The sequence below is a fragment of the Methylocystis sp. genome, from assembly GCF_021731785.1.
GTDB lineage: Bacteria > Pseudomonadota > Alphaproteobacteria > Rhizobiales > Beijerinckiaceae > Methylocystis.
The window spans coordinates 1-56,522 of sequence record NZ_JAKFWS010000068.1 but is presented as its reverse complement, the minus strand read 5'-3'; the positions used below and the strand labels follow the sequence as shown (position 1 = coordinate 56,522).

The window sequence follows — 56,522 nt, the reverse complement described above, 5'->3', positions numbered from 1 at the left end:
GTGACCCACGGCCACCTTGCCACTGAGTTTCGCGCGGCGCTTGAACACGTCGTGGGACCTCAAAAGCAGATTGCGGCGATCTCGATTGGGCCCGAGGACGATATGGAGCGCCGGCGCGCCGACATCATTGAAGCGATCCGCGAGGCCGACACCGGCGATGGCGTAGTGCTGCTCACCGACATGTTCGGCGGAACGCCCTCCAATCTAGCAATCTCGGTGATGGACGGCGCAAGGGTCGAAGTGCTCGCGGGGGTCAACCTGCCAATGTTGATTAAGCTCGCTTCGGTCCGCGATACGCAACCGCTGGAGCAGGCGGTGCTGCAGGCGCAGGACGCCGGGCGCAAATATGTTTACATCGCCAGCAAAGTGCTCAACGCAAAATGAACGAACTCGTGACCGATAAAGTGCATCAGGCTGCGGCCGAAGAATTGATGTCGCGCGAGTTCGCGATCGTCAACAAGAAAGGGCTGCACGCCCGCGCCACCGCCAAATTCGTGCAATGCTGCGAGAAATTCGACGCGGTCATCACCGTGTCGCGCGGCGAGGAAACCGTGGGCGGCAGCTCGATCATGGGCATTCTGACGCTCGGCGCGGGCCAGGGCGCGACCATCACCGTCACCGCGACGGGGCCGCAGGCGAAGGCCGCCCTCGACGCCCTGGAGGCGCTCGTCGCCAATCGCTTCGGCGAGGACGAATAGAGCGCGTCCGCCAAGGTCGCGACCTTCCCACATTGCCCCTTCTTTTCCTGCTTGCAGGCGAGTGAAATGTCGGTCTTTGCCGTTTATGCACGGGTGCTGGGGCTGCTGCGGCCTCAGGCGCGGCTCGCGATGATTCTCGTCGCCGCCAATCTCGCGCTCGCCGTCGCGGCCTTCGCCGAGCCGATGCTGTTCGGGCGCATCATCGACCGCATGACGCGCGCGCAAGCGCCCGGCGAAACTTTGACATGGAGCGATCTGCTGCCGCTCGTTTCAGCCTGGGGAGCCTTTGGTCTGTTTTCGATCGGCGGCGCAATTCTCGTCGGTCTTAACGCCGACCGGCTCGCGCATCGCCGCCGTCTGGCGGTGATGTCGGATTATTTCGACCACGTTCTGAATCTGCCGCTGAGCTTTCACACCAATGTCCATTCGGGACGTTTGCTAAAGACGATGCTCGACGGCGCCAACGCCATGTCGGGACTTTGGCTGTCGTTCTTTCGCGAGAACTGCGCCTCCTTCGTCGCGCTGTTCGTGCTGCTGCCGGCGACTCTGTTCGTCAATTGGCGGCTCGGCTCGCTGCTCATGGCGCTGGTCGTCATCTTCTATTTCGCGACGAGCTTTGTCCTGCGTCGCACCGAAGATCTGCAGGGACAGGTCGAGCGCTATAATTCCACGCTCGCCGAACACGCTTCGGATGCGCTCGGCAATATTCCGGTGGTGCAGAGCTTTACGCGAATCGAAAGCGAGTCGCATGCGCTCAACCGCATCATCGACGACGTGCTCGCGGCGCAATTGCCGGTGCTCTCCTGGTGGGCGTTTGTGGTCGTCGCCAGCCGCGCTTCGGCGACGCTGACCATTCTCGCAATTTTTCTGCTCGGCGTCTGGCTGCATTTGCAGGGCCAGGCGACAATCGGCGAGATCGTCGCCTTCATGAGCTTTGCGACCATGCTGATCGCAAGGCTCGAGCAGGTCGTCGGCTTCGTCAATGTGCTGTTTCAGCAGTCGGCGAAAATATCGGAATTCTTCGCCGTGCTCGACACGCAGCCGAGCGTCGCCGATCGTCCCGGCGCGCGCGACGCCGAGCGGCTGACGGGCGCGGTCGCATTCGAGAACGTCACCTTCTCTTATGACGGTCGAAGGACGGCGGTGCGCGACGTGTCCTTTACCGCGAAGCCAGGAACGACGATCGCGCTCGTCGGCGCGACCGGCTCGGGAAAATCGACAACGCTCGGGCTCTTGCATCGGGCCTTCGATCCGGACGGCGGCGCCGTCAAGATCGACGGCGTCGACATCCGCGAATTCACTTTAAGTTCGCTTCGCCGCAACATCGGCGTGGTCTTTCAGGAGCCGATGCTGTTTGCACGCTCAATCGAAGAAAATCTGAGGATCGGCAATCCCGACGCGACCGACGAGGAGATCGCCCATGCGCTCGAACTGGCGCAGGCGACGGAATTCGTCGCGCGACAGAGCGACGGGCGGGCGACGCGCGTCGGCGAACGCGGCCGCTCGCTTTCCGGCGGCGAACGTCAGCGTCTGTCGATCGCAAGAGCGCTTCTGAAAGACCCGCCGATCATGGTGTTCGACGAGGCGACCTCGGCGCTCGACGCGACGACCGAACGCTTGATCCAGAAGGCGCTGGAGGCGGCGATGAAGGGGCGCACGACCTTCGTCATCGCCCATCGCCTGGCGACCGTGCGCAACGCCGACCATATTCTCGTCTTCGATCAGGGCGAGATCGTCGAGAGCGGCGCCTTCGACGAGCTGGTGGCGAAAGGCGGCCGTTTCGCGACTCTCGCGGCGGCGCAGTTCATGACCGAGCCGACAATTTCGACGACGCCGCTCGACGGGGTTTACGAGGCCGGCGCGGTGCAGGCGGCGGGGTGATCGTCCGGCGTCGAGCGCGCGGCGAGAAGCGAGCCGGCGACCGAGCGCTATGGGCAAAAAATAAGCCGCGCCTCTTTCGAAGCGCGGCCACAGGCTTCAATACGCGATCTTCTTACCGGATCACGTAAGGCAGCAGGCCGAGGAAGCGGGCGCGTTTGATCGCCTGCGCGAGTTCGCGCTGCTTCTTGGCCGAAACGGCGGTGATGCGCGAGGGCACGATCTTGCCGCGCTCGCTGATGTAGCGGGAGAGCAGGCGCGTGTCCTTATAGTCGATCTTCGGCGCGCTGGCGCCGGTGAACGGGCAGGACTTGCGGCGGCGGAAGAAAGGACGGCGGGGCGCTGTGCTCATTCTTCCTCTCCTCCTTCAACCTTGCTTTCCTCGCGGCGCGGGCGACGGTCGGGACGATCGCCGCGATCTCCGCGATCGCCTCTGTCGCCGCGCGGGCCGCGGCGCTCGCCGCGATCGTCGTCTTCACGCTTGCGAAGCTGCGCCGACGGACCTTCCTCCAGCGCGTCGACGCGCAGCGTCAGCACGCGCAGAATGTCTTCATTGATGCTCTGCTGGCGCTGCATCTCGGCGATCGCCGCCGGCGGCGCGTCAATGTTCATCAGGGTGAAATGCGCCTTGCGGTTCTTGTTGATCCGATAGGCGAGCGATTTCACGCCCCAATATTCGGTCTTGCCGACCGTGCCGCCGAGCGACGCGATTACATTCTTGAACTGCCCGGTCAGAGTCTCCACCTGCTGGGGAGAAACGTCCTGACGGGCGAGATAGACATGCTCGTAAAGAGGCATGGATTTTTTGCCTTTCCGTTGTCGCGAGCCGTTCCGGCGCCAAGCCCTTCGAGCGCTTCTTGGGAAATGTCCCCGGAAAGGCTCGAGAAGGAAAGTTCGAAGGCGGAGACACGGGAAGACGGGAATCTAGACCCTCGCTTTTTGGGCATATTCTTGTCCGAATATGCTCGTAAAGCGCTTCCGTTGAGCCCCCGGCCGGGAACCTCGCGATCGGCGGTTTATACGCGGCTTTAAGCAGGATGCAAGAGCATGGCGCCGCGCGGCTTGCCGCGGCGCGGCCTCGCCAGTATGTTCGCGCCGTCCGGCCGCCGCCAGGAGAGATGAGATGACGCGGAAATTCAGAGTGTTCGCGCTGCTCGCCGGCCTCTCCGCGCTGCTCTCCGCCTGCGACAAATGCGGCGGCTTCCAGGAGCTTCGCGCGCCCGGCGTGCCGCACGCCTGCAAGGACGGCGCGCCGCGCTGAGCGTCATCCCAGCTGGCGTGAGCGGTTTTGATCGAGAGCGTGCCCTGACGAAAGGCGCGCCGGAGCCCGGTTTGTCCAACGCCAGCACCTTCCTCGCGATGAAGCGCCGAGGCGCGAAAATCGTGGTCGTCACCGCCTATGATGCGCCGACCGCGCGCATCGAGGTCGAGGCGGGGGTCGACATTATTCTTGTCGGCGACAGCGTCGGCGTGAATATTCTTGGCTATGCCCATGAGCGCGAGGTGACGCTCGCCGACATGGCGCATCATATCGCCGCAGTTCGGCGCGGCGCGCCCGAAATCTACATCATCGGCGATCTGCCTTACGCGACCTACGACACGCCACGCCAAGCGATCGAGAGTTCGCGCGTTTTGGGCGAGGCCGGCGCCGACTGCGTCAAATTCGAGGGCGCGCAGCCGGAACTCGTGCGCGCCCTGGCGACGGCGGGATTCGACGTCTGCTGTCATCTCGGCCTCGAGTCGCAGCATCACGAGGTGAAGCGGCGCCAGGGCAAGACGGCGGAGGCCGCCGCGAAGCTCTTTCACGACGCGCTGGCGCTCGACGCCGCCGGGCAGAACTTCTTGGTGCTGGAGCTCGTGCCGCAGGAGCTCGCGGCGCGGATCACGGAGGCGATCGGCGCGCCGACGATCGGCATCGGCGCCGGGGCGGCAACCGACGGACAGGTGCTCGTCGTCAACGATCTTGCCGGAATTACCGAACGCGAATTCAAGCACAACCGGCGTTACGGCGCCGTCGGCGCGGCGCTAGGCGCCGCCGTTGCCGCTTATGCGCGCGACGTGCGCGCCGGTCTCTTTCCGGCGGAGGCGCACGCCTTTCATATGGGGGAAGAGGAACGCGCCGCCTTCGAGCGCGCGGCGCGCGCCGACGAGGCTTAAGCCGCGCCGATGGCGGCGGGCGGCGCCCCGGCGAGACGCCGCCGCCACATGGCTTCGAAGAGCGATTCCAGCGCGATCGTGTAAGCGGCGACGTCGAAGAGCGCCGCCGTGGGACGATTGGCGACGAGCTTCGCCCGCAGTTCTGCGCAGCCGACGGGATCGCCCGCCAGGCCCAGCGCGATCTCGAAATAGGCGTCAAAATCGGGCGCGATCAACTCCGGCAGGCCGATCGCATGCAACAGGCTGCCGGCGACTCGCGAGGGAAAGGTGTCGCCCGCGCGGGTCACGATCGGCACGCCCGCCCAAAGCGCGTCGCTCGCCGTCGTATGAGATCCGAAAGGCGCCGTGTCGAGCGCGAGATCGGCAAGCTGCAGGCGCGCCAGATGCTCGGCCTGCGGCAAATGCGGCGCGAAAATGAGCCGCCTTGCGTCAATGCCGCGTCTGCGCATTTCATTGCGCAGATTGCCTTCCGCCAGGATCGACGCCGAAAGCCACAGCACCGCGGCGGGCGTCGCTTCAAGCAGTCGCGCCCAGAGATCGAAAATGAAGGGCGTGAGCTTATAGGCCTGATTGAAGCAGCAAAAGACGAAACCCTCCGGCGGCAGACCGGCAGCGGCGCGCGACGGCGGCGCGCACAGCGGCGTTCCGCGCCCGTGCGGCTGATAGGCCTGCGGCAGATAGGCGAAGGCTTCCGAATAGGCCGCCGACGAGGCTGGCGGCGTCACATAGCGATCGGTGACGATGTAGTCGCACACCCCGGCCCCAAGCGTGCCGGGATAGCCGAGATAGTTGACTTGAACCGGCGCCGGCCGCAGCATCATCACGCCGGTGCGGGCGCCGTGGGTAAAACCCTTCAGGTCAATCAGAATGTCGACGCCGTCCGCATGGATTTGGCGCGCGGCCTCGACGTCGGTCAGCGGCGAAATGTCGGTGAAAGCGTCAAAGGCGGCGCGCAGACGCGTCCGCATCTCGCCCTCCGCGCCGCAATAGCTGTAAGCGCGAATTTCAAAGCGCGCCCGATCATGCGCTTCAAGCGTCTCGACAAGCAGATGCGCGGTCGCATGGGCATGGAAGTCGTTTGAAAGATAGCCGACGCGAATCCTGCTGCGGGGAGTGAGATCAAAGCGCAAATTGAGGCTCGCGCGTAGCGGTCCGGCCGCCAGAAGGCGCGCAGCGGTCCAGCGTTCGGAACAGGCGCGCTGTTCGCTGGCGGTGATGCCGGGCTCCGAAAGCAGGAGAAAGGGCGGGGTCGCCGGGCCGTCTGGCATGGCGAGCGCGGCGCGGATCTGCGGCGCGGCGCACGCGAAATCGTCCCATTCGCACATGGCGCGGCTGCGACCTATCGAATTCATAGCGCCCTTTCGCGAGGGCGGATTCGAACATAGGCCCGCCTACGCGCTCGAAGCGATTTCCGTGCCGCGCGACGATCGTCATCTTGGCGAGTTGCCAGGACCGCCGCCGCCGCTAGAAGATATTCTTTTGCCGCGCCGTCATCAGGGCGGGCGGTCCGCAACAAGGCTCATCATGACGTCAGCCACGATCTCGAGAGAAGCGCCGGTCGGACTCCTTCTCGTCAATCTCGGCACGCCCGATGCGCCCGATGTCGCGGCGGTGCGGCGCTATCTGGCGGAATTCCTGTCCGACCGCAGAGTCGTCGACCTCCCGCGCGCGCTATGGCTTCCGATCCTCTATGGCGTCGTGCTCAACACGCGGCCGGCGCGCTCGGCGAAGCTGTATGAGTCGATCTGGAACAGCGACACGGGCGAAGGCCCGCTGAAGACCATTACCCGCCTGCAAGCCGAGAAGCTGCAGGCGCGCATGGGCGCTAAGCGCCTTGTCGTCGACTACGCGCTGCGTTACGGCGCGCCGTCGATCGCGACGCGCATCGACGCGCTGATTGCGCAAGGCTGCGAGCGGATCGCGCTGTTGCCGCTCTATCCGCAATATGCCTCCTCGACCACCGGCTCCGCCGCCGACGCGGCCTTCGACGCGCTGCGCGAGTTGCGCAAGCAGCCGGCCCTGCGCATCGCCGCGCCCTATTACGACGATCCCGCCTATGTCGACGCGCTCGCGGCAAGCGTCAAAGGCGCGCTCGCCGCGCTCGATTTCGAACCTGAGGTCGTTGTCGCATCCTTCCACGGCCTGCCGCAGGCGCAGATCGATCGCGGCGATCCCTATCGCGATCATTGCGAGACGACATGGCGACGGCTCTGCGAAAGGCTCCAAATGAGCCCGCAATGTCTGCGTCTCGCCTTTCAGTCGCGCTTCGGAAGGGCGCGATGGATCGGGCCTTATACGTCGGACGTGGTGACTGAGCTTGCCGGCGCGGGAGTCAAGCGCATCGCCGTGGTCGCGCCGGGATTCGCCGCCGACTGTCTGGAGACGATCGAAGAGCTCGGCGTGGAAATCCGCGATCTTTTTCTAGCGAAGGGCGGCGAGAAATTCACCCGCCTGCCCTGTCTCAACGACAGCGAAGAGGGCATGCAACTCATCGAGACCTTGGCGGAGCGCGAGATAGCGGGGTGGATTTAATACGGATTTCGCGCGATCCGTTCGCTTGGACGGTGTCATTCCCGGCAGGCCGAAGGCCTGACCGGGAATCCAGAGCAAATTCAGTGACGCTGGTTTTGCTCTGGATTCCCCATCGCGCGCGTTGCGCGCGTCGGGAATGACATCCGAGCCGTTCAAGGGAATTTCGCATAACGCGCGAAGTGCGGCAATCGGCTTTGCTATCTTTGCGAAAGTTCGGTCAGCAACCCGCGCAGCGGCTGAAACTCAAAGCGCACTTGGTGGCGCCCTTCGGGAACCGCGACGGCGCGAAACAACACATTGGCGCGCAGGATCGGCGCCTCGACGCCGTCGACGCGGGCGAACCACCAGGGGTGCCAGACGTCGTTCAACACAAGCCAGCCGCCGCCCGGAGGCACATCGGCCTCGACGACGACGCGGTCGTTTTCATATGAGTCGATTTTCGCGGTCGCGGGGGGCGCGTCCTTGCGCGTATGACAGATCGGCGGCGCCTCGAGCAGCGCCGTCTCGCGATAGTCGGCCTCGGGCCACTCGCCGCTCTTGATCATCTGCGCGAAATCGACATGCATGGCGCAGGTCGCGACAATGACCCGCGGCATGGCGCGACGATTTTCGTATATGCGAACGTCGCCGATGCGGGTGAGTTCGACAAGATCGCCGGGCTTGTAACTCTCGTCGATTTCTTCAATTGGGACGCCGGTCGCGATGAACCTCAGGCCGAGCATGTCGGAAAGAATTGAGCGATAGGACGGATAGAGCTTGGAGAACTCCCGCTGCTCGGGAAGCGCGAGATGGTCGCCGGCGCCGGTCGCGTCTTCGAAGAGTCGAAGCCGAATCGGATTATAGCCGAGATCGTGATCGAAGCCGTGGACCAGCGAGGCGTTGGGCCAGTGAAAGTCGATTGCGGCAAGCTCGACACGATCGCGCCGATCCGGCGCGGCCGTTTCCTTGAGCTTCTCGCGCAGATAGGCGATCACCGGATTCTTGCCGTCGGTCTTCAATACGTCGCACTGCTCGGGCGGCAAGCCGGTCGATTCATTCGCTCCAATCCCGATCGCGAGATCGGCGCTCATCAGTGCGGCGACCGCGGCAAGCAGGTAGACTCCGCGCAACAACCGATCGCGGGTCGCGAGAATGAGCGCGACGGCGAGCGCGGCGAATATCGCGCTTGTCGCGAGCGGCCACGACGCCTGAACCAGACGGTCATTCCAAGCCGCGACGAGCGTCGCCGCCGCGAAGAGCGCGGCGACGGCGGCGACGAGCCATCCGGCGCGCGGCGCGACGACGCTCCGCTCGATCAGATTGAAGCCATAGCCTGCGAGTATCGCGACGGTTACGCCAAGCAGGAAAGTTGCGTCAGCCGGCCGACGCCAGAGGTCGACGCCCGGCAGGCGATAAAAAAAGACGAAGGCCGGCGTGTAGCGGCCCACAGCGTATAGAGCGAAGAACAGCGCCGCGGCGGCGAAGAAGCGAATTTCTCTATCGAAAAAGAACCGCCTGCTCATCGCCGCGATCAACGTGACGAGCGTCAACTCGCCCAGATAGACATTCGTCATGTTGCGCGCGAGGAAGATGTCGCGCTCTCCGGTCGGCGGCCCCCAGAAATCTTTCAGCGGGCCATCGGTCCCGAACAAATTGGCGGAGATCAGCGTCAAAAAGGAGTCGAGTGGTAGCGAGCCTTTAAGCGCGCCGTCGAGATCAATCTCGGGACGATTCGAATGCGCCGCGAGCTCCAGCGTGAACGCGAGCGGAACGGCGATGATCGTCAGGCCGACAAGCGCGCCGGCGGCGAGCGGCGCGACCGCGCTGAGCTTGGGTGATTGATCGGTCGCGATGCGATAGGCGGCATAGGCGGAAAGCATCAAGACGCCCAGGAAGGCGACCTGATCCCGTCCGAGGACAAGCAGAGCGGCGACGGCGCCGGCCGCCGCGCCGTAGAGCGCCGAGCGGCGATCGAGCGCGCGCGCCAGCAGCCACAACGTGACCGCCAGCCACGACAGACTCATAATCTGCCCGACATGCTGGATGCGCCACGCCGCCGAGCCGCCGAAGGCGAAAGCGAACGCGGCGAGCAGTCCGCCGGCGGCGCTCCACCCGCGATCGCGGAAATAGGCGATGAGCGCAAGACCGCCCATCGCCAGCATCGCGAAGACGAGAGCGTCGGCAAGCGCAAAGGACGGTTCGCGAACGAGCGCCGCCGCCAGCAGAAAGAATGGCGAGAAGATCAGCGATTGCGGATCGGCGATCTGCGGCATTCCCGCAAAGACGTTCGGCGTCCAGAAGGGGGATTGGCCGCTGTGCAAGGCATGGGCAAGAAAGACGAATTGTGGATAGAAATGCGCCTTAGCGTCCCACGGGATCGTGACGCGCCCGGAGAGCCACGGGAAAGCGAGCGCCAGCGCGCAGGCGATGAAGAACGCCGCGGAAAGGGCATAGGGCTGACGTGCCGCGTCGCCTGCGTTTCCACCGATTCGTTGCATCGCCACAGTTCTAGCGGTTTCCGTTCAGGGCTTAAAGCCGCGCCTCAGGCACGCGGCTGAGGCCAAAGCGCGCCGCGAGCGCGTCGAGATCGACGTTCGCGCGCTGCTTGTCATCCATTTCAAGCAACAGGCGCAACCCCATCCCGCGCAGCATATCGACAAAGGCGATGATGTCGGGGTCATCGGCCGTCCGGCCGAAGAGCGGCGCGAGCTGATCGGCCACGCCGCGGGCATGCGCGGCGAGCGTCGCGCGAATGTCCGATTGGTCGCTCGCCTGAGCCACGACGCTCAGGAAGAAGCGCATCTTATTGCGATCGAACATGAGCCCGCGCACCGCCTCGACAGGGTCCGCGTCGATTCCCGTCGAACCGCGCGTGCGCTTATGCGCCTGCGCATGAGACGCTTCCAGCGTCGCGGCGAGCAAATCCGTCTTGCGCGGAAAGTAATAGGTCAGATGCGACTGGCGCAATCCGGCCGCGGCGGCGACGCGGGTTTGGGTCAGCGCCGAGACGCCTTCTTTCTTCAAGACTTTAAGCGCAGCGTCCAGAATGCGCTGACGCGGGCCTTTTTCGACCGTCGCCATTCGAGCTCTTTTAAGATTTCGCCGCGCCAGCGTCGTATCAATAAAACCGCGCCGAGGAAATGCCTCTCGCGCTTGCGCCGCGCGTATTGGTATTATACCAATCTGACGCGCGACGGCGTTGGAGAGCATCATGAGATTGGTTCTAAGTTCTTTTGCAGTCGTGGCGATCAGCGCGGCGATGTCGATGGGCGCGCGCGCCGACGATGGGTCCGACGCCGCGCGCCGCTTGCTTTTTGAGACCTTCGACAAGCCGGAGGCGCGTCTCTTTGTTGACGCCGTCGTCGTCGAAGGAGACGCCGCCGTCGCCGACTGGCGCCAGGGAGACCTCGGCGGCCGGGCGTTTCTCACGCGCAAAAATGATGGATGGACCATCGCGCTTTGCGGCGGCGACGCGTTGAAGGACAGCGCCACGCTCGAAAGGCTCGGCGTTTCGAAAACGCACGCCGAGGCGCTTTCCAGAAGGCTGGCGGCTGAGGAGAAACGGCTCTCTCCCGATGTCGTCGAACATTTCTCCCGATTTGACGGCATGGCCGCCGTCGAGGCCGATGGCAGCCATTCGCCGGTCGATCCGCATCACAAGCCGATACCCTGATCCGCTCACGGTTGCGCCCGAGCGACAGCGCAGGAAAATGCGCGCATCGGGCATGAATCTTCCCTACGGCCTGGCTTTCTATCTCGAGGGGCGCAATCTGACCAATCGCCATACATCGGCGATGTGACGACGATCGTCGACGCGCGCGGCCTCAATCCGATCGTTTTCTATCCGGTCGGGTCGAGCGGTCTAGGGCGGCCCGCGCCTCGCCTTTAGCGAGGATGGCGCATTTGGGCGCGCGGCGCGACGGGCCATATATAGGGCTGGCGCGCCGGCCGCCTTCGCCGGCCCATCAAGGCGCATTGCTTGTCGGTTCACGCGAGCCCCGAAAATCTCGAAGCCACGCGGAAAAGCGCGCCGGTTTTGCGCGTCGAAGGGCTTTGCAAATCCTATTCGACGCCGCAGGGGCGCATTGCCGTGCTGCGCGGCGTGGACGTCACGCTCGCGGCCGGCGCCAGCCTGGCGCTGACCGGCGAGTCCGGCAGCGGCAAGAGCACGCTGCTTCATCTTGTTGGGGCGCTCGACGACGCTGATTCAGGCGCGGTGGTTCTCGACGGCGTCGCGCTGACGGTTCTGTCAGAACATGCGCGCGCCGCCGTGCGCCGTGAAAAGATTGGCGTCGTCTTCCAGCAATTCAATTTGATTCCGAGCCTGACCGTCGCCGAAAATCTAGGATTTCAGGCGCGCCTTGCCGGACGCTACGACTCGGCTTGGCAGGAGGAGGTCGCCGATCGTCTTGGCTTGGCGGAACTCTCTGCGCGCTATCCGGAGGAGTTGTCGGGGGGACAGCAGCAGCGCGTCGCGATTGGCCGCGCGTTGGCCGTGCGCCCGCAGCTTTTGCTCGCCGACGAGCCCACCGGCAATCTCGATGCAGCGACAGGCGACAATGTGATGGCGCTGGCGCTCGATCTCGTCGCCGCGACGGGCTGCGCTTTTCTGATGGCGACGCACAGCGAGCGGCTCGCCGCCCGGCTGCAGCGTCGCGTGCGGCTGGAATCCGGTCTTCTGGCGGCGCAATGAGAGAGACGTTCTGGACGCTCGCCGCGCTGATCAGCCATTGGCGCCGACGCCCGGGCAATCTCGCGACGCTCGTGCTGGGCCTCGCCATCGCCACGGCGCTCTGGAGCGGCGTGCAGGCGCTGAACGCGCAGGCGCGCAACAGCTACGACGCTGCGGCGACCGCGATGTCCGGCGGCGGCGCGGTAACGCTCGTCGCCGCTCGCGGCGGGCTTTTTGACCAGGATTTGTTCGTGAAGCTGCGTCGCGCCGGCTTCGACGTCTCGCCGGTCCTGGAAGGCGCGGCCCGGATCGGCGACCAGAACATTCGCATCATCGGCGTCGAGCCGGTGTCGCTGCCGCATGGTTCGCCGATCGCGCACAAGCGACGTCGGGCGGACGTCCTCGAGGATTTCTTTTCAGGCGAGGGCCGCGCCTTCGCCGCGCCGCAAACGCTACGGCGGCTTGAACTCGCCGAAGGCGCGCAGCCGCAAACCGGGCGCGGTAGGCAAACGCCGCCGCTTGCGGCGCTCGCCGAAGCGCCGCCCGGCGCCGTCGTCGTCGACATCGGCGTCGCCCAGCGCCTGCTCGATCGTCCCGGAAAACTCTCGCGTCTCATCGTCGCAGAGGACGCGGCGCTGGACACGGAGCGGCTTAAGCGAGTCGCCGGCGATGCGCTTCGGCTCGTCGCGGCGGACGACGCAAGCGAGCTGGCGCGCCTGACCGACAGTTTTCACCTCAATCTGACCGCCTTCGGCTTTCTGGCTTTCCTCGTCGGATTGTTCATCGTCCACGCCGCCTACGGCCTCGCCTTCGAGCAGCGTTTGCCGACCTTGCGCACCTTACGCGCGCTGGGCGTCGCGGCGCCAAACCTCGTCGCGGCCATGGCCTGCGAAATCGCCGTCCTGACCTTTGTCGCCGGCGGCGCGGGCGTCATCGGCGGCTACGCGATCGCGCAAGCGCTGCTGCCGGATGTCGCCACAAGCCTTGAGAGCCTTTACGGCGCGCAGATTTCGGAAAGCCTGGCGCTCGATCTGCGCTGGGGACTTTCCGGACTTCTCATGGCCGGCGCCGGCGCGGTTCTCGCGGCGGCGAGCGGCTTCGCAAAGACATTGCGCCTGCCGCCGCTGTCGGTCGCGCGCCCGATCGCCTGGCGCGCCGAGCATCACCGCTATTTGCGGCGTCAGGGCGCGCTCGCGCTCCTCGCCCTTGTCGCCGCGGCTTGCGCCTACGGCTTTGGCGACGGGCTCGCATCCGGATTCGCCGTGATCGGCTGTTCGCTTCTTGGCGCCGCGCTTTTCTTGCCGGTCGCGCTCGCCGGGGCCCTGGCGCTCGGGGAGCGTCTGGCGCATCACCCGCTTGCGCGCTGGTTCTTCGCCGACGGGCGTCAGGAAATTTCCGGACTGTCGCTTGCGCTGATGGCGCTGCTCATCGCGCTCGCGACCAATATCGGCGTCGGCGGCATGGTCGAGGGTTTTCGGCAGACCTTCACGCGCTGGCTCGATGCGCGTCTCGTCGCCGAAATCTATTTCGAGGCGGCGACGCCCGCCGACGCGCGCGACATCGAGGCGTGGGCGCGCACGCAACGGGACATATTGGCGATCCTGCCTGTCTGGCGCGCGAAGACGCGCATCGGCGAATGGCCGGTCGACATCGTCGGCATGACGCCGCATGAAACCTATGCAACGCATTTTCCCTTGATCGAGGCGGCGGCCGATGTCTGGACCGCCCTGCATGCGCAGGACGCCGTCCTCGTCAGCGAGCAATTGGCGCGGCGGCTCGGCGTCGGGGTCGGCGCCACGCTCGACATTCCGGCCTCAACGCAGGAGTGGCGCGCGCGCATCATCGGCGTCTTTCCCGATTACGGCAATCCGAAGGGCCAGCTGCGCATCGATCACGAGAAATTGAAGCGCTATTTCGACGGCGCCTCCGGCGTGCATTACGGCCTGCGCGTCGCATCCGACGCGACGGCGCGCGTCATCGACAATATGCAGCGGAGCTTTGGCGGAAAGATCGCGCGCATCGTCGATCAATCCGAGCTTAAAAGCCTGTCGACGGACGTCTTCGAGCGCACATTCGCCGTGACGACCGCCTTGAACATGCTGACGCTGATCGTCTCCGGCTTCGCGCTTTTTGCGAGCCTGCTGACGCTCAGCGACATGCGTCAAGCGCGCATCGCGCCGGTGTGGGCGCTGGGCGCGACGCGCCGGGAGCTCGCGGGACTGGAGATGATCCGCGTCTTGGGGTTCGCCGCCGGCGCCGCGTTGCTGGCGACGCCGCTCGGGCTGTTCATGGCCTGGTGTCTCGTCGCCGTCGTCAATGTCGCCGCCTTTGGATGGCGGCTTCCGTTCCATATGTTTCCGGCGCAATGGCTCGTGGTTCTCCTCATCGCGCTCTGCGCGGCGTTTTTGGCGGCGCTCGTTCCAGTCGCAAGGCTTGCGCGCGCCGCGCCGACCGATCTGCTCAAAGTCTTCTCCAATGAACGCTAGGCCAAAGAACGGCGCTGAGAAACGAAGCGTCGCGATTTCGAGGCGGTCGGCGCTGCTTCTGGCGCTCTCGTCAAGCGGCGCGCTGGCGCAAGGCTTTCGCGGACTGGCCGAAAATGCGCCGGGCTTCGCACTCCCGCGGCCGGGAACGCCGCTCGTGTTTCCGAAAGACCATGGCGCGCATACGGATTTTCGCACCGAATGGTGGTACGTCACGGCAAATTTAGCCGGCGCGGACGGCGCCTCGTACGGCGTCCAATGGACGCTCTTTCGCTTCGCTATGCGGCCGAATTCTGCGGGCGCCGGCTGGGACGACCGCAATGTGTGGATGGCCCATGCGGCGGCGACGAGCGCTGGCGAACATCTTTTCGCACAAAAATTCGCGCGCGGCGGAATTGGCCAGGCGGGCGTCGAGGCCGCGCCTTTTCGCGCCTACATCGACGATTGGGTTCTCGAAACGCGCGACGATTACGGCGGCGCCGGGATTGAGCGGCTGCGCGTTTCCGCGGGGGACGGAAATTTCGCCTATGCGCTCGATCTTACCGCGACGGGGCCGATCGTATTGCAGGGCGACGGCGGCTACAGCCGCAAATCCGACGCGGGGCAGGCCTCCTATTACTACAGCCAGCCGTTCTTCACGGTGGATGGCGCTGTATCAATTCATGGTCGTAAAACGCGGGTCTCCGGCCGCGCCTGGATGGATCGCGAATGGTCGAGCCAACCGCTGGGACCCGATCAACAAGGCTGGGATTGGTTTGCGCTTCATTTGGACGGCGGCGCCAAGCTGATGCTGTATCGCATGCGCGATGTAAAGGCGGCGCCGTTTCTCTTCGGAAATTGGATCGACGCTAAAGGCGCAACCTCGCCGCTCGCGCGCGAAGACATCGCCATCGAACCTCTCGAGAGGATGCGCATCGCCGATCGCGACATGCCAATTCGCTGGCGCGTTCAGATCGGCAGTCGCGGAGCCGATATAACAACGCAGCCTCTCAATCCGAGAAGCTGGATGGGAACCGATCCAGCCTATTGGGAGGGACCGATCCGCTTCAGCGGGTCGCACAGGGGAGAAGGCTATCTCGAAATGACCGGCTATTAGATCCCGCTGCACATTTGGGAGGAATCGCCCGAATGCGGCGGGAACTACAACCCTGCTGCTGTAAGAAAGAAGCTTGCGACGACGCCCCTCGATTCCCGGAGCTTTCTCAAATGCGCCGCCGCGAGCTCCGAGAGCCGCCGTTCGCCCGCGCGCGTGATGACGACGAGCGAACGGCGACGATCTCTCGGATCGGTCTTTCGCCTCACGAGCTTCGCCTGCGCCAAGCGCGACACCAGCTCTGCGGCGCTATGGTCGCGGATCATCAGCTGCTCGGCGAGTTCGCCCACGCTGATGTGTTTCGCGCCTGGATAGGTGCGCACGACCAGCAGCGCCTGATACCATTGCATGGTGACGCCATGGTTCGCAGAGACCTGTTCGCTGAACGCCAGGAATCTACGCAGGGCGTAGCGAAAATGCGCGAGCGCCGCCAGCTCTTCTTCGCTTGGCGCCTTGCGCGGCGTTTCCTGCGCTTGATCGCAGAGATTCACGTGGAAATCCTTTGTCCGAATCATCCCGCCCCGGCGGCTGGTCTTGAGTATTGAAACGACGCGTGGGCCATGCCGAGGAATTAATTCGATTGCGCTTAAGTGCGCCGCTTTATAAGCGCGCGATGAACTCGTCAATCGTCGCAAGGAACGCATCCGAACCGGCGACGGCTCCGCTATTACGCTCAAGCGCGGCGCGTCGTCGAGGAGAGTCCGGCGTCGCGTAATCGCGCACCGCCTGCAGCCATCCCCGGCCATCGAGCGGATCGACATAGTCGATCGCTTGGCCGCCAACCTCCCGGAACGCCTCGATGTCCGAGGCGACGACCGGCGTGCCCGCCGCGAGCGCTTCGGCGACGGGCAGACCGAAGCCTTCGGCGAAGGAAGGCATCAGCAGGGCGCGCGCCCCGGCAAGCAGTCGGCGCAGTCCCGGCGTCGACAGTCCGCCAGCCTCGATGACATGCGGACGCAAGGCGACGCTCCGCTCCAGCATTTCGATGACGGCGCCGTTGAGCCAGCCGCGCTTGCCGACGATAACGAGCTTTGGCGGCGCAGTATCGCGCGCCAACTCGCGCCATGCGTTGAGCAGGGTGAGATGATTTTTTCGCGGCTCGATTGTGCCGCAGACGACGAAATAATTGACGTCTTCGAGCGCTGCAGGAGGCGCCGCGGGCGCCAAAAAGAGGGGCGAAACCGGCAGGCGCGCGACACAAACGGGCAGCTCCGGCCTTCCGCTGTCAGCGGCGTATTGGCGAAGGCGCTTGGCGAGCGCATGCGATCCAACGACGGCGCCTGCGCCATAGCGGCAAATGTTGCTCATGCGCCTTGGATGCAGCATCGCTTCTCTTGCGCGAAAAAACTCCGGCGCCTCGATCGGAAGGAGGTCGTGCACGAAGAAGACGGGCTTTATGTCCGGTCGCGCTGTGAGCCAGCGCACATACCAGCTTCGATCGATGAGAAACTGCGTGACGTTGAAATAGACCGCCCCCCGGGGCGCCTCGCGCAGCGGCCGACCTAGATGAGGCGCCCAACGGCGCATCGCGCGCCAATTCTGCTCAATGAACAAGAGATCGGGCGCTCTTCTCGCCCGCGTCGGCAAGCTGCGCGCAGAGTCTCTTGATTGGAGCGCTGCGACAACCCTGCGATAGACGTCGTCCTCCTCGGCGTCGCAGTCTTCGCGCCAAAGAGCTTCGATTCCGTCGATCGTCTCAAGCGCGCGATCAGGGTCGGCGAGTCGGGGGCCGATCGCCGTGCAAATGAGTGCCCCGCGCGCGCGCGCCTTTTGCGCGAGGAAATGGCGGGCGAGAGCGAAGTCGACGCGATCAATCCCGTTGGGCGCTGCGTTCAGCGCGCGAGTCACGATCCGCGTGACGTCATAAACGACCGGCCTGCGCGCCGCGTCAGACGGCGGCGTCAATTTCGGCACTTCGTCTCGTCCTGACGACATCGCCAGACCTCAATCGCGTCATTGGCTTCTCGCACCGCGCGTTCCGTTTCTCTTTCGAGACACTCCCGGTAACGAAACACCATTCGTCTGAAGAGCTGCACTTCTTCGTCGCAGGCGGCCATCGCCAATGCGGCGACGGACCTCTCGATGCAGGCGGGACGCAACGGCGGCGCGCAGTAGGTAAAGCCGCGAAAGGCTTGCGCGGCAAGGAGCGGCGCGTGCGAGAGGAGAGCGGCCGCGGCCGCAAGCGCCGCGCGTCTTATGCTCTTCGCGGAAGGCCGCACGAAACTGCTCCAACTCTATGCGCGCCGGCCGGCGAACCAGCGCACGGCGTCGGCCACGGCGTCGGCCATCGGCCGCGTCTTGTAGCCGAGGGCGCGGCGCGCCTTGGAATCGTCGAAAAACATCCGCTTTGCGGAAAGCCGCAAGCTTTCACGGTTGAGGAACGGCTCCGAACCGGCGAAGCGCGCGACAAGTTCATTGGCGCAAGCGAGCGGGATGAGCGGCCAACGCGGCAGCTTCGTCCACGGCGGCGGCCGCCCGGTCACACGCGATATCTCTATAAGGAGATCCCGCAACGTTAGATTGTCGCCGCCGAGAATATAACTCTCGCCGATTTTGCCGACGCTCATCGCCGCGATGTGGCCGTCGGCGACGTCATCCACATGAACGATGTTTAGTCCGGTGTCGACATAAGCGGGCATCCCGCCGCGCATCGCCTCGCAGACGATCCTTCCGGTCGGCGTCGGTCGCACGTCGCCGGAGCCGAGCGGCGCCGAGGGACACACGATGACGGCCGGCAGCCCTTCGTCTCTGATCATTTGTTCGACCAGCCGCTGCGAAAGGATTTTGCTGAGCTTGTATGCGCCGATGGCGCGCTCGGGCGTGAGCCGGTTGGATTCGGTGCAAGGCGCCGAGTCGGCGTCGAGAGTGGCGACGCTGCTCGTATGCACCACGCGCGCGACTCCCGCGCGTAGAGCTTCTCGCATGACGATCTCCGTACCGGCGACATTGACGCGCATCACGGGTTCGGGATCAGGAGCCCAAAGGCGATAATTGGCCGCAAGATGAAAGAGCGCAGAGACGCCGGCCATGGCGCGCCGGACGCTATCACGGTCAGTCACGTCGCCTTCGAGGACCTCACAATCCGGCGGGACATTGTCGCGCGGGCTCGATCGGCGCACGAGCACGCGCACAGCGACTCCTTTTGCGCGCAGCCGCTTGACGACAGCGCCGCCGATGAATCCGCTCGCGCCGGTGACGAGAACCGTTCCGTTGGAAACCATGCCCATTCCTGCCTCAGCGCCGGGCTCTCAAGAAGCGCCGGAACCAAGTCGCCGCCCATTGCTGCGGAATCGACAGGGCGCGCGCGATGTCCAAAAATTTGGCGCCAATTGAGGTCGAGTCGGACCGTCGGTTGGTCTGCGAGCGCCTTAGCCGGCCGCAGACTCCATCAAACTCTGTTCTTCCACTTCTAGTGGCGATGGCTCTTGCGTTGCTGTCGCCGGCTGGAGCGATGCGATGGTTTCGCGCTCTTCGCGCTGCAGCCGCATAAGGTCCTTCCGGATGACGACCACGAAGCCCAGAAAAGTTAGTGCGGATAGGCTGCCGATGACGATGTCGAGCACCGCGAAGCCGTAAGCCTGCGCCGTCGCGACGCTTGGACCGAGCCAGGCAGCGAAAAGCGCCCAGCACGCGACCAGAATGCGAAATTCTGTCGCACCCATGCCGCCGTATGAAAGCCGATGCACGCTCTCGGTCACCACCCTCAAATAGGTGTAGGAGCTCATCAGCAGGTAGAGCGAAAGCACCAGGAGCGATGAGGCGACAGTGAAAAAGGGCGACACGCCGAGTCCAACGATGATCAACGTTTGAGCGATGAGGTCCGACGAATGGTCGATGAAGTAGCCATAATGGGGCCGCTCGATCGAACGGTACCGCGCCAGCGTGCCATCGAGAGAATCGCCAAACCAATTGAGAAACAGGCCCAAAACGACAAAGGAGAGAAAACCGTCCGACCAGTGACAGGCGACAAAGCCGAGGAGAGTCAAAACGGCGCCCACCAATCCAATCGCGGTCAAATGGTCGGGAGTCGCCCCGTGCGGCAGACGCCGCGCCAGGGCCGACAGCGCAGCGCGCTCCTTGAGCGCGAGAAAACTTTCGTTGATCCGCTGATTGGCCACTACAAACCCTCAAAAGCGTTCAACACGTCAGCGTCGTCCCGACTTTCGACGACGCTCAGCGAACGATCGCATATGGACAGTCATGTTACGCATGAAGCAGGCAAAACCATGACTTATTCAGAACTTAACCGACATTGACCTCAATCAAAGGCTCCAGCAATTTCCGCGCCGGTCGCGATGGAATCCTTATCCCTCACTTCAAGAAGCTGCTGACCGCGATGCCCTGGACCGCCGGTTGCCCAACCATATTGACGAGCTGCACAACCTTGCTGACGTCGGCGAACGGCGCGTTGCTGACATACAGAATGTCTTTGTCGCGCATGGCGAAACGCCGCGCTGCAAATAGCGCCGCGGGTTCGCGTAGATTGAGGTGATAGGCGACAGGCACCAGGCCGCGCTCAAGCAGGCTCGGCGCGACACTGGGAAATTCGCGCGCAACGACCGCCGGCTCGTAGCGCAGCACAAACACGCCGTCGGGGTCGGCGCGAGAGTCGGTCAGGCCGCCCGCCTTGCCGATCGCCTCTTCGAGCGTGATGCCGCGCGCGTCAAATGGCTCGACGGCATTGGCGCCGGTCGCGCCAATAACCGTATAGGTCTGCGGCGTACGTTCAACGGTGAGTATGTCGCCCGGCCGCAAATAGATGTCTTCGCGGGGATTGGCGAGCAGCGCTTGAATGGGCGCCCGCGCGGTGCGGTTGCCGCGAGTCAAGGTCACGAAAGTCTCATGAACGGGCGAACGATAGCCTCCGGCCGCGGCGATAACGTCCATCACGCGGTCGCCGCGCAGGCTCAGAGGAACGCGCGCGCCATTGGCGACCTCGCCGGTGACCGTGACCGTGTTGGTGATGTTGCGGGTGACGTTGACCACGGCCTGCGGTTCAATCGCCTTGCCGCGAAGCCGCTCGATGATCGCGGACTCGACCTCTTGCTGGCTGCGGCCAGCGACCTGGACGCGGCCGGCGTAAGGAACGGTGACCGAACCGTCCCGTCCGACGACCTGGTCCGGAATTGCGGCCGATCGCGAACCGGGGCTCATCCGATCAGCGACGGTCGACGAAAACAGCCCGCCTGATGCGGCTTCCCAAACCGTTATTTGAATCGAGTCGCCTACGCCGATCGTTTGGCTGCCGGCCGGCCTGTAATCGCCGAAATAGCCGCGAAATGTAGACGGCGCTCGGCGCGCCAGCGCATTGAGGGAATTCCCGTCGATCTCGACAAGCGCGAAGCTAGGCTCGCCGCTGGTCAGACTCGGCGTCACACTCTCTACGATGTCCTTGCGAGTCGGACCCGACGCCGGAAAGATCGAGCAGCCCTCTAGCAGCAATCCGAGAGCGAGCGCGAGGCAGAGGCGTGATGGGAGGGGAATGGCAATCTTCAAAGTCGCTCCAATATGGGCCCGCCGGCGCGAATTTCTGAATACACAGAAGCCGCCCTCCCAGAGACGCCGGGAGCTTGCGTGTGCAAAGGCAATATGCCGGCTATGTGGCCGAAATACCACCAGTTTTATCCCCGATCGTAAAAATTTTACCAATGTGTTTGGATGGTTAATCGAACTGAGAGAATCGTCGTTTTTCAATTAGTTTTGTCAAACGTTCTCAGTGAAAGCGCGCGAACGCGAGCATCGGGGAGACGCTCGAAGTCAGTCGCGCTGTGGGGCCGCCCTTCCACGCCATGAAACACGAAAACGCCTTCAGACGTCACGACCAGATCGCTATAGCGAAGGGTCGGATCGTTGAGGACCGCGGAGAACGGCTCCAACGAGGTCGGCGCGCCATCGTGCGTTGGCCGTCCCGCGCGAAGCTCGGATGCCGCGCGTGCGGCGAAGGCTTCATAGCGCTGCCTCGCCGCTTCGACTTTCAGACGCCAGGCGGAAAGAGCGGCTGGCGCGTCGCTCGCCTCAAGGACCGAAAGAGAAGGGGAGCCGGAACCTGCGCCCGCGCTTGTCCCAACGGCTCCAAGCAAAATTCCAATGACTGTGTTCGTCAGGAAAGCAGCGCGCATGAAAGGAAAATGCGCCCGCTTGACGAAAGTTCCGCATCTCTCTTCTGGTCTACTTGTCTCTGCTGCGCGCCGCGGGCGCCGATGCGGCGATCTTGCGTCCATCCTTGAAAAGCTTGCCACAAAGGCCGAGGACCGCCACCAACGCCAAGCCAATAACCGCAACGTCGATCGCCGGCAACGGATCGCGCCGACTTTCCGGAACGCCGAGCGCAATTGCGGCGAAGGGCCAGAACGCCAGGAGAATGCGAAACTCCGTTACTCCGAGACCAATGTAGGCCATTTGCTGAAGATGGCGCGTCGCAGCGCGAATGTAGCCATAGGATGAGAACAGCAGATAGCAGACGAGCACCGCAGCAGCAGCGCGCAGCGTCAGAAACGGCGAAAAGCCATAGGCGACGATGAGCAGTATGTGCGAAAAAAGTTCGGAGACGTGGTGCGCCATGCCGGAGCCCGGCAGTTCGCCGCCGCGCAAGCGCGCAAGCGGAAGATCCACCGTCAAGCCATACCAATTCACGAGCATCGCCGGCGGGGTCAGCCAGACCAGTTCAGGCCATGAACCGCAGCCCACCAGCGCCGCCGCCGCCACTGCGGCGCCAGCCGCGCCGATCATCGACAGATGCGCCGGCGCGATCCACGCGGGCGCGGCGCACGCCATCCTTTGGGCCAGGCGCTGTTCGGCGGCATAGAGGAAGCTCTGGCCCCGACCGGGCGCGCCGCCAAACAGCCGATTGGCCATTTCGCCGAGATTCATGCCGCGCAGCCCTTCTTTTACGAAGCCGAAAAAACGGCGCCCCAGCCGTCGACAATCTCATCCTATTGAAATCTACCCGCTTGCGGCGTTGGCGCAAGTCGTCGATGATCTCCAGCCCGCGCCGCTTTGCAGCTATCTCAGCGAAATCCCTCAAAACTTTGGCGAAGATCGCCGGCGCCGCGGAAAGAGAGCCGAGCCGATCCCCTTGGCGTTCTGCGATTCTGGAGCTCCTCATGCTTGAAAAGATCGTCGTTTCGAGCGACCAGGGCGTGCTGCGGCTGCTGATCAATCGGCCCGAAAAGAAGAACGCCCTCGACCGCGAAATGTATCGCGCATTGATCGCGACGCTCGAAGCGGCGGCCAGTGACGAGGCGGTGCGGGCCGTCGTCTTCGCCGGCGCCGGCGGAAATTTCAGCGCCGGCAACGATCTTGCCGACTTTCGCGACTTCGCGGCGAGCGCCGAGCCCTTTCCGGCGCTGACGTTCATTCGCGCCACGGCGGCCTTCGACAAGCCGCTCGTCGCCGCCGTGACCGGCGACGCCGTCGGCGTCGGAACCACCCTTCTCTTTCATTGCGACCTCGTCTATGCGAGTCCCGACGCGCGCTTTAAAATGCCTTTCGTCGATCTCGCCCTGCCGCCGGAGGGCGGCGCGAGCCTGCTGATTCCGCAGCGCTTCGGCATGGCCAAGGCATCCCAATATCTGCTGCTCGGCGACGGCTTCGACGGCGAGGAGGCGTTACGGCTCGGCCTGGTCAACCGCGTTGCGCCCGCGGAAGCGGTCCTCGATCTTGCGATGGACGCCGCGCGTCGCCTGGCGGCGAAGCCGCCGCAAGCGCTTCGCATGGCGCGACGGCTGATGCGCGGCGACCGGAAGGACATTCTGGCGCGCATCGACGGCGAGGCGGCGCTTTTCGCCCAAGCGCTGACATCGCCGGAGGCGCGGGAGCGTTTTGCCGCTTTTTTCGCATCGCGGTCGGGTTAGCCTTCAACGCGACGCGACCTTCGCCGCTTGCGTTGCGGACGGGCTTTCCCCAAATAGCATGTTGGACATACGCGTCTGCGCCGCTGAGGGCGGGCGCTCACATGGGCTCATCGGAAAATTATGCGCGATCCTTACGACGTTCTCGGCGTGGCCAAATCGGCGAGCCCCGCCGATATAAAAAAGGCCTATCGCCAGCTCGCCAAGAAGTTCCACCCCGATCGCAACAAGGACGACGCGAAAGCCAAGGAACGGTTTTCCGAAATCAACTCCGCCTATGAGATCGTCGGCGACGAAACGAAAAAGGCGCAGTTCGACAAGGGCGAGATCGGGCCGGACGGCAAGCCACGCTTCACTGGCTTCGAAGGCTTCGGCGGCGGCGCTGGTCCCGGCGGCTTCAGCCGAGGCTGGCGCACGGGCGGCGGCGCGCCCGGCGGCGACCAGCATTTCGAATTTCACTTCGGCAACGAAGCGCCCGGCGGCGGACGCGCAGGCTTCGACCCGTCCGACCTCTTCGCCGATCTCTTCAGCGGCGGCGGGCGCCGTCGCGCCGGACCGCAACCGACTCGCGGCGACGACGTCGCCGCTACCGCCACAGTGCCGCTCGAGACGGTCGCCCACGGCGGCTCGGCGCGAGTCATTCTCCCGAGCGGACGCACGCTCGAAGTCAAAATCCCGGCCGGGGTGGATGACGGCCAGCAGATCCGTCTGCGCGGCCAGGGCCAGCCAGGCTCAATGGGCGCCGAGCCCGGCGACGCCATCGTCACCGTGAAGGTCGCCCCGCATCCCTACTTCAAAATCGACGGCCGCGATCTGCGGCTCGAGCTGCCGGTGACCGTTTATGAGGCCGCGCTTGGCGCACGCGTTGAGACCCCGACGCTTGACGGCAAGGTCGAGCTGACGATCCCCCCGCACTCCAATGGCGGTCGGGTGCTGCGGCTGCGGGGCAAAGGACTGCCGGCTTCGGAAGGCAAGATCGCCGGCGATCTATACGTTTCCTTGAAAATCATGCTGCCGGAAACATCATCCGATGCCCTTGACGCGCGGATGCGCGAATGGCGCGACGCCGATCGCTATGATCCGCGCGCCAAAATGTCATGAGTTCAGCTTCTATCTCGCCTCGGCAGGCGCCGTGACCACCGCCGCGGCGGCCGCTTCCGCCGCCGCCTGCATGGCGTCCGGCGGCAAGGCGCCGACAAGCACGAAGGCGAAGCCGCCGGCGCGCCACTCGATGACCGAGACCCCTTGCCCGCGCTGGCCCGAAGGCGCGACAACGGCCTCGGCGCGCTCGAAATAAAGACCAACGCGCGCGCCGTCGTCGCGCTCATAGACGAGAAAGGCCGCGGGGCTGGCGACGCCCGGCGTGACGCGTCCGCCAAGCAGCCGCAGCCCGACGCCGCCCAAGTCGGGCGCGCGCGAAAAGCCGACCCGCTCCTGAAGCCAGGCGAGAAGTTCGCCGCGCCGGCCCGCGTCGATCTCAACGGGCCGCGCGTCGAGAATGTAAGTGGCGTAGGTCAGCCCGGCTCTTGCCGCATAGCTCGTGGCGGCCGTGGTCAGCGTCGGACGCTGCGCCGGCGGCCGGCTCGCCACGAAGAGCAGCGCCGCAACCGCGACTGCCGCGCCGGCGACGAGCGTGACCAGCGTCGAGGCAAGCGCCTGTCGCCGGCGGCTGGCGCGGATTTCGTCGAGCTTACGCGCTGGTCGCGGCGCCGCGCCGGGGCGCCCCCAGTGGATTGCGCCGGTCTCGATCGGCCCCTGACCGGCTGGCGGCGCCGGCGGACGCGCCGCCGCTTCTCGGAGCGACAGCGGCGGCGTCTCCAGCGCCACCGGCTCGAAAGCGGCGCGCAACGCAGCGTTCTGCCGGCGCCAGCCTTCAACGAGCGCGGCGTCCTCGGGATGTTGCAGCAGATGATCCTCGACCTTGCGCCGCCGCTCGGGGTCGAGTTCGCCGTCGACCAGCGCGTGCAGGTCGGCTTCTTCGATCAGCGCCGAGGGCGTCATGGGGCTACTTCACGACTCGCAGATGCGCGGCGGCGCGCCGGCCGCCTTCAAGCGGCGCGACCGGCCGCAGCCCTTCCGCGCCGAGCGCGCCGCGGGCCCGCATCAGCCGCGCCAGCGCAGTTTCTCGAGTCGCGCCGACGATGCGCGCCGCGGCGTCATAGCCAAAGCCCTCCAGCGAGACGAGCAGCAGCACGGCGCGCTCGTCGAAGCCGAGACTTGCGAGCCCGTGAACGATCGTCGGGTGGCGCGACGCCGGACCAGGCGGGTTCGCGAGTTTTTTCTCGGCGAGCGCGACAAGCGTCGCATAGGTTTCGATTCGCGCTTCGGCGAGATCGGCCGGGCGCAGGTCGCGCGCGCGGATACGCGCGCCGACCGATTGCAGCGCGCTTTGCAGAAGATCGTCGGCGATCGCCTGGCCTGCGCCGGCGCAGAGCGCGCGCGCATAACGCCGCAGGGCGGGAGTCGCTCCGCCCAGACCCGCTATGATATCGGCCCTTCTGCCCATGCGGCGCGCTCCGCTCGCTCTTGTCGCTTGTTTGCGCGGCCAGTGACGTTTCCTATCAAATGATAGGGCAAACCCGCGCGATTGGCTATGCTTGCCGCGATTCGCGCGCGCTTTTTCGCCGGCCCCAACGCTTTGGAGCGAGGGTTTCCTTTGCGCCCAAACCACGCTAAAGGGCCGAAGCCGCCGAGCAGATTTCACGCCCAGGAAATAGACACGCATGACACAGCAAGCTGCGCCCGCCGCCCTTTTCGCCGGACTGCTTAAGGGAAAAAAGGGGCTCATTCTGGGCGTCGCCAATAATCGCTCGATCGCCTGGGGCATCGCCAAGGCCTGCGCCGACGCCGGCGCCGAACTCGCGCTCACCTATCAGATCGAGGCGCTGGAAAAGCGCGTGCGGCCGCTCGCCGCCGACATCGGCGCGACTGTCGTCGGGCGCTGCGACGTCGCCGAGCCGGAGACGATGGACGCCGTCTTCGCCGAAATCGAGAAGCTTTGGGGCCGGCTCGATTTCGTCGTGCACTGCCTCGCCTATTCCGACAAGGACCAGCTCGACGGGCGCTATGTCGAGACGACGCTGGAAAACTTCCAGATGTCGCTCAACATCTCCTGCTACTCCTTCACCGCGCTGGCGCAGCGCGCCGAGAAGCTGATGACCGACGGCGGCTCGCTGTTGACGCTCACCTATTACGGCGCCGAGAAATGGATGCCGCATTACAATGTGATGGGCGTCGCCAAAGCGGCGCTGGAGGCGTCGGTGCGCTATCTCGCCGCCGATCTCGGCGTGAAGAACATTCGCGTCAACGCGATTTCGGCAGGGCCGATCAAGACCATGGCGGCCTCGGGCATCGGCGACTTCCGCTACATCCTACGCTGGAACGAATATAATTCGCCGCTGCGCCGCGTCGTGACGATCGAGGAAGTCGGCGAGACGGCGGTCTATCTGCTGTCGCCGATGGCGCGCGGCGTCTCCGGCGAAGTGCTGCATGTCGACGCCGGCTATCATGTCGTGGGCATGATGAATCCATCAGCCGCGCCGAAAATGGCCGATCTGCTGGCGCTGCTGCCACAGCAGAAGTGAGCCGCTGCGTCATGCCCGCGCTTGTCGCGGGCGTCCACGCCGAGCGGAATGTCTTTCCAGCGCTCGAACAGATCGCTAAACTTGCGCCATGACGAAACTGCTCGAACAGGCCTTCGAGGCGGCGCGCAGCCTCCCGCCTTCCATGCAGGATGAGGTGGCGCGCGTGATCATGGCGATGACGGGCGAAGAGACACCGGCTGTGCAGCTCACCCCCGAAGAAGAAGCCTCGTTCGAGGAATCGCTGGCGCAGGCCGAGCGCGGCGAGTTTGCGACCGACGATCAAATTCGGGCCATCTGGGCGAAGCATGGGCTGTGAAGCTTCGCTACACGCTCCGCGCCACCGCTGAACTCGACGAAATTCTATCTTTCATTGACGAACGTTCGCCGCAGGGCGCACGCAGCATCAAGGCCCGAATTCAGGCGATGACGGCTCTCCTCTTGCGGCATCCGCAAGCGGGTCATCCGACCAGCAAAAAAAGCGGCCTTCGCCGCATGGTCGTCTATCCCTACCCATATCTGATTTTCTATCGCGCGACAGAAACCGAGATCATCATTCACGGCGTACGCCACAGCGCTCGCCGGCCATCTCCCCCGAAAACGGAGGACTGAAATGCTCCAAGCCGCCTCACGAGCCGGCCAGATTGGCATGCGCGGCGCACGAGCGCGCCCCTCACACCCTCGCGGGCTTCCCCACCACCGTCACCAGCAGGTCGCCGTCGCCCAACAGCCGCTTCGCGCCGCGCAGACAATCCTCCATCGTCACCGCGGCGATCCTGCCATTGCGCTCATCGAGGAAGCTCGGTTCGAATCCGTCGAGCTGCAGATTGACGAGCTGGCTCGCAACCTTCGTCGAGGTGTCGAAGCGCAGCGCATAGGAGCCGATGAGGAATTTCTTGGCCTTATCCAATTCATCCTCGGTCGGACCTTCGGCGACGAAGCGCTTGAACTCTTCCTCGATCACGCCGATCGCTTCGCCGGCGCGTTCATTCTTCGTCGCGGCGGCGCCGATCAGCATCGGGCAATGGTCATATTCATTGAGATGCGAATAGACCGAATAGGCCATGCCGCGCTTCTCGCGCACCTCGCGAAAGAGCCGCGAGGTGAAGGTGCCGCCGCCCAGAATGTGATTGGCGACGACGACGGCGTAGTGGTCGGGATCGTGCTTGCTGATCGACGGCCGCCCAAAGCGGATCGTCGATTGCGGCACGTCGAGATTGACGATTTTGCGCGCGCCGACATTGGCGACCGCGATCTCCGGCACGGGCGCGAGATCGTTTTGCAGCGCAAGTCCGCCGAAGGTCGCGTCGATGAGTTCGGAGAGATTGCCGGCGTTGATCGCGCCGACGACGCCGATCTTGAGGTCGCGCCGCGCAAACAGCCGTTCGCGCAGCGCGATGAGGTCTTCGCGCGACAGCGTATCGATCGACGCAAGATCGCCGCGCACCGGACGTCCGTAGGGATGGTTCGGAAAAGCCGCTTCGCGAAAAGCTTTCGACGCAACCGAGTCGGGATCATTGGCGTCGCGCTTCAATTCGGCGGCAAGCTGGCTGCGCACGCGCGCGACGTCGCCGGCCTCGAGCCGCGCGTCGTTGAGCGCCAGTTTCAACAGGCCGAAAGCCTTGTCGACGTTGCGCGAGAGAGTCTGCAGATGGCCCGAGATCGCGTCGCGGTCGGCACCAAAGCCGAGATGAATCGCGAGCTCGTCGATGACGCGATGAAAGCTGCGCGCGTCATAGGGGCCGGCGCCCTCGTCGAGCGTCGCCGCGAGCAAAGTGGCGAGTCCGGGCTTTTCGGCAGGATCCTGCGACGCGCCGCCGCGAATCGCGAATTCGAGCGCGACGAGTGGCACGGCGTGGCTTTCGACGAGCCAGACCTCCAAGCCGCCGGGCGTCATGATCCGCTGCACATGTTCGGCGCGGGAGGCGATGGTGACGGCGGGCGCGTGAGCGGTCATTTGCTTTCCTAATGTGGGATCGGCAGTCGGTCTTCCGCTATCGGATCGGGCGTCGGCCGACAGCCGACCGCCTCATGCAGATATGCGTCTCAGGCCGGAAGCAGAAATCCGGTGACGGCCCGGCGCCTGTCGAGCCATTTGCGCGCGGCGTTTTGCACGTCCGCGGCGGTCACCTTCTCCATGCGATCGGGCCAGGCGACGACGTCCTCGATCGTGAGGCCGGTGGCCAGCGCCTCGCCATACCAGCGGGCCAGCGAGGCCTGGCTGTCCTGGGCGTAGACGGCGTCGGCGATGAGACGGGTCTTGGCGCGCTGCAGATGTTCGGCGTCGATCGGCTCTTCTCCGAAACGTCGCAGCACGCGATCGATCGCATCGTCGAGCTCTTCGAGCGTAACGCCCGGCGCAGGCGTCGCATAAACCCATAAGCGCGTGTCGTCGACGGCGGAGCCCATGTAATAGGCGCCGGCGCCGACCGCGACCTGCTCCTCGACGACCAGCGTCTCATAGAGCGCGCTCGTCGGTCCGCCGCCGAGCATGTAGGCAAGCGTCTCCAGCGCCTCGGCTTCGCCGGGCGCGGCGGTGCTGTAGGACGGCACCAGATAAACCTGCTCATGCGCCGGCTGCTCGACCTTTTCGTCGCGCAGAGTCACCAGACGATGGGCGCGGTGCGGCGGCTCCTGGGTGCGAGCGCGGCGCGGGGCCGCGGACCGCGCCGGAATCTTGCCGTAAGTCGCCTTGGCGAGACGCTCGACTTCATCCGCCTCGACGTCGCCGGCGACGATGAGAATGGCGTTCTCGGGGGTGTAGAAGCGCTCGTAATAAGCGAGCGCATGGGTGCGATCCAGCCCCTCGATCTCGTGATTCCAGCCGATGATCGGCGTGCCGTAGGGATGATGCGCGAAGAGCGCCGCCTGCACGGCTTCGTCGAGCTGCGCCGAAGGATCGCTGTCGGTGCGCATGCGGCGCTCCTCGAGCACCACGTCGCGCTCCGGATCGACGACCTCGTCGGTCAACACCAGATTGCGCATGCGGTCGGCTTCGAACGCCATCAGCGTCGCGAGATGCTCCTTGCCGATGCGCTGGAAATAAGCGGTGTAATCGTAGCTGGTGAAGGCGTTCTCCTGCCCGCCGAGTTCGGCGACAAGATTGGAGAATTCGCCCTGAGGATGATTTTTCGTGCCCTTGAACATCAGATGTTCAAGGAAATGGGCGATGCCCGACTGGCCGAGCGGATCGTCGGCGGCGCCGTTCTTGTACCAGACCATATGCGTGACGACAGGCGTTCGCGCATCCGGGATGACGACGACCTCCATGCCGTTATCGAGCGTGAAGCTCGTTATGCTCGCGCGCGCAGGCTCCGGCGCGGCTGCGCCGGGCGCAAGCGAAACGGCTGACGCCTTCGTCTCAAATGACATGAACGGCCTTTCCCGCGGCCGCGGCCGCGTCGTCGGAGAATGGTTTCTCCTAATATAGGCCGGAATTTAATTCTTGTCAGAACCTCTCAGGAAGCTCGGCATCAGGCTCGACAGGCCGCCGCCGCTCGAACGGGCGACGGTGCTGGGCGCATTGGGATTGCCGGTCTGGGCGACGGGATCGGCCTCGGTGCCGCCACCACCGCCCCAGCTTAACGGATTCCACCAGCTCTTGCCGGACTTCTCGTTATAACTGCTCAGATCCTTCGTCGGCTGACGATAACCTTCCGGAGGTTCGACGAGCATCCGGCGCGGCGCCACGTCGGGTTCGGCCGCGGCGTTGCGGGTGCGCGCCATGAGAACGCGCTGAAGCAGACCCGGCTCGTCGTCCGTTCCCGCCGCCGCGGTCGGACGCGGACCGCGAAGCCGCTCGAGAAGACCTTTCTTTGGGTCTGGCGGCGGCGCGTCGGGAACGCGCGCGTAGCGATCGGCGTTGCGGCGCCGCTCCGACGACAGTTCGGTTGGCCAACCGCCTGGCCGCTCGGCCCGCTCCCGCGGCGACGGAAGGTCACCGGCGCTCGGCGGCAAGACGAGCCTGGGTCGTTCGCTGTAATCGATCTTGCTGGCCGCTTCGTCGGAAGACGCGCCAACCATCTCCATCATCGCCGTCCACGTGGATTTGTCGTCGCCGGCCAGAGCTGGCGCGGCCTGGATCGCCGCGAATCCGGCGAGAACGTAAAGGGCGCAGCGCTGCGACTGAGCAAGCTTCATCTGTCGGACTCCGTTGGGCTCCGGTTACTTGGCGCTACATGGCCGCGACTTATTGGCGATTTGGTGGCGAAGGCCGGGCCTAAAGCTGGACCCGAGCATGTTCAGGTCCCGGCCCGCCGCTCCTGCGGCAGGAAAAATCCCTCAAAGACCAGCAGCGACACGCCCAAAGTGATGAACACATCGGCCAGATTGAACACGTAATTGGCCAGCGGCCCGACCGGCAGGCTGGTGTGGAGATAGAAGAAGTCGGCGACGGCGCCGCGCGCGATCCGGTCGGCGGCGTTCCCGAGCGCCCCGCCGATGATGAGACCGAGCGCCAGAGCCGTTGCGCGGCTCGGCGTGCGGACCATCCAGATCGCCAGACCGGCGACGATCGCGCCCTGGACGGTCAGCAGCGCCAGTCGCGCCATTGTTTCATGGGCCGGAAACAGGGAATAGGAGACGCCGAAGTTCCAGGACAGAACGACGTCGAGGAACGGCGTGAGGCTCAACGGCGGGCGGGCGGCGACGTCAAATATATGGAGCATCCAGAATTTATGCGCCTGATCGAACGCCAGAGCGGCGAGCGCAGTCACGAGGCCCAGGGACCTCGGCGAAAGGGCGCGCAGCTTAAAGTTTAGAGGCAAGCGGGGAGTCTCCGACCGGGGCGCAGCAATAAGGCCGGCCGGGGAAAATGCAAAATTCGCTGCCGCCGCATGCGGTTCAAATGCCAGCCTTTGGCCAAGGCTTTTTGCCCCTCCACTTCATCAACGGCCGGAAGTAATCTTTCCCGCGCAAGCGCGCCGGGCAAATCACTCGGCGGGACAATTCGTCTGAACGCCATGACCCTCGACGCATTTCGCAAATCGCTTTCCGCGGACGAGCCCCCGCTCCCGCCGCCACTCCGAGCGCTGTGGTTCGACGCCAAGGGCGACTGGAACGCCGCGCATAAATGCGTCGACGACAAATCCGATCCCGACAGCATGTGGGTGCACGCCTATCTTCATCGCAGGGAAGGCGATCTTTCGAACGCCCTCTATTGGTACCGGCGAGCGGGGCGAGAACCGCACAAGGGCGCGCTCGAAGACGAATGGTGCGAGATCGCCGCAGCGCTGCTGTCGCAAGCGGCGCCATGACCGCGGGGCTGGCCGAAGCGCGGGAATTGCTGCGCAGCAAATTCGGATTTTCGGACTTTCTGCCGGGGCAGGCGGAAGTCATCGACGCCATTTTCGCCGGCCGCGACGCCATCGCCGTCATGCCGACCGGCTCAGGCAAATCGCTCCTCTATCAGCTGCCGGCCGCCGCTCCGGGGCCCGGACTCGTGCTCGTCTGCTCGCCATTGATCGCGCTGATGCGCGACCAGCTTCGAACCCTCGCCGACAGCGGCGTCGGCGCGGTGGCGCTGCATTCGATGCAGGAGGACGACGAAGCTGCGGCTTCGATCGACGCCGTCGCGTCGGGCCGGGCAAAGCTTCTTTACGCCGCGCCTGAGCGTCTTGCCCAGGAGGGAACGCAGCATTTATTGCGCAGCATTCGCATCAAGCTGTTCGCGATCGACGAGGCGCATTGCGTCTCGCATTGGGGCCATGAATTTCGGCCCGACTATCGCGCGCTCGGCGACATCGCGCGAAAGCTCGGCGCGCCGCCGACGCTCGCCGTCACCGCGACGGCCGGTCCGCGCACCCGCGACGACATCGCCCGCACCCTGTTTTCGCGGCCGGCCGAGATTTTTTTGCGCTCCTTCGCGCGGCCGAATCTATCCCTCGATTTCGCGCAAAAGCGCGCCGGCCCGCGCCAGATCGTCGAATTCGCGCGTAAGGGCCGCGCGCCCGGCAAGGAAAGCGGGATCATCTATTGCAACTCGCGCAACAAGACCGACGCGCTCGCCCGCGAGCTCTCGCGGCTCGGCTTCGACGCGCTTCCCTATCATGCCGGGCTCGACGGCCCATACGCGCTCGGAGAGTCAGGACGCGTTCTTTACCCGCAAGGGCGCCGTGATGGTCGCGACCATCGCTTTCGGCATGGGTGTCGACAAGCCGGACGTGCGCTTCATCGTTCACGCCGATCTGCCGACCTCGATCGAGGGCTATTATCAGGAGATCGGCCGGGCCGGACGCGACGGCGCGCCGGCGCGCGCGCTGACGCTGTTCTCGCCCGCCGAGCTGGCCCTGCGCTGGCGCATTCCGCAAACCGCGCAGGAGAATGAGGCGGCCGCGGGGGATTACGCCAGACGCCAGGCGATGGCGCGGCTGGCGGCGGCGCCGGGCTGCCGCTTTCAGCGCCTCCTCGCCGAATTCGGCGAAGACAGCGCGCCTTGCGGGAAATGCGATCACTGCCGCGGCGGACCGCTCGCTTGGCCTCGCCGCCTGTCTTCGCTTGCGCTCGGCTGGCGCGCGGATTTCACAAGCGGCTTCGCCAATCGCGGCGACCTCCCGGATGTCGAGGAGACTGTTCCTCAGATCGCGGCGGCGCCGGTCATTCTGTCGACTCAGCCGGACGAGCCGCCGCTCACGGTCGACCAGGCGCGCCTGCTGCGCGCGCTGGAGGCCGAACGACGAGCTATCGCAAAACGGCGTGGGCTGGCGCCGCGCGCGGTCGCCTCCGAACAGGCGCTGCGCGCGCTCGCGCGCGAAAAACCGGACAGCGCCGGCGATCCGCTGCTCAGCGGGATCGAAGACGCGGCGGCGCTGTTACGGGTGATCGGCGAAGCCCGCTGAGGCGTCGCCAAGGGTTTCGTTTGGCGCCGCAACACTGTAGTTAGGGCTCTCATCCCGTTCCCCCTTCCGAGGTCATGTCCGACAACTCGCCGCCAAACGCCGCCGAACTGCGTCAGGTCATGTTCGGGCTCGGCCTTGCGATGCTGCTCTCGGCCCTCGATCAGACGATTGTGGTCACCGCCATGCCGACCATTGCGGCGGACCTCGGCGACCCTCAGGATCTGCCCTGGATCGTGACGGCCTATCTCATCGCCGCGACGGTGGTGACGCCGCTTTACGGCAAATTCGCCGATGTCTATGGGCGGCGACGCGTCATTCTTGTCGGCGTGGCCACGTTCGTGATCGGCTCGGTCGCCTGCGCCCTGGCCCCGAGCATGGCGGCCCTAGCGGGCGCGAGAGTCGTTCAGGGGCTGGGCGGTGGCGGCTTGATTTCGCTTGGCCAGACGATCGTCGCCGATCTGGTTTCCCCCCGCGAGCGCGGCCGATACCAGTCCTATTTTGCCGTCGTGTTCATCACGTCGAGCATCGCCGGCCCGACGCTCGGCGGCGTTCTTGCGCAATTTTGGCATTGGTCGCTGATCTTCTGGATCAATCTGCCGCTTGGCCTCGCGGCGCTGCTGATCGTCAATTCCCGGTTGAAGCGTTTGCCGGAGCTGCGCCATCCGCATCGCGTCGATTATCTGGGGGCCGCGCTGCTCATCGCCGCCTCAGGGCTGCTGGTTCTGGCGCTCGGCTGGGGCGGCGTCCGCTTTCCATGGCGGTCGGCGGCGATTTGCGGCCTCCTGGCCGCTTCGGCCCTCGCCTGGTCGCTTTTTGCCTGGCGCACGGTTCGCGCCGAGGAGCCGCTGATTCCCTTGCGCATCCTCGAACTCCGGATCGTGCGCGACGCCATTCTGTCGAGCTCGTTTGGACTTGGCGGCTTCGTCGGCCTCTCTGTCGTGATGCCGATCTATTATGAAGTCTGCGCCGGCATGAACGCCAGCGATTCGGGGCTGACGCTCATTCCGCTGATGGTCGGCACTGTCGCCGGCGCGACGGCGTCCGGACGATTGATGGCGCATCTCAAGCATTACAAGGCCGTCCCGCTGCTGGGGCTCGGCGCCGGCTTTCTCGCCGCGCTTGGCGCGGCTTGGATGATGAAGGCGGGCGCGGACCGCTCGCTGCTGTCGCTCAACGCCCTGCTCACCGTCACGACCTTCGGGATTGGCGCGATGCTGCCGATCGCCACCGTTTCGGTGCAGAACGCCGTCGATTCGCGCGACCTCGGCACCGCGACGGCGTCGATGCAATTCTTTCGGCAACTCGCGGCCGGCGCGATCGTCGCGCTGTTCGCCGCTTTAGCGATCGGCGGCGGCCGGGCGCAATTGCTTGAAGCGCTGAAGGCGGACGCCGACAGCGCCGCTTTGTTTTCGAGCTTTCGTCTGGTTTTTCTCGCGCTTGCCGTCTGTGTCGGCTTGTCCTTTGTTTTCCTGGCGCGCATGGAGGAGCGACCGCTGCGCGGCGAGCGACGCGTCTGATAAGCTCGATTTTCGACGCGCCTTTTCTATTTGCCCCTCTGGCATGGAATTTTCTAGAAAGAGCGCGCCATCCCGCGCCGCAAGGACCCTTCCATGGCTTCTCTCGATAGTTTCAACGCCTGTCAGACGCTCGTCGTCGGCGACCGGTCCTATCAATATTTCTCGCTAAAGGCGGCGGAAGAGAACGGGCTTCGAGGCGTCTCCCGCCTGCCCTATTCGCTTAAGGTCGTTCTCGAAAATTTGCTGAGCAACGAAGACGGCCGTTCGGTCACCAAGGCGTCGATCGAAGACTTCGCCAAATGGCTCGAGGAAAAAGGCAAGACCGAGCGCGAAATCGCCTTCAGGCCGGCGCGCGTGCTGATGCAGGATTTTACCGGCGTGCCGGCGGTCGTCGATCTTGCGGCGATGCGCGACGCCGTGGTCGCGCTCGGCGGGACCGCGCAGAAGATCAATCCGCTGGTGCCGGTCGATCTCGTCATCGACCATTCGGTGATCGTCGACAGTTTCGGCACGCCGCAGGCGTTCGCCCGCAATGTCGAGCTGGAGTATGAGCGCAACGGCGAGCGCTATCGATTCCTGAAATGGGGCCAGTCGGCGTTCGACAATTTCCGCGTCGTGCCGCCCGGCACCGGCATCTGCCATCAGGTCAATCTGGAATATCTCGGCCAGACCGTCTGGACGCGCACGGAGCGGATCGACGGCAAGACGGTCGAAGTCGCCTATCCCGACACGCTGGTCGGCACCGATTCGCATACGACCATGATCAACGGCCTCGCCGTTCTCGGCTGGGGCGTCGGCGGCATCGAGGCCGAAGCCGCGATGCTCGGCCAACCGCTGTCGATGCTCGCCCCCGAGGTGATCGGCTTCAAGCTCACCGGCGCGCCGAAGGAGGGCGTGACGGCGACCGACATCGTTCTGACCGTCACCCAGATGCTGCGCAAAAAGGGCGTGGTCGGAAAATTCGTGGAGTTCTTCGGCGACGGCCTCGATCACATGAGCCTCGCCGATCGGGCGACGATCGCCAATATGGCGCCTGAATATGGCGCGACCTGCGGCTTCTTCCCGATCGACCAGGAGACGCTCGCCTATCTGCGAATGTCGGGGCGCGCCGACGACCGCCTCGCGCTGATCGAAGCCTATGCGCGGGCGCAGGGCATGATGCGCGAGCCCGGGGTGCCCGATCCGGAATTCACCGACACGCTGACCCTGGACCTCGCGGAGGTGACGCCTTCTCTCGCCGGTCCGAAACGCCCGGAGAGCCGCGCGTCGCTTTCGGATGTCGGCTCGGCGTTTCTTGGCGCGCTCGCCACCGAATATAAGAAGGAAGACGGACTCGGGCAGCGTTACGGCGTCGAAGGCGAAAGTTTCGACCTCGGCCACGGCGACGTCGTCATCGCCGCGATCACTTCGTGCACCAACACATCCAACCCGAGCGTGCTGATCGGTGCCGGACTGCTAGCGCGCAACGCCATCGCCCGCGGCTTAAAGACGAAGCGCTGGGTGAAGACCTCGCTTGCCCCGGGCAGTCAGGTCGTCGCGCAATATCTTGCGAAGTCCGGGCTGCAGAAATTCCTCGACGATCTCGGCTTCAATCTCGTCGGCTTCGGCTGCACGACCTGCATTGGCAATTCAGGGCCGCTGCCGCCGGCGATCTCCAAGACCATCAATGCGCATGACCTCGTGGCGGCGTCGGTGCTGTCGGGAAATCGCAATTTCGAAGGGCGCGTCAATCCGGACGTCCAAGCGAATTACCTCGCCTCGCCGCCGCTCGTCGTCGCCTATGCGCTCGCCGGCACGATGGCGATCGATCTGACGAAAGAGCCTCTCGGGCATGACAGCGCCGGGTCGCCGGTCTATCTGCGCGACATCTGGCCGGCGAACGCCGAGATTGCGACCTTCGTCCGCGATCAGGTGACGCGCAATCTGTTTCGCGAAACTTACGCCAACGTCTTCTCTGGCGACGAACACTGGCGCGCGGTCGAAGCGCCAAGCGGCGAGACCTACCGTTGGGACGATCAATCCACCTATGTGCGCAACCCGCCTTATTTCGTTGGACTTGAGCGCGAGCCCAAACCGGTCGAGGACATCGTCGGCGCGCGCATACTCGCGCTCTTTGGCGACAAAATCACCACCGATCATATCTCGCCGGCAGGCTCGATCAAGGCGGCGTCGCCCGCCGGCAAATGGCTGATCGAGCATGGCGTCGCGCCCGCCGATTTCAATCAATACGGCACGCGGCGCGGCAATCATGAAGTGATGATGCGCGGGACTTTCGCCAATATCCGCATCAAGAATCACATCATGCGCGACGAGAGCGGGCAAACGCCGGAAGGCGGATTGACCAGGCATTATCCGGGCGGCGAAATCATGCCGATCTATGACGCCGCCATGCGCTACGGCGCCGAGGGCGCGCCGCTTGTCGTGCTCGCCGGCGCCGAATATGGCAATGGCTCGTCGCGCGATTGGGCGGCGAAGGGCGCCATGCTGCTCGGGGTTCGCGCCGTGATCGCCAAGAGCTTCGAGCGCATCCACCGGTCCAATCTTGTCGGCATGGGGGTGCTGCCGCTCACCTTTGCGGAAGGCGCAGGCTGGGACACGCTCGGGCTGAAAGGCGACGAGACGGTGACCATTCATGGCTTGCGCGAGGGACTTGCTCCGCGCAAGACCTTTATTGCTTCAATCGCTTTCCCGGATGGGTCCACTCAGACCGCAAAGCTGCTCGCGCGCATCGATACGCTGGACGAGTTAGAATACTTCAAGAACGGCGGCATTCTTCCTTACGTGTTGCGACAACTCGCCCCTTAAATCTCGCGAAAAAACGATTGACTTGCTCATGGTCCTCGGACAGCGTTAGCGAGCTTTGCGTTGAATTCGGGCCGCTGCGGTTGGAATGCGTTCAACGCAGCGCTCGACAAAAAGAAAAAGTCACGACGCGAAAAAGAGGAAATCAACATATGAATAAATACGCCCTAACGGCGGCCGCCGCCCTGTTTCTTGCGGCGACTGCGCCGTCGTTCGCTTTCGACGCCGCCGTCGGTCAGCGCGCGCAGAGCCAGGCGACGCGCATCAGCTGCGACACGCATGCCGAGGACGACCAAGCGGTTTGCGCGAGCAAGTGCGAGGACGCCTATCTCAAGGATCAGCAGTCGATCACCGCCGACATGGCGACCGTGAAGGCGAACAGGAAGGCGTGCGACGAGAAGTGCGGCTGCCCGCAGAACTCCAAGAGCCTTTAAAAAAATCGCTTTGACTTGAGCCCAAGGGGCGCGCGAACCCTCGCGCGCCCCTTTTGCGCTGCGACAACAGGCGCACGAGAAGTCGCGCCGGCGCCCCCAAGCTACTGGAAATAAAAGATCTTCTCTCCAACGGAGTCGTTCATTGAAGGACCGGCGCGCACCGTCGCAGAAGTGACGCGCAATTGACAGGAACGGTCACATACGACATCGTCCCGCCGCTCATTGCGTTATGTGAGGCCGTTGCTGTTCCAAGGCGGGAGGGGTCGAGCGCAGGCGCAGTCTAGACGCCCTACGGGTAAGTAAAGGAAACGACCAAATGAAGAAATTCGCCATTATGACGGCGGCTCTCCTTGTCGCCGGCATGATCAGCCCGGCATTCGCGGATTGCGACGTTCACAAAGCGGACGAAGACAAGCAGGCCAAATGCGCTGAAAAATGCGACGACGAATACCTCGCCCGCAAGATGAATTATGCCTCTAACCAGGCCGAAGTCATCGCCAATAAGAAGGCCTGTGACGCCGCCTGCGGCTGCCCACAGAACACGAAAGACAAAGACTAAGTCCGCCGAGCCCTCGCGAGCGAGGACCGGTCTAAACTTCGGGCGCGCAAAGATTGCGCGCCCATAGTTTTTTGAGGACGCGCTTACTGCGAGTAGACGTTGCCGTCCGGGCCTTTCCAACCGCTGCCCGCTTCATAGAAGCGATATTCCTCATCGAACTGAACTGTCGACCCCGGCGCGATGTATTGCCTGCCAGGCGGATCGGCGCTGCGCGGCGCAGTCACATAATGATTGCTCGGCGAACAGCCTTCGGGAAATTTTCCACCCTCTTCAGGCTTGCATTCGAGATTTGCGCCTTCCGGGAACTCGACCCGGGCATTGAAGAAAATCTCGTAGCCCTTTTCTCCGGTGGCGTGCATCTCGAGACGCTCGGCCATGGTCTGTTTGAATTCGCCGATCTTGAACGGCTTATCGAAGCGCTGCTTCAGCAAGTTCTCGAAAATCTGCCGTGCATGCGCTTCGGTCGGATAGCAACCCCCGAACATGCAAAAAGCATTTGCCGGGATCGCCGAAAGCGACGCCAGCAACGCCGCGACGACAAGTTTGATGAAAGCGCCACGCATGATTCCACTCCCTCGGCCTTTATGATTTCGCCGCCCAGCGCGCGGCTTTTTGCAAACCTATAGCATCTTATCGCAGCGTCGCGGCGCGTCTAAAATCCTGGCGCGCGGCTCGCGAAAAAGCGGAGCCCGGGTTTTCGCATCAAGCGCGCATATGGTTTTGAGATGATCGCTTTATCTGCAGCTGCGTGATTGCGCCCGAATGTGGCGCGATCTAGCGGCCTTCGGGCGTCATCGGGTTGCCCCAAAGATCCTTGACCTGGTCGAAGTGGAGCGCAGGATCATAGCCCTCGGCGGTAAGGCCGAGCCACGCCGAAGAAAGCCGTCCCAGCGCGGAAAGCACGGCGTAGGAGGCGACGACGCGGTCGCGTTGCGCAACCAGGAGCCCAAGACGCGCATTCAACAGCTCCTGTTGCGCGTTCAAGATTTCAAGCGTCGTTCGCTGGCCGGCCTTGGCTTCTTCGCGCACGCCATAGAGCGCGCGCTCGGCGGCGGCAATCTGGGTTTGCGCCGCGGCGATCTGGGTTTTGGCCGCCTGCAGCGCGCCCCAATAGGCGCGCACCAGCGAGAGAACTTCGGCGCGCGCGACGTCAGCGTTGAGCCGGCGCTGGCCGGCGGTCTCCTTGGCTTGCCGCACGCGCGAGGAGGTGAGGCCGCCCTCATAGATCGGCACGTTGAGACGTCCGCCGACACTGGCCCCGATGTTGCGGTTGCCGACGCCGGCGACGTCGGTCTGCGTGAAAACATCGCCGACGATCGACAGCTTGGGCATGAACTCCGCCTCAAGCGCCTTGATGTCGAGATCGGCGGCGTCGGCGTCGTGCAGCGCGGCAAGAATGAACGGGTGCTCGCTTTGGGCGATGCGTTCCGCTTCTTCGCGCGACTTCGGCAGCAATCGGTCGATCGGCGCGCCGGGCGAAAGCTTGGTCGGCTCGACGCCGACGATCTTACGATAGACGCCGATGCTGGCGTCTAGCGCCGCGCGCGCGCCGCCGACGAGAGATTTGCCGCCCGCGAGCCGCGCCTCGGCCTGGGCGATGTCGGTCAGCGTGATCTGGCCGTATTCGTAGCGCTCGCGCGTCTGGCGCAATTGTTCCTTCAGAACCGCAACATTGCTTTCCTGAAGTTTAAGCGACGCGGTGTCGCGCAGCACGTCCATATAGGCGGTGACGGCGTCGAACAAGACGCGCTGTTCGGTGAGGCGCAAACGTTCGCGTCCCGCGAAGACGCCGGACTCTGCAGCGCGCGTTTCATTCTGGGCCTTGAAGCCGTCGAAAACCGGCTGCTCGATGGTCAAAGTGGCGGAGCGAGGAATGCTCCCGCCGTTCTGGATGCTCTTCGTGCGGGCTCTGAAACTGGGGTCGTCGAGATCGACGTCGCGCTGTTGCGTGATGTAGCGGTTCCGCTGCACGCCGAGATAGCCGTCGGCGGAAACGCGCGGCCGCATGCCGGCCTGCGCTTGCGGCACGCCTTCGTCGATCGCGCGCAGTTCGGCTCTGCCAGCGTTGAGCTGCGGATTGGCGTCATAGGCGCGACGCATCGCGCCCATCAAGGTTTCCGCGCGCGCCGTCGCTCCCGCTGCAAGAAAGCAGATCATGACCGAGGCGACGCCGCGCAGGATCACCGGTCAACCCCCGCTTTGTTGCAGGGAAGTCGACTCCGGCGAACGACTGAAGAACGCGTAAAGGGCAGGCAGCACCACAAGCGTGAGAAGCGTCGCGCTGATCAGCCCGCCGATGACCACCGTCGCGATCGGCTTTTGCACTTCGGCGCCGGTGCCGGTCGCAAGCGCCATCGGAAGGAAGCCGAGCGACGCTACCAGAGCCGTCATCACGACGGGCCGCAGGCGGGTCATCGCGCCCTTGAAGATCGCCGGAAGCTCAGGCATGCCGCCTGCGATCAATTGCGAAATATAGGTGCGCATGACCAGGCCGTTCAGCACGGCGACGCCCGAGAGCGCGATAAAGCCGACAGCGGCGGAAACTGACAGCGGCATGCCGCGCAACCACAGCGCGGCGACGCCGCCGGAAAGCGCCAGCGGCACCGCCGTGAACACCAGCAGCGCGTCGCGCACAGAGCCAAGCGCGGAATAGAGCAAGAGAAAGATCAGGAAAAAGCAGACCGGGACGACGATCGTCAGGCGGGCGCGCGCCGTCGCGAGATTTTCGAACTGGCCGCCCCACGCGATCCAGTATCCGGGCGGCAACGTCACTTTCGACTCGATCTTCGCGCGCGCGTCCTCGACCACCGAGGCGATGTCGCGCCCGCGAACATTCGCCGTGACCACCACCCGCCGATGGCCGTTCTCGCGTGAAATCTGGTTCTGGCCGTCGACGATCGAAAATTTCGCCACCTGCTTGAGCTGCACGACCGGCGTCACGCCGGCCGCGGAAGGGAGCGCGACAGGAATCGACTCCAGCGCCTGCGCGTCCTCGCGCAAATTGTCCTGCAGGCGAACGACGATCGGGAAGCGGCGATCGCCTTCAAACACCACGCCTGCCCTCTGGCCGCCGATCGCCGCGCCGATCACATCTTGCACCGCCCCCACGCTCAAACCGAGGCGGGCGATCGCGGCCTTGTCGACGGCGATATCGAGAATCGGCAATCCGCCCACCTGTTCGACCTTGACGTCGGTTGCGCCTTTGACCGAATTGAGAATGCCGGCGATCTGATGGGCCGCCTTCAACATGACGTTAAAGTCTTCGCCGAACACTTTGACGGCGATGTCTCCGCGCACGCCGGCAAGCAATTCGTTGAAGCGCAATTGGATGGGCTGCGAGAACTCATAGGCGTTGCCCGGCAGTTGCGTGAGACGCGCGCCCATTTTTTCGATCAGCGCCGCCTTGTCGAGACCCGGATCGGGCCAGTTCTCTCGCGGCTTCAGCATAATGAACGTGTCAGTCAGATTCGGCGGCATCGGATCGGTCGCGATCTCAGCCGTGCCGGTCTTGGAGAAGACGTAGTCGACTTCAGGGAAACTGCGGAGCGCGCTCTCGATCTCGAACTGCATCGCCTGCGACTGGGTAAGCGATGCGCTGGGAATTCGGTTCGCCTGCATGGCGAGGTTCTTCTCGTCGAGCGTCGGAACGAACTCTTCGCCCAGCGTCGGGTAGAGAAGCGCCGCGAGGACGAAGGCGCCGGCGCCCATCGCAATCGGCTTCAATGGCGCGGCCATCGCCCATTTCAATATGGGTTCATAGGCGCGTTTCAGCGCGCCAACGACCGCGTTTTCTGATTCGCCAATGCGTCCGGAAAGCGCGATGGCGATCATCGCCGGAAAGAACGTCAGCGATAGAACGAACTCGGAGGCGAGCGCCATGATGACGGTCATCGCCATCGGATGGAACATCTTCCCTTCGATCCCCGAAAAGGTCAGGATCGGCACATAGACGAGAATGATGATCGCCTGCCCGTAGACCGTCGGCCGCCGCATCTCGACCGCCGAGTCGATGACCGTGGTCAGCCGTTCTTCGAGCGTCAACGCGCGGCCCAAAGCGCTCTGACGCTGCGAAAGCCGGCGCAGGCAGTTCTCGATGACGATGATCGCGCCGTCGGCGATCAATCCGAAATCGAGCGCGCCGAGACTCATCAGATTGGCGCTGATCTTTCCGGCATACATGCCGATGCCGAGCAACAGCATCGTCAGCGGGATCACCATCGCCGTCACGAGCGCGGCGCGGAAATTGTCGAGCATGACAAACAGCACGAGGATGACCAGCGCGGCGCCCTCGATCAGATTCAAGGCGACCGTTTTGATCGTGGCGTTGACCAGCAGGGTGCGGTTCAAGATCGTGCGCACTTCGACGCCAGGCGGCAGCAGCCGCCGGATTTCGCCCATCTTCGCATTGACGGCGCTCGACACTTCGCGGCTGTTGGCGCCGATCAGCATCAGAGCGGTGCCGATCACCACCTCTTCGCCATTCATGCTGGCGCTGCCCACCCGCAACTCGCGTCCGACGCCGACCTCGGCGATATCCTCGACGCGCACGGGGGTGCCGCCTCTCGTCGACACGACGACCTTGGCGATATCGTCTATGGACTCGAGCCGCCCTGGACTGCGCACGACGAGGCCCTCGCCATTGCGCTCCACGTAGCCTGCGCCGCGGCTGATATTGTTGCGTTCGATAATGCCCGCGAGATCGGCGAACGACAGACCGAGAGCGAAGATTTTGGCCGGGTCGGGCTGAACGTGATATTCCTTGACGTAGCCGCCAAGCGAGTCGACGCCGGCGACTCCGGGCACCGTGCGCAACAACGGCCGAATGATCCAATCCTGCACGGTTCGAAGATAGGCGGTCATTTCGACCAAGTTGCGCAGTCTTTGCCCCTCCGGCGTCAGATAATCGCCATTGCTCTGCCAGCCCGGTTTTCCGTCCGGCGCGGGCTCATCCCCGCCTCTCGGCGCGTAGGCGACCGACCACATGTAGATCTCTGACAGGCCGGTCGCGACCGGGCCCATGTGCGATTCCACGTCGGGCGGAAAATACTCCTTGGCGAGCGTCAGGCGCTCTGCGACCTGTTGGCGGGCGAAATAAATGTCGACGCGGTCGGCGAAGACGGCGGTCACCTGGGCGAAGCCGTTGCGCGAAAACGAGCGGGTATATTCGAGCCCGGGTATTCCCGCGATGGCGTTCTCGATCGGATAGGTGACCTGCTTTTCGATCTCGAAGGCGGAAAGCGCGGGCGCAAAGGCGTTGATCTGCACCTGATTATTGGTGATGTCGGGAACCGCGTCGATCGGCAATCGCATGAGCGACCAGACGCCAAGCGGCACGGCGAGCGCCGTCAACAACACGACAAGCCAACGGCTTCGGACCGATAGGGCGATGAGATTCTTGAGCATTGGCGCCCGCTAGCGCGCGAGGCTGCGGTTATGGGCGCGCGGTCGAAGCGTCGTCCATAAGGTCGGGGGATGAAAGCCGCCGGTCCGCATCATTCCTCCGGAATGTTCTGCTTGCCGAGTTCCGCCTTTAACAGAAAGACGTTGGAGACGGCGATTTCTTCGCCTTGCGTCAGGCCGGAGACGACTTCGACCGAGTCATCGTCGCCTCGACCGAGTTCGACCTCGCGCTTTGCAAAGCCGTCGGCCGTGCGAACGAAGACATTGGGCTTGCCGTCGATCATCATCACGGCCGAGCGCGGAACCTTAAGCTTCACCCGCGCTTGCTTGAGCGAGATTTCCGCTTCGAGAAGACTGCCGGGCCGTAACGAGAAATCCGGATTGGCGAAACGCGCAAGGACATGGCCCGAGCGCGTCTCGCGCGTGATCATCGCATTGACGTAGGTGATCTTGCCTTCGAATCCGCGACCTTCCGCGTTTTGCAGCCGAACCTCCTGACCCTCGCGCAACAGGCCAAGATCGGCGGCGGGCACCGCGAGTTCGACCTCTACGACCGAGAGATCGGAGATGACGTAGAGTTCCTTCGCCTGCCCTTCGCCGCCGACCGGCTGTCCGACGCTGACCAAACGCTCTATGACCCTTCCCGCAATCGGCGCGCGAATCTCTTTGCGGCGAAGATCGGCGATCGGCTGAGACGGCAGGGCGGCGATCTCCTGTTCGCTCATGTCCAGAGCGGCGAGCTTCTGCCGCGCAAGGTCGAGCTTTACTTTCGATTCCATGAAGACCGCCTTGGCTTTCAGGAACAGCTGCTCGGCGGTGATCTTCTTTTCGAAAAGGCCCTTCTCGCGCTGATAAAGCACATTTTGAAGTTCGAAATTCGCCAGCGCGGCGAGGTATTCGCTCTTCGCCTCCGCCACTTCGCGCGAGTCGATGATCGCAATGGTTTCTCCGCGCGCGACGCTGTCGCCAAGACGCTTGCGCAGTTCTTCGACGACGCCCGTGACCTTCGCGGCGACCCGCGCGATTTTGTCCGGATCCGGCTTGACCAGGCCGGGCGCCGTGAGCCGGCGCGTAATGTCGCCTGGGCCGACTGGATTGACTGAGATTTTTGATGTCTCGATCTGAGCGGGGGAAAGTCGGACTTCCCCTTGGGCGGCCTCCGGCTCGGTCGCCTGGCTTTTTCGATCGGGCGTCATCCGGACGCTGATCGCGCTGAAGAGCGAGGGCAGCGCGGCGCCAATCGCAAGGCTCGCGAGGATGGCGAGTACGAGAACGGTCCTTTTGCGGATCATGGTGGCGAAGTCAGCTCCGTCACGAGCGCTCTGAATGGCGTAGCATTGGCGCGCCGCCCGAGCCATTGGCCGCCGCAGCGAAAGCGGGGGATATCGCGCGTCCGGCTTCCCATTCCTTAAAGGAGTTGGCCGGCGCGGTCCATGCAACGGATCGCGGCTCTTTCACACATCCCGCGAATATCAAAAGGAAAAGCCCGGCCGTCTGGCCGGGCTTCATTAGATAGAGTCTTTTCGCTGGGTCGCGCGCTCAGTATTTGGCGAGCACCGGCGCCGGCGCGCTGAACAGGTTCATCCGATAGTTGAGGCCAACGCGCGCCACGTGGAAGCGGGTCGAGACGCTGGTCGTCGCGCTGTTGAAGAACGGCGCGGTGGTAGCGAACGGTCCGGCCGAGAACGTCGTCGTACCAAGCCCAAAGGTCGACAAGGTCGTGCGGCCGAGATCGACATAGTCATATTCGAGCTTGAACGACCAGTTCGGGAACATCAGCGGCGCATATTCGAAGCCGCCGCCGACAGTCCAGCCGGTTTTGATGTTGTTATAGCTCGCGACGCCGTACGCGCCGGAGGAGACGGTGTTGGGCCCGAAGAAGAAGCCGTTGATGCCGCGCACCGAACCATAATTGAAATTGGTGTTGGCCTGGCCGTAAGCGAAGCCGCCGGTGGCGTAGATCATCAGGTTCGGCAGCACCGGCGTGACGCCGATGCGGCCGCGGACCGTGCCCCACCAATCAACAGAGCTGTTGACGGTGCCGCCGCCGGCATAAGCGCTCGACAGCACGGCGCCGACGAAGCCAGCGGGGATCGTCCCGCCCGGACCCCAGCCGGTGTTGTTGGACTTAATGCTGGCGCCCTGGATGTCAGTCTCCACGCCGACGACGAACCAGGGATTGAACTGATAATTGTAACCAATCTGGCCGCCGCCCGTGACGCCGGTCAGGTTGGTCTGGCGCTGCCATGCCACGCCGCTGAAGATTGGGGTTCCCAGAGCGGAGTGGATGTTCTCGCGAGTCCACTGGCTGTCCCCATTGCCAAAAGCGCCGCCGATGTTGACGCCGACATAGAGGCCGGTCCAGGTGAACGGCGGAGGCAGGAGCGGCGGAGGAGCCTTGTAGTGAGGAAGGTCGGCGGCGAGCGCCGATCCGGCGGAGAGCGCCAGCGCGAGGCCGGCGGCGACAGGCAATTTGGTCATTGGTGACGTCCTCATCAAAATTTCAGTTCCTGCGGCCCGCCGTCGCCCCAACGATCTTGCCGAAATAAGATCGCCGCCTCTGCGACATCACGCCGATGCATTGATGATTACGTTGTAACCGTTCCATGGGTCAATCAAAACGCCGCGGTTTTGGGCCTTCACAGGCGCTTTTGCTGAAGGGCGTGACAAATCGGCAACAGCGAAAAGACTCGATTTCGCCACGTCTTCGCGCACGCAAATTCATGAATTGCCGCGCTCCTTGCGCAGTCGGTCCCAATAGTCGAGGCGCTTGGCGATCTCGCGCTCGAAGCCGCGCTCGACCGGCCTGTAGAATTTCTGTGGCGACAGCGAATCCGGCCAGTAGTTCTGACCCGAGAAGGCCTCGGGAGAATCATGGTCGTATTCGTAGTCCGCGCCATAGCCCTCTTCGCGCATCAATTTCGTCGGCGCGTTGAGAATGATTTTCGGCGGCGTCAGCGAGCCCTTCTCCTCGGCGACGCGTTGCGCGCGCTTATAGGCGACATAGGCGGCGTTGGATTTGGGCGCGGTCGCCACATAGATCACCGCCTGCGCCAGCGCGAGTTCTCCTTCCGGGCTGCCGAGAAAATCATAAGCGTCCTTGGCGGCGTTGGCGACGACGAGCGCTTGCGGATCGGCAAGACCAATGTCCTCGACGGCCATGCGCACGATACGTCGCGCGAGAAACAGTGGATCTTCGCCGGCGGCCAGCATGCGCGCGAGATAATAGAGGGCGGCGTCGGGATCGCTGCCGCGGACGCATTTATGCAGGGCGCTGATGAGATTGTAGTGGCCCTCCTGCGCTTTGTCGTAAATCGGCGCGCGGCGTTGCACGACCTCGACTAGCCCGGCGCGATCGAAGATTTCGCCGGGCTTCGCAGCGCGCCAGATTTCCTCGGCCAGCGTCAACGCCGCGCGGCCGTCGCCGTCCGCCATGCCGACGAGCGCCGCGCGCGCGTCCGCGTCGAGCGGCAGCGGCTTGGCTTCCGACTGTTCGGCGCGTTTGAGCAATTGGACGATCGCCGCTTCGTCGAGCGCCTTGAAGGTCATCACCCGCGCGCGCGACAGCAGCGCCGCATTGAGTTCGAAGGAGGGGGTTTCCGTCGTCGCGCCGATAAGCGTGATGGTGCCGTCCTCCATCACCGGCAGAAAGGAATCCTGCTGCGCGCGGTTGAAGCGATGAATCTCGTCGACGAACAGCAAAGTCCCCTGGCCGGCGGCGCGGCGGGCGCGCGCCGCCTCGAACGTTTTCTTCAACTCCGCAACGCCGGAGAAGATCGCCGAAATCTGCACGAAGGCGGTTTTGGTTTCATGCGCGAGCAGCCGGGCGACCGTTGTCTTGCCGGTCCCGGGCGGTCCCCAGAAAATCAGCGAACCGAGCGCGCCGGCGCGGATGAGCCGCGTCAGCGCGCCGTCCGGTCCAAGCAGATGGTCCTGGCCCGAAACCTCATCGAGACGGGTCGGCCGCAGGCGGTCGGCGAGCGGACGCGGCGCGTCTTCTTCGAGCTTTGCGGCTTGGAACAGATCGGCCATCGTCACTGACTAACATAGCGACGCGCCTTGCTTGAGAGAATCTCTGGAGGCGGAGCTAAAAAGCGCGATCTCCTGCGCGGACCGAATTCTCGATCGGCTAGCGGATTCTTTTCGCGTCATGCCCGCGCTTGTCGCGGGCATCCACGTCTTATGGCGCGCCGCCAACAGTGCGAAACATGCGCGTGGATGGCCGGGCCAAGCCCGGCCATGATGGTTGTAAAACCATTAAGGAGTCGAAGACGATGCCCGGCAAGGCTCAGGCGCAGCCGCTAAATGCAGCCTAGCCGATCTCGACGATCCGCGCGCTGTGGTGGATGACCTCCGCCTTGTCGCCGACGGACTTGCCCATCAGCGCCGTTGCGAGCGGCGCGACATAGGGAATTAGCCCCTTCGTCGGGTCGGCTTCGTCTTCGCCGACGAGCCGGAAGCTGCGGCGCTCGCCGTCGTCAAGTTCGATAACGACGCTATGCCCGAATCGAACGACCGAATGATCGGCGATCGGCCGGATGACCTCGGCGCTCGCCCGGCGCGCCGTCCAATAGCGCAAATCGCGCTGCGCGAGCGCCAGCCCGTGATTGTCTTCGGCCGTCGTGGCGCGTTCGATCTCCTTGTGCAGGCGCGCAAGCTCGCCTTCAATCTGCTGAAGGCCTTCGGGCGTCACCAGATTGCGATGCGGGCTGATCGGCCGGTCAGGCAGATCCTCGCGCGGATTGTCGTCGTCCTGTTCCTTGGTGAAAGCCGAACTCATGCGCCTTTGACCTCTGGTTCGCCGCGCCGATGCGGCGATCGTCCTTAACAAAAAATAATCGGCCCAAGCGGGCCGTTCGCCGGCATTAGACCCGAGACGGGCGCGCTTGTCGAGAAATTGACGAAACGATGCGACGATTTGCGCTTTTTGAAATGGCTTAGCTTCAAAAAAAGGTTAGCGCCGCCGCCTCAAAGGCCGAGCTCAGAAAGGCCCGGATGATCCGCGGGACGCGGGCCTTGCGGCCAGCGATATTTCCGCTCGCCTTCGCCGATCGGCAGATCGTTGATGCTGGCGATTCTCAGCCGCATCAAGCCGCTCTCGTCGAACTCCCAATTTTCGTTGCCGTACGCGCGAAACCAACTGCCCGAGTCGTCATGAAACTCATAGGCGAAGCGCACCGCGATCCGGTTGTCGCGAAAGGCCCAGATTTCCTTGATCAGCCGGTAATCCAATTCGCGGCGCCATTTGCGGGTGAGAAAAGCGACAATCTCATCGCGGCCGACGAGAAACTCGGTTCGGTTACGCCAGCGGCTGTCGATCGTATAGGCGAGCGACACGCGCTCCGGGTCGCGCGTGTTCCAGGCGTCCTCGGCCATGCGCACTTTCTGCGTCGCCGTCTCGAGCGTGAAGGGCGGAAGGGGCGGTCGCGACATCGAGCTATCCTCAGTCGAGCGAAATCCTATCAGCCTGCATCCCTCGCTGGAAGGTTCAGTCCCATGTCGACGACGATGCGTCCGCGAATCTTTCCCTCGACGATCGAGCGGGCGCGATCCAGCGCCGCGTCGAACGGAATGATTTCGCTCATCGCATCGATCAAGGCAGGGTCGAGGCCCTGCGCGATTCGGGTCCAGGCCGCACGCCGCAAACCAATGCGCGGGCGCACGCTTTCGACGCCAAGGAGCGACACGCCGCGCAGAATGAAAGGCGCGAGATTGGCCTTAAGCTCCATGCCGCCGACATTGCCACAAGCGGCGACGGCGCCGTCGATGCGGATCTGCGCGAGAAGATTGGCGAGCGTGACGCCGCCGACAGTGTCGACGGCGACGGCGAAGCGCTGCTTTTGCAGCGGCCTTCCAGGAGCGTCAAATTCGTCGCGGCCGATGATTTCGGTTGCGCCCAGGCGCGTGAAATATTCCGCTTCGGCCCCTCGTCCGGTGACTGCGGCGACGCGCCAGCCGGCCTTGGCGAGCAGCGCGACGGCGAATGAGCCGACGCCGCCTGCCGCGCCCGTGACAGCCGCAAGCCCGTCCGACGGCCGCGCGCCGTGACGCTCCAGCGCAATGATGCAGAACATGGCGGTCAGCCCAGCGGTGCCGACCGCCATCGCCCGCGCCGGCGTCAGCGGCGGCGGCAATTTCGCAAGCCAATCGCCCGAAAGCCGCGCCCTTTGCGAAAACCCCCCGTAATGCGCTTCGCCGAGGCCGCAGGCGGTAGCGACCACCATGTCGCCGGGCGCAAATTCCGGATGCGCTGACCGCGTCACCCTGCCGGCGAGGTCGACGCCCGGAATCATGGGGAAGCGGCGCACCACCGGCGCCTTGCCGGTGACGGCGAGACCATCCTTGTAGTTGATCGCCGAGAAGGCGACGTCCACGTCAACGTCGCCCTCCATCAGGTCACCCTCGTGCATCACGACGTAGTCGGCATGGTGGCCGTGATCGTTTTTGTCGATGCGAATCGCTTTGAAATCGGTCACCTCGGCGTCTCCCGCGCGCGTGCGCGCCTAAAGCGGCGCCTTCTAGCGGAGAAAAAAAGTCAAAAAAAAGGAAAACATTGCGCTGTCTTCGCCGTAAAGCCCCAATTCGTTTCCGATCAACTATGGAGAATTAGGTCACGGCAATAGTGCATAATATTTCTTGATGAAGTCGCAGCATTCTGTTAGGCAATCTCCAAGTAACGGGGGCGCGGCGATTCTTATCCAGTGAAGCATTGACAAAGGGCGGTGGGGGCAGCGTCCATCTCATAAGAAAGTGGTGAGCAATCCGATGACTCAAACGAACAGCATTGAACTCGCGGCCGACATCGTCTCCGCCTATGTGAGCAACAATTCAGTTCCCGCCGGAGAATTGCCCGGGCTCATCAGCGACGTATACAACGCCCTCTTGCGCGTTGACTCGGGCTCCTCGGCAGCGCCGGCAGAGCCGCCGAAACCGGCCATCGCCGTCAAGCGGTCGGTGACGAACGATTACCTCATCTGCCTTGAAGACGGAAAGAAGTTCAAATCGCTCAAGCGCCATTTGCGGACGCAATACGGGCTGTCGCCCGAAGACTATCGGGAGAAATGGGGACTTCCTGCCGACTATCCGATGGTTGCGCCCAATTACGCTAAGGCGCGGTCCAATCTCGCCAAGCAGATGGGGCTCGGCCAGCAGCGCCGGCGTCGAGGAAAGTAAAAAGGCGGCCACATCGGCCCCTTTTCCAATTGAACGAAAAACCGCGGCGCACGCTGTGGCCGCGGGTCATTGCTGATTGCGACGCTCGAACGTTTCACGTCTCTTCGTCGGTTTCAATGTCGCCGTCGATCAAGCCGGAAACGTCGTCGTCGGCTTCTTCTTCCTCAAGGAAGGTGTCGTCTTCGGCGTCGTCCGCCTCGATCTCCACCTCATCCTCGACATCAATCGATTCCGCGGCGGCCTCGGTTTCTTCGACTTCTTCGAGCGACACCGTGTCAACGCTCTCTTTTTCGAGTTCGCTCTCTTCTTCTTGCACTGCGCGCGCCGCCGCTCGCGTCAGCGCGACCACCTGATAGATCGCGCCGCATTTCGGACAGGCGATCGGATTCTTGTTGAAGTCATAAAATTTCGTCCCGCAGGACTGACATTGGCGTTTGGCGCCGAGTTCGGGTTTGGCCACGATCGAATGGTCCTCGAGAAGCGGCGTGGGAACGCCCCGCCTGTATTGAGAGACTATGTGGGCGCTCCGGTTAGTGGCGTCCCGCGTCGCTGTCAAATGGGAAATGCATCGTCGGCGGGCCCATTGCCAAGCGGCGCGCGGATTGGCATAGAATCGCCGCCGCGCGGGTGTAGCTCAATGGTAGAGCAGCAGCCTTCCAAGCTGAATACGAGGGTTCGATTCCCTTCACCCGCTCCAGCTCCTGCGAAATTTTTTCGTTCGCGCGATCGAGTCGTGAGCCGTCGGCCGCGGTTCTAACGCCGTAGCGGCAGATTCGCGGATTTCTCGGCGCCAGTTCGTCCTGGCTCGATATGACAACGTTGCGGCCTCCCGTTTACTAGTTTCGCGCACGCGCCAGGCCGACGAAGGCGTCGCGATGTCGCGATCCAGGCGGAGAAACGCCGGGCCCCTTGGTTCGACCGTCCCAGAGAAGGACGCCTAGTTAAGCATGCTTGTCTGTTTGGACCGCTTTTCGGCCGTCGTTGCCGGGTCGACCCGCCCGAAAGGTGGCGGAAATCCGCTGGAACGCAACGCCAACCGATGCCGAACGCTGATTCGTGCGCGCTGCGTTCCCGGTTGATCCCAAAGCTTAACAGCAATGGGATGAACCTGCCAATCTTCGCCGTTGACAGAGGCCGAGAAAGGAGTCCGGCGGCGATCTCCCCGAGACGCGCTTCGCCAAGGCCTATGGCGCGCCTACTCTGCAATTTCTAGTGCTTTTGAGTGGGCCGGCGTCCATATATTGGTGGAACAGACCGTGACTCGGCGAGAGTCAGCGATTCGGGCGCGATTCGTTCGCCGGCTGTTCAGAAAGTAAAGTCGCGCGCGGCGCCAAGTTTCGATATGAAACGAAGGCGCTCCTCGCGCGTCAGGCAGCAAAGAAAAAATGACCCTCGCGCCGACTTACCCGGCGAACCGCGCCGCCCCCCGCGCAAGATCGTTCGACAGGGGCGTCGCGGCGGTGCTCGGCCCTACCAACACCGGCAAGACGCATCACGCCATCGAGCGGATGCTGTCCTTTTCTTCCGGCGTCATCGGACTGCCGCTGCGCTTGCTCGCCCGCGAAGTATACAATCGCGTCGCCGAGCGCATCGGCGCCGACAATGTCGCGCTCGTCACCGGCGAAGAAAAGATCAAACCGCGCGCCCCCGCCTTTTGGGTCGCAACGGTCGAAGCGATGCCGCGCGACGTGCAGGCCGATTTCCTCGCCATCGACGAAATACAGCTCGCCGCCGATCTCGATCGCGGCCACATTTTCACTGACCGGCTGCTCAATTGGCGCGGACGCCAGGAAACCCTTCTAATCGGCGCGGCTACGATGGCGCCGCTCGTTTCGGAACTCTTTCCGAACGCGCCGATCTTCACGCGCCCGAGACTGTCGGAGCTTTCATTCGCAGGCGACAAGAAAATCTCGCGTCTGCCGCCACGCAGCGCCATCGTCGCCTTTTCCGCCGAAGAGGTCTATGCGATCGCCGAATTGATCAAGCGCCAGTGCGGCGGGGCGGCGGTCGTGCTCGGCGCGCTGTCGCCGCGAACGCGCAACGCGCAGGTCGAGATCTATCAGAGCGGCGACGTCGACTATATCGTCGCGACCGACGCCATCGGCATGGGTCTCAATCTCGACGTGGATCATGTCGCCTTTGCGTCCGATCGCAAATTCGACGGGCTGAGACACCGGCGGCTGACGCCCGCGGAATTCGGACAGATCGCCGGCAGAGCCGGCCGCCACATGAGCGATGGCTTTTTCAGCGCGACGGCCCGTTGCCCGCCTTTCGACGACGAATTGATCGAGTCCCTGGAGGACCACCGTTTTGACCCGGTGAAGACGTTGCAATGGCGAAGCGGCGCGCTCGATTTTTCCTCTATCCAGTCGTTGATCCACTCGCTCGATCAGGCGCCGACCCATCCCGATCTGGTTCGCGCCCGCCTCGCCGACGATCAAAGAGCGCTTGAAGCCGCGAGCCGCGACGAAATCGCCCTGCGCAACGCCAAGGCGCCGGCTGACGTGGCGCGGCTATGGGAGGCGTGCCAGATTCCCGACTACCGCAAGACGTCGCCCGCGGCTCACGCAGAGCTGGCGCTGGCCGTGTTCGCCTTCATCGCGCGGCGGGGCAAGATCCCCGAGGACTGGATGGCGCGGCAAATCGAGGCCGTCGACCGCATCGACGGCGACATCGCCACGCTGTCGAGTCGTCTGGCGCAAGTGCGCACTGCAAGTTTTATCGCCAACCGTTCCGGCTGGCTCGACGACTCCGAGCATTGGCAGAGCGTCGCGCGTCGGGTAGAGGACAGCATATCCGACGCGTTGCACGACCGACTGACGCAACGTTTCGTCGATCGCCGCACCAGCATGCTGGTGCGCCGCTTAAGAGAGAACGCGATGCTCGAAGCCGAAATCAACGCCGCCGGCGACGTTATGGTCGAAGGCCAGCACGTCGGAAGCCTTCAGGGCTTTCGCTTCACGCCAGATCCTGGCGCGGCAGGCGAAGCGGCGAGGGCGCTGAACGCGGCGGCGCAGAAGGCGCTTGCGGGAGAATTCGAGGCGCGCGCGACTCGCGTGTTCGACGCGGTCGACGACGCCTTCGCGCTCGGCAATGACGGTCTCATCCGCTGGCTCGGCGAACCTGTGGCGAAGATCGCCGCCGGCGCCAGCGCGCTGGCCCCGACGACGCGGGTGCTCGCCGACGAACAGCTCGCGGGCGCCGCTTTGGAAAAGGTCAAGCAGCGCCTCGATCTTTGGCTGGCGCAGCATGTCAAAAAGCTGCTCGGGCCGCTGGAGCAGCTCGAAAAGGGCGAGGGGCTAGAGGGCGTGACGCGTGGCGTCGGCTTCCAGCTTGCGGAAGAACTCGGCGTGCTGGACCGCGCGCGCGTCGCTAAAGAGGTGAAGGGGTTCTCGCAGGAGGACCGCAGCGCGCTGCGCAAGCTCGGCGTGCGTTTTGGCGCCTATCACATCTATCTGCCCGCGCTTCTCAAGCCTGCGCCGCGCACGCTGTCGGCGCTGCTTTGGGCGCTGCATCATGGCGGGCTCGAAAATGTGAAGGGTCTTGAAGAGGTGCCGCATCTTGCGGCCTCGGGACGAACCTCCTTCGGCGCCGACGCATCCATCCCCAAGGCTTTCTATCGAGCCGCCGGCTTTCGCGTTTGCGGCGAGCGCGTCGTCCGCGTCGATATTCTCGAACGTCTCGCCGATCTCATCCGGCCGGCGATCGCCTACCGTCCCGGACTTACGGCGGGCGGGCCGCCGCCCGGCGCCGCCGACGCCGACGGCTTTGTCGTCACCGTTGCAATGACGTCGCTCACCGGCTGTTCGGGTGAGGCTTTTTCCTCGATCCTCAAGTCGCTGGGCTATGCGTCGACGCAACGTCCCGGACCCGCCATCACCGTGGCAATCGTGCCGGCGGCGGCGATGGAGCCTGTGACGCCCAAGACCGAGACCGCAGCGCCGGAAGCGGCGGGCGAGGACGCGGCTTCCGACGCTCCCGCCGAAACGCCGGTTATGGCGGCGCAGGCTTCCGACGAGCCGCCATCGGCGACATCGGCTGAGCAGGCTCCCGTCGAGACGCCAGCGCCCGAGGAGGCGCCAACGATAGAGGCGCCAACATCCCTCGCTGTTGAAGAACCACCCGCAGGGGAGGAACTCGGGCAGGACGCTGCGGCCGCCGAAGCGCAGGTCGAGGGCGGATCGACCGATGCCGCGCCGGCCGCGCCCGAGACCATTGAAGTCTGGCGCCCGCAGCGCCACGCCCATTCGGGCCCGCGCGGCCGCGAAGGCGGCGCGCAACGCACGGCGCGAAACCAGGGCGCGGAGGACAAGCGGCCGCCGCGCCGCGACCAGCGGCCGCGCGCCGAGCCGCCGGGCAAGGAAGGGCGTCCTGCCGGCAAGCCCCGTCCTGAGGGCCGGCCGTCGCGCGACGACGCCCGCCCGCATCGAGCTTTCTCCGCTCCGGAACGTCGCGAGCGCCAGCCCGACCCCGATTCGCCTTTCGCCAAGCTCGCGGCGCTCAAGGCCGAGCTTGAGAAGAAGGGCAAATAGCGGCGCCGGCGCGCCGCTTCCGTCGGCTTCGCCATCGTATTGCCAACAGTGAGGCGGACAACTATTGCTTCCCCGGGGGGCGGGCGCGGCCTAGAGCACGCTACGAAAGAGGAACCCGGTTTTTCGCGCAGAGCGCGCTCTAAGCTCTGAGATCGATCGCGTCATCCGCCTTTGGCCGATTCCGCCCAAAGGCGGCGTGATCTAGTGCTAGAGGGGCTGATGAAGAAGATTTTGCCCGTGATTATGTGCGGCGGGTCGGGGACGAGGGTGTGGCCCGAGTCGCGCGAGACCTTGCCCAAGCAGTTCATTCCGCTTGTCGGCGAGCGCTCGACCTTCCAGACGACGA

52 protein-coding genes, 1 tRNA gene and 1 pseudogene (1 of these 54 running past the window's edge) are annotated in these 56,522 nt (G+C 64.2%); 26 read left to right on the top strand and 28 right to left on the bottom strand.

The features are described from left to right. The 3 genes from QZ964_RS12650 to QZ964_RS12640 all read left to right on the top strand — a co-directional run. Positions 1-384, top strand: partial view of a PTS sugar transporter subunit IIA gene (locus tag QZ964_RS12650; RefSeq protein WP_292532019.1) — the 3' portion only. The gene continues 18 nt to the left of window position 1, outside the view; the window shows 384 of its 402 coding nt (coding positions 19-402); its start codon lies off the left edge, out of view; it ends in the stop codon at positions 382-384. Next, positions 381-698 carry an HPr family phosphocarrier protein gene (locus QZ964_RS12645; protein ID WP_292532018.1) on the top strand — a complete coding sequence of 106 codons (318 nt, stop codon included), beginning with the start codon at positions 381-383 and terminating at the stop codon, positions 696-698. Before QZ964_RS12650 ends, QZ964_RS12645 begins: the two co-directional genes overlap by 4 nt. A 66-nt stretch (positions 699-764) precedes the next feature. After that, the gene (locus QZ964_RS12640) at positions 765-2,579 is read left to right on the top strand and encodes a glucan ABC transporter ATP-binding protein/ permease (RefSeq protein WP_292532017.1); all 1,815 of its coding nucleotides are present in this window, start codon (positions 765-767) and stop codon (positions 2,577-2,579) included. Between the two features lie 112 nt (positions 2,580-2,691). Here QZ964_RS12640 and rpsR read toward each other — a convergent pair whose 3' ends face one another. Continuing rightward, on the bottom strand, positions 2,692-2,928 hold the full coding sequence (gene rpsR, locus QZ964_RS12635) for a 30S ribosomal protein S18 (RefSeq protein WP_292532016.1): 237 nt from the start codon (positions 2,926-2,928) through the stop codon (positions 2,692-2,694). Then, complete coding sequence (gene rpsF / locus QZ964_RS12630; protein ID WP_292532015.1) at positions 2,925-3,374, bottom strand: 30S ribosomal protein S6; 450 nt, start codon at positions 3,372-3,374, stop codon at positions 2,925-2,927. Before rpsF ends, rpsR begins: the two co-directional genes overlap by 4 nt. 325 nt (positions 3,375-3,699) lie before the next feature. Here rpsF and QZ964_RS12625 point away from each other — a divergent pair, with 325 nt between their 5' ends. Both QZ964_RS12625 and panB read left to right on the top strand, forming a co-directional pair. Beyond that, positions 3,700-3,837 (top strand): hypothetical protein, encoded by a 138-nt coding sequence (locus QZ964_RS12625; RefSeq protein WP_292532014.1) that lies wholly within the window; start codon positions 3,700-3,702, stop codon positions 3,835-3,837. A gap of 71 nt (positions 3,838-3,908) precedes the next feature. Further along, complete coding sequence (gene panB / locus QZ964_RS12620; RefSeq protein WP_292532013.1) at positions 3,909-4,733, top strand: 3-methyl-2-oxobutanoate hydroxymethyltransferase; 825 nt, start codon at positions 3,909-3,911, stop codon at positions 4,731-4,733. On the opposite strand, the gene QZ964_RS12615 is transcribed toward panB, so the two are convergent. Further along, positions 4,730-6,085 (bottom strand): UDP-N-acetylglucosamine-peptide N-acetylglucosaminyltransferase, encoded by a 1,356-nt coding sequence (locus tag QZ964_RS12615; RefSeq protein ID WP_292532012.1) that lies wholly within the window; start codon positions 6,083-6,085, stop codon positions 4,730-4,732. The genes panB and QZ964_RS12615 overlap by 4 nt on opposite strands. 172 nt (positions 6,086-6,257) lie before the next feature. Between QZ964_RS12615 and hemH the strand changes: the two genes are divergently transcribed. Beyond that, on the top strand, positions 6,258-7,265 hold the full coding sequence (gene hemH / locus QZ964_RS12610) for a ferrochelatase (protein WP_292532011.1): 1,008 nt from the start codon (positions 6,258-6,260) through the stop codon (positions 7,263-7,265). Positions 7,266-7,462: 197 nt separating this feature from the next. Here the strand turns inward: hemH and QZ964_RS12605 are convergent, their stop codons facing one another. Next, entirely contained in the window at positions 7,463-9,742 is a 2,280-nt protein-coding gene (locus QZ964_RS12605) for a hypothetical protein (RefSeq protein ID WP_292532010.1), read from the bottom strand. A gap of 31 nt (positions 9,743-9,773) precedes the next feature. Next, positions 9,774-10,325 carry a TetR/AcrR family transcriptional regulator gene (locus QZ964_RS12600; RefSeq protein WP_292532009.1) on the bottom strand — a complete coding sequence of 184 codons (552 nt, stop codon included), beginning with the start codon at positions 10,323-10,325 and terminating at the stop codon, positions 9,774-9,776. A 130-nt stretch (positions 10,326-10,455) separates the two neighbouring features. On the opposite strand from QZ964_RS12600, the gene QZ964_RS12595 reads away from it, so the two are divergent. The 4 genes from QZ964_RS12595 to QZ964_RS12580 all read left to right on the top strand — a co-directional run bounded on the left by QZ964_RS12595 (position 10,456) and on the right by QZ964_RS12580 (position 15,495). Continuing rightward, entirely contained in the window at positions 10,456-10,917 is a 462-nt protein-coding gene (locus QZ964_RS12595) for a copper uptake system-associated protein (protein WP_292532008.1), read from the top strand. Positions 10,918-11,223: 306 nt separating this feature from the next. Next, on the top strand, positions 11,224-11,937 hold the full coding sequence (locus QZ964_RS12590) for an ABC transporter ATP-binding protein (protein ID WP_292532007.1): 714 nt from the start codon (positions 11,224-11,226) through the stop codon (positions 11,935-11,937). Continuing rightward, positions 11,934-14,402, top strand: coding sequence for an ABC transporter permease (locus QZ964_RS12585; RefSeq protein WP_292532006.1), 2,469 nt, complete (start codon positions 11,934-11,936; stop codon positions 14,400-14,402). Before QZ964_RS12590 ends, QZ964_RS12585 begins: the two co-directional genes overlap by 4 nt. Continuing rightward, positions 14,392-15,495, top strand: a complete 1,104-nt coding sequence (locus QZ964_RS12580; RefSeq protein ID WP_292532005.1) for a lipocalin-like domain-containing protein — start codon at positions 14,392-14,394, stop codon at positions 15,493-15,495. The genes QZ964_RS12585 and QZ964_RS12580 overlap by 11 nt, the downstream gene beginning before the upstream one ends. Before the next feature lie 44 nt (positions 15,496-15,539). Here the strand turns inward: QZ964_RS12580 and QZ964_RS12575 are convergent, their stop codons facing one another. From QZ964_RS12575 to QZ964_RS12545, 7 genes are all read right to left on the bottom strand, one after another. Then, positions 15,540-15,983: a MarR family transcriptional regulator gene (locus QZ964_RS12575; protein WP_292532004.1), complete on the bottom strand. Its 444-nt coding sequence runs from the start codon at positions 15,981-15,983 to the stop codon at positions 15,540-15,542. Positions 15,984-16,092: 109 nt separating this feature from the next. Continuing rightward, positions 16,093-17,406, bottom strand: coding sequence for a glycosyltransferase family 1 protein (locus QZ964_RS12570; protein WP_292532003.1), 1,314 nt, complete (start codon positions 17,404-17,406; stop codon positions 16,093-16,095). Next, positions 17,394-17,711 carry a hypothetical protein gene (locus QZ964_RS12565; RefSeq protein ID WP_292532002.1) on the bottom strand — a complete coding sequence of 106 codons (318 nt, stop codon included), beginning with the start codon at positions 17,709-17,711 and terminating at the stop codon, positions 17,394-17,396. The genes QZ964_RS12570 and QZ964_RS12565 overlap by 13 nt, the downstream gene beginning before the upstream one ends. Positions 17,712-17,726: 15 nt before the next feature. Beyond that, on the bottom strand, positions 17,727-18,713 hold the full coding sequence (gene hpnA / locus QZ964_RS12560) for a hopanoid-associated sugar epimerase (protein ID WP_292532001.1): 987 nt from the start codon (positions 18,711-18,713) through the stop codon (positions 17,727-17,729). A gap of 147 nt (positions 18,714-18,860) precedes the next feature. Next, a complete protein-coding gene (locus tag QZ964_RS12555) occupies positions 18,861-19,610 on the bottom strand; it encodes a CDP-alcohol phosphatidyltransferase family protein (RefSeq protein WP_292532000.1) in 750 nt (249 codons plus the stop codon). A 193-nt stretch (positions 19,611-19,803) separates the two neighbouring features. Beyond that, positions 19,804-20,988, bottom strand: coding sequence for a polysaccharide biosynthesis/export family protein (locus QZ964_RS12550; protein ID WP_292531999.1), 1,185 nt, complete (start codon positions 20,986-20,988; stop codon positions 19,804-19,806). Positions 20,989-21,660: 672 nt separating this feature from the next. Next, positions 21,661-22,362 (bottom strand): hypothetical protein, encoded by a 702-nt coding sequence (locus QZ964_RS12545; RefSeq protein ID WP_292531998.1) that lies wholly within the window; start codon positions 22,360-22,362, stop codon positions 21,661-21,663. Between the two features lie 233 nt (positions 22,363-22,595). Here QZ964_RS12545 and QZ964_RS12540 point away from each other — a divergent pair, with 233 nt between their 5' ends. Both QZ964_RS12540 and QZ964_RS12535 read left to right on the top strand, forming a co-directional pair. Beyond that, entirely contained in the window at positions 22,596-23,345 is a 750-nt protein-coding gene (locus QZ964_RS12540) for an enoyl-CoA hydratase-related protein (RefSeq protein WP_292531997.1), read from the top strand. Positions 23,346-23,465: 120 nt separating this feature from the next. Then, positions 23,466-24,443 (top strand): J domain-containing protein, encoded by a 978-nt coding sequence (locus QZ964_RS12535; RefSeq protein ID WP_292531996.1) that lies wholly within the window; start codon positions 23,466-23,468, stop codon positions 24,441-24,443. Positions 24,444-24,452: 9 nt separating this feature from the next. Here the strand turns inward: QZ964_RS12535 and QZ964_RS12530 are convergent, their stop codons facing one another. Together QZ964_RS12530 and QZ964_RS12525 are read right to left on the bottom strand one after the other, a co-directional pair. Beyond that, the gene (locus tag QZ964_RS12530) at positions 24,453-25,343 is read right to left on the bottom strand and encodes an anti-sigma factor (protein ID WP_292531995.1); all 891 of its coding nucleotides are present in this window, start codon (positions 25,341-25,343) and stop codon (positions 24,453-24,455) included. A gap of 4 nt (positions 25,344-25,347) precedes the next feature. Beyond that, positions 25,348-25,848, bottom strand: a complete 501-nt coding sequence (locus QZ964_RS12525; protein WP_292531994.1) for an RNA polymerase subunit sigma-70 — start codon at positions 25,846-25,848, stop codon at positions 25,348-25,350. Between the two features lie 217 nt (positions 25,849-26,065). On the opposite strand from QZ964_RS12525, the gene fabI reads away from it, so the two are divergent. The 3 genes from fabI to QZ964_RS12510 all read left to right on the top strand — a co-directional run bounded on the left by fabI (position 26,066) and on the right by QZ964_RS12510 (position 27,535). Next, a complete protein-coding gene (gene fabI / locus QZ964_RS12520; protein WP_292531993.1) occupies positions 26,066-26,926 on the top strand; it encodes an enoyl-ACP reductase FabI in 861 nt (286 codons plus the stop codon). An 88-nt stretch (positions 26,927-27,014) separates the two neighbouring features. Further along, positions 27,015-27,242 carry a hypothetical protein gene (locus tag QZ964_RS12515; protein ID WP_292531992.1) on the top strand — a complete coding sequence of 76 codons (228 nt, stop codon included), beginning with the start codon at positions 27,015-27,017 and terminating at the stop codon, positions 27,240-27,242. Further along, positions 27,239-27,535, top strand: coding sequence for a type II toxin-antitoxin system RelE/ParE family toxin (locus QZ964_RS12510; RefSeq protein WP_292531991.1), 297 nt, complete (start codon positions 27,239-27,241; stop codon positions 27,533-27,535). The genes QZ964_RS12515 and QZ964_RS12510 overlap by 4 nt, the downstream gene beginning before the upstream one ends. 61 nt (positions 27,536-27,596) lie before the next feature. On the opposite strand, the gene QZ964_RS12505 is transcribed toward QZ964_RS12510, so the two are convergent. The 4 genes from QZ964_RS12505 to lspA all read right to left on the bottom strand — a co-directional run bounded on the left by QZ964_RS12505 (position 27,597) and on the right by lspA (position 31,638). Further along, entirely contained in the window at positions 27,597-28,880 is a 1,284-nt protein-coding gene (locus QZ964_RS12505; protein WP_292531990.1) for a pitrilysin family protein, read from the bottom strand. Between the two features lie 89 nt (positions 28,881-28,969). After that, positions 28,970-30,295 carry a pitrilysin family protein gene (locus QZ964_RS12500; protein WP_292531989.1) on the bottom strand — a complete coding sequence of 442 codons (1,326 nt, stop codon included), beginning with the start codon at positions 30,293-30,295 and terminating at the stop codon, positions 28,970-28,972. 66 nt (positions 30,296-30,361) lie between these two features. After that, complete coding sequence (locus QZ964_RS12495; protein ID WP_292531988.1) at positions 30,362-31,063, bottom strand: hypothetical protein; 702 nt, start codon at positions 31,061-31,063, stop codon at positions 30,362-30,364. Positions 31,064-31,164: 101 nt separating this feature from the next. Then, a complete protein-coding gene (lspA, locus tag QZ964_RS12490) occupies positions 31,165-31,638 on the bottom strand; it encodes a signal peptidase II (protein WP_292531987.1) in 474 nt (157 codons plus the stop codon). 246 nt (positions 31,639-31,884) lie between these two features. Between lspA and QZ964_RS12485 the strand changes: the two genes are divergently transcribed. The 7 genes and pseudogenes from QZ964_RS12485 (at position 31,885) to QZ964_RS12455 (ending at position 39,071) form a co-directional block, all read left to right on the top strand. Next, entirely contained in the window at positions 31,885-32,178 is a 294-nt protein-coding gene (locus QZ964_RS12485; RefSeq protein ID WP_292531986.1) for a hypothetical protein, read from the top strand. Beyond that, a pseudogene (locus tag QZ964_RS12480) lies at positions 32,133-32,924 on the top strand (RecQ family ATP-dependent DNA helicase); the annotation flags it as partial. The gene QZ964_RS12485 and the pseudogene QZ964_RS12480, both read left to right, overlap by 46 nt. A 115-nt stretch (positions 32,925-33,039) precedes the next feature. Further along, complete coding sequence (locus QZ964_RS12475) at positions 33,040-33,759, top strand: helicase-related protein (protein WP_292531985.1); 720 nt, start codon at positions 33,040-33,042, stop codon at positions 33,757-33,759. A 74-nt stretch (positions 33,760-33,833) separates the two neighbouring features. After that, entirely contained in the window at positions 33,834-35,276 is a 1,443-nt protein-coding gene (locus QZ964_RS12470; RefSeq protein ID WP_292531984.1) for an MFS transporter, read from the top strand. A gap of 93 nt (positions 35,277-35,369) precedes the next feature. Continuing rightward, a complete protein-coding gene (gene acnA, locus QZ964_RS12465) occupies positions 35,370-38,081 on the top strand; it encodes an aconitate hydratase AcnA (protein WP_292531983.1) in 2,712 nt (903 codons plus the stop codon). Between the two features lie 149 nt (positions 38,082-38,230). Further along, positions 38,231-38,512: a hypothetical protein gene (locus QZ964_RS12460; RefSeq protein WP_292531982.1), complete on the top strand. Its 282-nt coding sequence runs from the start codon at positions 38,231-38,233 to the stop codon at positions 38,510-38,512. 316 nt (positions 38,513-38,828) lie between these two features. After that, complete coding sequence (locus tag QZ964_RS12455) at positions 38,829-39,071, top strand: hypothetical protein (protein ID WP_292531981.1); 243 nt, start codon at positions 38,829-38,831, stop codon at positions 39,069-39,071. A gap of 83 nt (positions 39,072-39,154) precedes the next feature. Here QZ964_RS12455 and QZ964_RS12450 read toward each other — a convergent pair whose 3' ends face one another. The 9 genes from QZ964_RS12450 to QZ964_RS12410 form a co-directional block, all read right to left on the bottom strand. Then, positions 39,155-39,634 (bottom strand): hypothetical protein, encoded by a 480-nt coding sequence (locus QZ964_RS12450; RefSeq protein ID WP_292531980.1) that lies wholly within the window; start codon positions 39,632-39,634, stop codon positions 39,155-39,157. A 211-nt stretch (positions 39,635-39,845) separates the two neighbouring features. Beyond that, complete coding sequence (locus tag QZ964_RS12445) at positions 39,846-41,255, bottom strand: TolC family outer membrane protein (RefSeq protein WP_292531979.1); 1,410 nt, start codon at positions 41,253-41,255, stop codon at positions 39,846-39,848. Between the two features lie 3 nt (positions 41,256-41,258). Next, positions 41,259-44,474 carry a CusA/CzcA family heavy metal efflux RND transporter gene (locus tag QZ964_RS12440; protein ID WP_292531978.1) on the bottom strand — a complete coding sequence of 1,072 codons (3,216 nt, stop codon included), beginning with the start codon at positions 44,472-44,474 and terminating at the stop codon, positions 41,259-41,261. Positions 44,475-44,563: 89 nt separating this feature from the next. Further along, entirely contained in the window at positions 44,564-45,763 is a 1,200-nt protein-coding gene (locus tag QZ964_RS12435; RefSeq protein WP_292531977.1) for an efflux RND transporter periplasmic adaptor subunit, read from the bottom strand. A 247-nt stretch (positions 45,764-46,010) separates the two neighbouring features. Continuing rightward, a complete protein-coding gene (locus QZ964_RS12430; protein WP_292531976.1) occupies positions 46,011-46,952 on the bottom strand; it encodes a porin family protein in 942 nt (313 codons plus the stop codon). 240 nt (positions 46,953-47,192) lie between these two features. Next, complete coding sequence (locus tag QZ964_RS12425; protein WP_292531975.1) at positions 47,193-48,503, bottom strand: replication-associated recombination protein A; 1,311 nt, start codon at positions 48,501-48,503, stop codon at positions 47,193-47,195. Positions 48,504-48,783: 280 nt separating this feature from the next. Beyond that, positions 48,784-49,251 carry a transcription elongation factor GreA gene (gene greA, locus QZ964_RS12420; RefSeq protein WP_292531974.1) on the bottom strand — a complete coding sequence of 156 codons (468 nt, stop codon included), beginning with the start codon at positions 49,249-49,251 and terminating at the stop codon, positions 48,784-48,786. 188 nt (positions 49,252-49,439) lie between these two features. Next, positions 49,440-49,904: a nuclear transport factor 2 family protein gene (locus QZ964_RS12415; protein WP_292531973.1), complete on the bottom strand. Its 465-nt coding sequence runs from the start codon at positions 49,902-49,904 to the stop codon at positions 49,440-49,442. 29 nt (positions 49,905-49,933) lie between these two features. Continuing rightward, positions 49,934-50,947: an MDR family oxidoreductase gene (locus tag QZ964_RS12410; RefSeq protein WP_292531972.1), complete on the bottom strand. Its 1,014-nt coding sequence runs from the start codon at positions 50,945-50,947 to the stop codon at positions 49,934-49,936. A 289-nt stretch (positions 50,948-51,236) separates the two neighbouring features. Between QZ964_RS12410 and QZ964_RS12405 the strand changes: the two genes are divergently transcribed. Next, positions 51,237-51,644 carry a MucR family transcriptional regulator gene (locus QZ964_RS12405; RefSeq protein WP_292531971.1) on the top strand — a complete coding sequence of 136 codons (408 nt, stop codon included), beginning with the start codon at positions 51,237-51,239 and terminating at the stop codon, positions 51,642-51,644. Between the two features lie 94 nt (positions 51,645-51,738). Here the strand turns inward: QZ964_RS12405 and QZ964_RS12400 are convergent, their stop codons facing one another. Then, on the bottom strand, positions 51,739-52,104 hold the full coding sequence (locus QZ964_RS12400) for a TIGR02300 family protein (protein ID WP_292531970.1): 366 nt from the start codon (positions 52,102-52,104) through the stop codon (positions 51,739-51,741). A gap of 163 nt (positions 52,105-52,267) precedes the next feature. Here QZ964_RS12400 and QZ964_RS12395 point away from each other — a divergent pair. The 3 genes from QZ964_RS12395 to QZ964_RS12385 all read left to right on the top strand — a co-directional run. Next, positions 52,268-52,341: transfer RNA gene (locus QZ964_RS12395), tRNA-Gly, on the top strand. Positions 52,342-53,029: 688 nt separating this feature from the next. Beyond that, complete coding sequence (locus QZ964_RS12390) at positions 53,030-56,176, top strand: helicase-related protein (protein ID WP_292531969.1); 3,147 nt, start codon at positions 53,030-53,032, stop codon at positions 56,174-56,176. A 219-nt stretch (positions 56,177-56,395) separates the two neighbouring features. After that, positions 56,396-56,522: sugar phosphate nucleotidyltransferase (locus QZ964_RS12385; protein ID WP_292532029.1), on the top strand; the 127-nt coding region annotated here is incomplete at its 3' end.

Excerpts from the sequence above, each read along its gene's own strand:
- QZ964_RS12580 (WP_292532005.1), top strand. The coding sequence starts at position 14,392 with ATGAACGCTAGGCCAAAGAACGGCGCTGAGAAACGAAGCGTCGCGATT.
- fabI (WP_292531993.1), top strand. The coding sequence starts at position 26,066 with ATGACACAGCAAGCTGCGCCCGCCGCCCTTTTCGCCGGACTGCTTAAG.
- QZ964_RS12450 (WP_292531980.1), bottom strand. The coding sequence starts at position 39,634 with ATGCGTGGCGCTTTCATCAAACTTGTCGTCGCGGCGTTGCTGGCGTCG.
- QZ964_RS12525 (WP_292531994.1), bottom strand. The coding sequence starts at position 25,848 with ATGGGCAGAAGGGCCGATATCATAGCGGGTCTGGGCGGAGCGACTCCC.
- QZ964_RS12640 (WP_292532017.1), top strand. The coding sequence starts at position 765 with ATGTCGGTCTTTGCCGTTTATGCACGGGTGCTGGGGCTGCTGCGGCCT.
- QZ964_RS12585 (WP_292532006.1), top strand. The coding sequence starts at position 11,934 with ATGAGAGAGACGTTCTGGACGCTCGCCGCGCTGATCAGCCATTGGCGC.
- QZ964_RS12515 (WP_292531992.1), top strand. The coding sequence starts at position 27,015 with ATGACGAAACTGCTCGAACAGGCCTTCGAGGCGGCGCGCAGCCTCCCG.
- rpsR (WP_292532016.1), bottom strand. The coding sequence starts at position 2,928 with ATGAGCACAGCGCCCCGCCGTCCTTTCTTCCGCCGCCGCAAGTCCTGC.
- QZ964_RS12405 (WP_292531971.1), top strand. The coding sequence starts at position 51,237 with ATGACTCAAACGAACAGCATTGAACTCGCGGCCGACATCGTCTCCGCC.
- QZ964_RS12615 (WP_292532012.1), bottom strand. The coding sequence starts at position 6,085 with ATGAATTCGATAGGTCGCAGCCGCGCCATGTGCGAATGGGACGATTTC.
- QZ964_RS12475 (WP_292531985.1), top strand. The coding sequence starts at position 33,040 with ATGGTCGCGACCATCGCTTTCGGCATGGGTGTCGACAAGCCGGACGTG.
- acnA (WP_292531983.1), top strand. The coding sequence starts at position 35,370 with ATGGCTTCTCTCGATAGTTTCAACGCCTGTCAGACGCTCGTCGTCGGC.
- QZ964_RS12535 (WP_292531996.1), top strand. The coding sequence starts at position 23,466 with ATGCGCGATCCTTACGACGTTCTCGGCGTGGCCAAATCGGCGAGCCCC.
- QZ964_RS12435 (WP_292531977.1), bottom strand. The coding sequence starts at position 45,763 with ATGATCCGCAAAAGGACCGTTCTCGTACTCGCCATCCTCGCGAGCCTT.
- QZ964_RS12390 (WP_292531969.1), top strand. The coding sequence starts at position 53,030 with ATGACCCTCGCGCCGACTTACCCGGCGAACCGCGCCGCCCCCCGCGCA.
- QZ964_RS12645 (WP_292532018.1), top strand. The coding sequence starts at position 381 with ATGAACGAACTCGTGACCGATAAAGTGCATCAGGCTGCGGCCGAAGAA.
- QZ964_RS12455 (WP_292531981.1), top strand. The coding sequence starts at position 38,829 with ATGAAGAAATTCGCCATTATGACGGCGGCTCTCCTTGTCGCCGGCATG.
- QZ964_RS12625 (WP_292532014.1), top strand. The coding sequence starts at position 3,700 with ATGACGCGGAAATTCAGAGTGTTCGCGCTGCTCGCCGGCCTCTCCGCG.
- QZ964_RS12425 (WP_292531975.1), bottom strand. The coding sequence starts at position 48,503 with ATGGCCGATCTGTTCCAAGCCGCAAAGCTCGAAGAAGACGCGCCGCGT.
- QZ964_RS12495 (WP_292531988.1), bottom strand. The coding sequence starts at position 31,063 with ATGAAGCTTGCTCAGTCGCAGCGCTGCGCCCTTTACGTTCTCGCCGGA.
- hpnA (WP_292532001.1), bottom strand. The coding sequence starts at position 18,713 with ATGGTTTCCAACGGAACGGTTCTCGTCACCGGCGCGAGCGGATTCATC.
- QZ964_RS12530 (WP_292531995.1), bottom strand. The coding sequence starts at position 25,343 with ATGACGCCCTCGGCGCTGATCGAAGAAGCCGACCTGCACGCGCTGGTC.
- greA (WP_292531974.1), bottom strand. The coding sequence starts at position 49,251 with ATGAGTTCGGCTTTCACCAAGGAACAGGACGACGACAATCCGCGCGAG.
- QZ964_RS12415 (WP_292531973.1), bottom strand. The coding sequence starts at position 49,904 with ATGTCGCGACCGCCCCTTCCGCCCTTCACGCTCGAGACGGCGACGCAG.
- QZ964_RS12470 (WP_292531984.1), top strand. The coding sequence starts at position 33,834 with ATGTCCGACAACTCGCCGCCAAACGCCGCCGAACTGCGTCAGGTCATG.
- QZ964_RS12605 (WP_292532010.1), bottom strand. The coding sequence starts at position 9,742 with ATGCAACGAATCGGTGGAAACGCAGGCGACGCGGCACGTCAGCCCTAT.
- QZ964_RS12500 (WP_292531989.1), bottom strand. The coding sequence starts at position 30,295 with ATGTCATTTGAGACGAAGGCGTCAGCCGTTTCGCTTGCGCCCGGCGCA.
- QZ964_RS12440 (WP_292531978.1), bottom strand. The coding sequence starts at position 44,474 with ATGCTCAAGAATCTCATCGCCCTATCGGTCCGAAGCCGTTGGCTTGTC.
- QZ964_RS12485 (WP_292531986.1), top strand. The coding sequence starts at position 31,885 with ATGACCCTCGACGCATTTCGCAAATCGCTTTCCGCGGACGAGCCCCCG.
- QZ964_RS12545 (WP_292531998.1), bottom strand. The coding sequence starts at position 22,362 with ATGAATCTCGGCGAAATGGCCAATCGGCTGTTTGGCGGCGCGCCCGGT.
- QZ964_RS12460 (WP_292531982.1), top strand. The coding sequence starts at position 38,231 with ATGAATAAATACGCCCTAACGGCGGCCGCCGCCCTGTTTCTTGCGGCG.
- QZ964_RS12505 (WP_292531990.1), bottom strand. The coding sequence starts at position 28,880 with ATGACCGCTCACGCGCCCGCCGTCACCATCGCCTCCCGCGCCGAACAT.
- QZ964_RS12540 (WP_292531997.1), top strand. The coding sequence starts at position 22,596 with ATGCTTGAAAAGATCGTCGTTTCGAGCGACCAGGGCGTGCTGCGGCTG.
- QZ964_RS12600 (WP_292532009.1), bottom strand. The coding sequence starts at position 10,325 with ATGGCGACGGTCGAAAAAGGCCCGCGTCAGCGCATTCTGGACGCTGCG.
- QZ964_RS12430 (WP_292531976.1), bottom strand. The coding sequence starts at position 46,952 with ATGACCAAATTGCCTGTCGCCGCCGGCCTCGCGCTGGCGCTCTCCGCC.
- QZ964_RS12595 (WP_292532008.1), top strand. The coding sequence starts at position 10,456 with ATGAGATTGGTTCTAAGTTCTTTTGCAGTCGTGGCGATCAGCGCGGCG.
- rpsF (WP_292532015.1), bottom strand. The coding sequence starts at position 3,374 with ATGCCTCTTTACGAGCATGTCTATCTCGCCCGTCAGGACGTTTCTCCC.
- hemH (WP_292532011.1), top strand. The coding sequence starts at position 6,258 with ATGACGTCAGCCACGATCTCGAGAGAAGCGCCGGTCGGACTCCTTCTC.